The sequence below is a fragment of the Phaeodactylibacter luteus genome (assembly GCF_007993045.1).
Classification (GTDB): domain Bacteria; phylum Bacteroidota; class Bacteroidia; order Chitinophagales; family Saprospiraceae; genus Phaeodactylibacter; species Phaeodactylibacter luteus.
This window is the reverse complement of record NZ_VOOR01000036.1, coordinates 1-52,335: the sequence shown is the minus strand read 5'-3', so window position 1 is coordinate 52,335 and position 52,335 is coordinate 1. Positions and strand designations below refer to the sequence as shown.

Annotated in this window: 35 protein-coding genes and 1 pseudogene; 24 read left to right on the top strand and 12 right to left on the bottom strand. The window is 52.1% G+C overall.

Annotated features, from left to right (window positions below; all coding sequences use genetic code 11):
- Positions 1–83: 83 nt before the first annotated feature.
- The 4 genes from FRY97_RS15680 to FRY97_RS15665 form a co-directional block, all read right to left on the bottom strand.
- Positions 84–1,250 (bottom strand): DNA-processing protein DprA, encoded by a 1,167-nt coding sequence (locus FRY97_RS15680; RefSeq protein ID WP_147168503.1) that lies wholly within the window; start codon positions 1,248–1,250, stop codon positions 84–86.
- Positions 1,247–3,262: a RecQ family ATP-dependent DNA helicase gene (locus FRY97_RS15675; protein ID WP_147168507.1), complete on the bottom strand. Its 2,016-nt coding sequence runs from the start codon at positions 3,260–3,262 to the stop codon at positions 1,247–1,249. Before FRY97_RS15675 ends, FRY97_RS15680 begins: the two co-directional genes overlap by 4 nt.
- 416 nt (positions 3,263–3,678) lie before the next feature.
- Positions 3,679–4,380, bottom strand: coding sequence for a Crp/Fnr family transcriptional regulator (locus FRY97_RS15670; protein ID WP_147168502.1), 702 nt, complete (start codon positions 4,378–4,380; stop codon positions 3,679–3,681).
- A gap of 259 nt (positions 4,381–4,639) precedes the next feature.
- The gene (locus tag FRY97_RS15665) at positions 4,640–6,379 is read right to left on the bottom strand and encodes a DNA polymerase III subunit gamma/tau (protein ID WP_147168501.1); all 1,740 of its coding nucleotides are present in this window, start codon (positions 6,377–6,379) and stop codon (positions 4,640–4,642) included.
- Between the two features lie 506 nt (positions 6,380–6,885).
- Between FRY97_RS15665 and FRY97_RS15660 the strand changes: the two genes are divergently transcribed.
- Positions 6,886–8,523 (top strand): NAD+ synthase, encoded by a 1,638-nt coding sequence (locus FRY97_RS15660; RefSeq protein ID WP_147168500.1) that lies wholly within the window; start codon positions 6,886–6,888, stop codon positions 8,521–8,523.
- 63 nt (positions 8,524–8,586) lie between these two features.
- On the opposite strand, the gene upp is transcribed toward FRY97_RS15660, so the two are convergent.
- Together upp and FRY97_RS15650 are read right to left on the bottom strand one after the other, a co-directional pair.
- Complete coding sequence (gene upp, locus FRY97_RS15655) at positions 8,587–9,237, bottom strand: uracil phosphoribosyltransferase (protein WP_147168499.1); 651 nt, start codon at positions 9,235–9,237, stop codon at positions 8,587–8,589.
- A 78-nt stretch (positions 9,238–9,315) separates the two neighbouring features.
- Positions 9,316–10,713 (bottom strand): polysaccharide deacetylase family protein, encoded by a 1,398-nt coding sequence (locus FRY97_RS15650; protein ID WP_147168498.1) that lies wholly within the window; start codon positions 10,711–10,713, stop codon positions 9,316–9,318.
- A gap of 385 nt (positions 10,714–11,098) precedes the next feature.
- On the opposite strand from FRY97_RS15650, the gene FRY97_RS15645 reads away from it, so the two are divergent.
- The 5 genes from FRY97_RS15645 to FRY97_RS15625 all read left to right on the top strand — a co-directional run bounded on the left by FRY97_RS15645 (position 11,099) and on the right by FRY97_RS15625 (position 17,018).
- Positions 11,099–11,911: a hypothetical protein gene (locus tag FRY97_RS15645; RefSeq protein WP_147168497.1), complete on the top strand. Its 813-nt coding sequence runs from the start codon at positions 11,099–11,101 to the stop codon at positions 11,909–11,911.
- 136 nt (positions 11,912–12,047) lie between these two features.
- A complete protein-coding gene (gene lipA / locus FRY97_RS15640; RefSeq protein WP_147168496.1) occupies positions 12,048–12,920 on the top strand; it encodes a lipoyl synthase in 873 nt (290 codons plus the stop codon).
- A 248-nt stretch (positions 12,921–13,168) separates the two neighbouring features.
- The gene (locus tag FRY97_RS15635; RefSeq protein ID WP_147168495.1) at positions 13,169–14,698 is read left to right on the top strand and encodes a sensor histidine kinase; all 1,530 of its coding nucleotides are present in this window, start codon (positions 13,169–13,171) and stop codon (positions 14,696–14,698) included.
- 310 nt (positions 14,699–15,008) lie between these two features.
- Positions 15,009–15,731, top strand: a complete 723-nt coding sequence (locus FRY97_RS15630; RefSeq protein WP_147168494.1) for a response regulator transcription factor — start codon at positions 15,009–15,011, stop codon at positions 15,729–15,731.
- A gap of 249 nt (positions 15,732–15,980) precedes the next feature.
- Complete coding sequence (locus tag FRY97_RS15625; RefSeq protein WP_147168506.1) at positions 15,981–17,018, top strand: quinone-dependent dihydroorotate dehydrogenase; 1,038 nt, start codon at positions 15,981–15,983, stop codon at positions 17,016–17,018.
- Between the two features lie 504 nt (positions 17,019–17,522).
- On the opposite strand, the gene nadC is transcribed toward FRY97_RS15625, so the two are convergent.
- Both nadC and FRY97_RS15615 read right to left on the bottom strand, forming a co-directional pair.
- Positions 17,523–18,398 carry a carboxylating nicotinate-nucleotide diphosphorylase gene (gene nadC / locus FRY97_RS15620; protein WP_147168493.1) on the bottom strand — a complete coding sequence of 292 codons (876 nt, stop codon included), beginning with the start codon at positions 18,396–18,398 and terminating at the stop codon, positions 17,523–17,525.
- 126 nt (positions 18,399–18,524) lie between these two features.
- Positions 18,525–19,265: a porin family protein gene (locus FRY97_RS15615; protein ID WP_170254684.1), complete on the bottom strand. Its 741-nt coding sequence runs from the start codon at positions 19,263–19,265 to the stop codon at positions 18,525–18,527.
- A gap of 155 nt (positions 19,266–19,420) precedes the next feature.
- Here FRY97_RS15615 and gldB point away from each other — a divergent pair, with 155 nt between their 5' ends.
- The 5 genes from gldB to FRY97_RS15590 all read left to right on the top strand — a co-directional run bounded on the left by gldB (position 19,421) and on the right by FRY97_RS15590 (position 25,236).
- Positions 19,421–20,464, top strand: coding sequence for a gliding motility lipoprotein GldB (gene gldB, locus FRY97_RS15610; protein ID WP_147168491.1), 1,044 nt, complete (start codon positions 19,421–19,423; stop codon positions 20,462–20,464).
- Between the two features lie 165 nt (positions 20,465–20,629).
- Positions 20,630–21,841 (top strand): metal-dependent hydrolase, encoded by a 1,212-nt coding sequence (locus FRY97_RS15605; protein WP_147168490.1) that lies wholly within the window; start codon positions 20,630–20,632, stop codon positions 21,839–21,841.
- 118 nt (positions 21,842–21,959) lie between these two features.
- Positions 21,960–22,778 (top strand): type IX secretion system protein PorG, encoded by an 819-nt coding sequence (gene porG / locus FRY97_RS15600; RefSeq protein WP_246141761.1) that lies wholly within the window; start codon positions 21,960–21,962, stop codon positions 22,776–22,778.
- A 34-nt stretch (positions 22,779–22,812) separates the two neighbouring features.
- Complete coding sequence (locus FRY97_RS15595) at positions 22,813–23,226, top strand: secondary thiamine-phosphate synthase enzyme YjbQ (protein WP_147168489.1); 414 nt, start codon at positions 22,813–22,815, stop codon at positions 23,224–23,226.
- 465 nt (positions 23,227–23,691) lie between these two features.
- Complete coding sequence (locus tag FRY97_RS15590; protein ID WP_147168488.1) at positions 23,692–25,236, top strand: GH3 family domain-containing protein; 1,545 nt, start codon at positions 23,692–23,694, stop codon at positions 25,234–25,236.
- Positions 25,237–25,642: 406 nt separating this feature from the next.
- On the opposite strand, the gene FRY97_RS15585 is transcribed toward FRY97_RS15590, so the two are convergent.
- A complete protein-coding gene (locus tag FRY97_RS15585) occupies positions 25,643–27,004 on the bottom strand; it encodes a peroxiredoxin family protein (RefSeq protein WP_246141760.1) in 1,362 nt (453 codons plus the stop codon).
- Between the two features lie 234 nt (positions 27,005–27,238).
- Here FRY97_RS15585 and FRY97_RS15580 point away from each other — a divergent pair, with 234 nt between their 5' ends.
- A complete protein-coding gene (locus FRY97_RS15580) occupies positions 27,239–27,718 on the top strand; it encodes a hypothetical protein (protein WP_147168487.1) in 480 nt (159 codons plus the stop codon).
- A complete protein-coding gene (locus tag FRY97_RS15575; protein ID WP_147168486.1) occupies positions 27,718–28,872 on the top strand; it encodes a glycosyltransferase in 1,155 nt (384 codons plus the stop codon). The genes FRY97_RS15580 and FRY97_RS15575 overlap by 1 nt, the downstream gene beginning before the upstream one ends.
- Before the next feature lie 30 nt (positions 28,873–28,902).
- On the opposite strand, the gene FRY97_RS15570 is transcribed toward FRY97_RS15575, so the two are convergent.
- The 3 genes from FRY97_RS15570 to FRY97_RS15560 form a co-directional block, all read right to left on the bottom strand.
- Positions 28,903–29,781, bottom strand: coding sequence for a mechanosensitive ion channel family protein (locus FRY97_RS15570; protein ID WP_147168485.1), 879 nt, complete (start codon positions 29,779–29,781; stop codon positions 28,903–28,905).
- 521 nt (positions 29,782–30,302) lie between these two features.
- On the bottom strand, positions 30,303–32,507 hold the full coding sequence (locus FRY97_RS15565; RefSeq protein WP_147168484.1) for a T9SS type A sorting domain-containing protein: 2,205 nt from the start codon (positions 32,505–32,507) through the stop codon (positions 30,303–30,305).
- A gap of 977 nt (positions 32,508–33,484) precedes the next feature.
- Positions 33,485–38,080, bottom strand: coding sequence for a T9SS type A sorting domain-containing protein (locus tag FRY97_RS15560; protein WP_147168483.1), 4,596 nt, complete (start codon positions 38,078–38,080; stop codon positions 33,485–33,487).
- Between the two features lie 158 nt (positions 38,081–38,238).
- Between FRY97_RS15560 and FRY97_RS15555 the strand changes: the two genes are divergently transcribed.
- The 11 genes and pseudogenes from FRY97_RS15555 to FRY97_RS15505 all read left to right on the top strand — a co-directional run.
- Complete coding sequence (locus tag FRY97_RS15555) at positions 38,239–38,625, top strand: nuclear transport factor 2 family protein (RefSeq protein ID WP_147168482.1); 387 nt, start codon at positions 38,239–38,241, stop codon at positions 38,623–38,625.
- Positions 38,626–38,731: 106 nt separating this feature from the next.
- On the top strand, positions 38,732–39,769 hold the full coding sequence (locus FRY97_RS15550; RefSeq protein ID WP_147168481.1) for a ligase-associated DNA damage response exonuclease: 1,038 nt from the start codon (positions 38,732–38,734) through the stop codon (positions 39,767–39,769).
- Positions 39,766–41,367 (top strand): ATP-dependent DNA ligase, encoded by a 1,602-nt coding sequence (locus FRY97_RS15545; RefSeq protein ID WP_147168480.1) that lies wholly within the window; start codon positions 39,766–39,768, stop codon positions 41,365–41,367. Before FRY97_RS15550 ends, FRY97_RS15545 begins: the two co-directional genes overlap by 4 nt.
- Before the next feature lie 277 nt (positions 41,368–41,644).
- Positions 41,645–42,790 carry a hypothetical protein gene (locus tag FRY97_RS15540; protein WP_147168479.1) on the top strand — a complete coding sequence of 382 codons (1,146 nt, stop codon included), beginning with the start codon at positions 41,645–41,647 and terminating at the stop codon, positions 42,788–42,790.
- A gap of 630 nt (positions 42,791–43,420) precedes the next feature.
- The gene (locus tag FRY97_RS15535; RefSeq protein WP_147168478.1) at positions 43,421–45,634 is read left to right on the top strand and encodes a DEAD/DEAH box helicase family protein; all 2,214 of its coding nucleotides are present in this window, start codon (positions 43,421–43,423) and stop codon (positions 45,632–45,634) included.
- A 5-nt stretch (positions 45,635–45,639) separates the two neighbouring features.
- The gene (locus FRY97_RS15530) at positions 45,640–45,870 is read left to right on the top strand and encodes a hypothetical protein (protein ID WP_147168477.1); all 231 of its coding nucleotides are present in this window, start codon (positions 45,640–45,642) and stop codon (positions 45,868–45,870) included.
- Complete coding sequence (locus FRY97_RS15525; RefSeq protein ID WP_147168476.1) at positions 45,867–48,062, top strand: AAA family ATPase; 2,196 nt, start codon at positions 45,867–45,869, stop codon at positions 48,060–48,062. The genes FRY97_RS15530 and FRY97_RS15525 overlap by 4 nt, the downstream gene beginning before the upstream one ends.
- A gap of 6 nt (positions 48,063–48,068) precedes the next feature.
- Positions 48,069–48,554 (top strand): hypothetical protein, encoded by a 486-nt coding sequence (locus tag FRY97_RS15520; RefSeq protein WP_147168475.1) that lies wholly within the window; start codon positions 48,069–48,071, stop codon positions 48,552–48,554.
- Positions 48,555–48,565: 11 nt separating this feature from the next.
- Entirely contained in the window at positions 48,566–50,785 is a 2,220-nt protein-coding gene (locus FRY97_RS15515) for a sensor histidine kinase (protein ID WP_147168474.1), read from the top strand.
- A 4-nt stretch (positions 50,786–50,789) separates the two neighbouring features.
- Positions 50,790–51,917 (top strand): hypothetical protein, encoded by a 1,128-nt coding sequence (locus FRY97_RS15510; protein ID WP_147168473.1) that lies wholly within the window; start codon positions 50,790–50,792, stop codon positions 51,915–51,917.
- Positions 51,892–52,335 (top strand): annotated as a pseudogene (locus FRY97_RS15505) (hypothetical protein); the annotation flags it as partial. The gene FRY97_RS15510 and the pseudogene FRY97_RS15505, both read left to right, overlap by 26 nt.

Below are 52,335 nucleotides of genomic sequence, written 5' to 3'. Positions count from 1 at the left end.
CGTCTCGCATACCCGCAGGCTGCCCGCATAGGGCAGCTTGACGGGTATGCATTGTTCATCGCTGTTTTCTTTTTTCTCTCTTCTTAAAAGAGAGTTTTTATTGAATTATTCTTTAGTTGAAATTTAAGCGGTTTGCTTTTCAGAACTTCAATATTCTCCAATTTCTTTAGGTAAGAAGTCATTTTTCTTGATGACCAATCTAATTGAAGTTTTTTAATTATCTCTTTGGATGAGAAAGCATTTTCTTTGAGCAAGTCAAATAAACTATTGTTATCTAATTCAACCTCTTTTTTAATTGGGGTAGTAGCAGGTTCTTTTAATTTTTCTATTACAGGTTCAGGAGCAGAATAACTTCCATTAATCACCTTATCTCCTTTGAAATCTACTCCAACAGCTCCTTTTTGGATTAGAAGTAAGTTTGCATTTTTCTCTTTTGGATTTGGATATCTTACATAGATAGTTCTTCCTTTTTTTAATCCGTCTTGAACACCTTCCCAAGTCCCTCCCTTTTGACTTGATTCTGCTACATAGATTTCATTTGCTAATCCATAAATTATCGGATTTCTTGCCATGGCTAAACCAACACTCCATTTTGCTCTTGGATGAAAAGTACTTAACACAAGTAAATTACCTTCTACTATTTCCTTATAATATTTCTTGAACCCCGATTTAAATGTTGTTATTCCTTGAGGCAAAACAATAATACTTTGACCGTTATATTTCAATGCACTATCAAGAGCTTGTCTATCTACTCCTTTAGCAAATCCACTAACTACAACTTTATATTCTTTTGATGCTTTTTTTGCAATGCTATCTGTAAAATCTAAAGAAGTTTTTGATGCTTTTCTTGACCCGACAATTGCAATTGAATTCTCTAAAAGAAGTTGTTTATTCCCTTTAGCATATATAACTGGAGGAGTGTGCTTGACTTTTAGATTTTTCTTTAGTGTGTTGGAAAATTCTTTGGAATTAATAGGTATTACCTCAAACCCCTGTGAAATCAAGTCTTCCGCATAGAAAGAGTTATTAGGAATTTCTTCTTTTGCTTTTTCTAAAGAATAAGTTTCTTTTTTGGTAAGTCCGAAATCTCTTATCCATTCAGATTGTGTTAAAGAAAAAAATTCTTCAAAATTCGATTCCCTTTCATGAAAAATCTTGACTATTAAACGATTTTTTTGCTCTGTTCTCCATTTAGGTAAATGAGCAATCGTTATCCAATGTGGCGTTTCTGATAATTGTAGCTTATTCATATGTCACCTCCGACAGTTTTGGCAATAATTAAAGGTGCTATTTTTATTGCTCCTAATTTTGTTAAATATCGTCCGACTTCCTTGATTGTTGCACCACTATCATAGATGTCGTCCACTAATAAAACGGATTTCCCTACTAAATCGTTTGCATCTTCAAAGGTAAACGCATTCTTTACGTTATCCCTTTTTAGTAAACCTGTCTGAAATATTTTTTGAGAGTCTGTCACTCTCGTCTTTTTCAGTCCGTCTGAAATAGGAAATTTAAGAACTTTTGCAATCTTTTGTGCAAAATTCTTGACTAAATCTCCCGATTCAGTTGGCGGAATGTACAAAACTACGTCAAATCTCTCTTTTCCATAGTGTTTTCTAAAAGCCTTTAGAGTTAGTTTTAGCAGCCAATCAGGAAAATCTCCTCCATTTTGATATTTGCTATTATGCAATGCTTGTCCTACATTCGACACACCATAATATGAAGCAGCGATACCATTAACAATTTTTGATGTTCTTGATTCCACTTTTAGTACTGGGAAATAGCTTTCCCTAAAATCCGTCAATTTATTTTGCCAATCGTTTGTAATCGTAATTCCAAGTCTTTTTCCTCTGTCATTATCGCATACTCCACATGTAGTAGAAAAATCATCTCCTAAAAAATCACATAAAAACTTCATTCTACAGCTTGTCAGTTCTGCATACTCAATCATCTTGGCAAAGTCAGTTTGCTTCGCAGTCCTTAATGTCTCAAATGGCTCGGTGTTTAGTTCGGGGGCATTAAACTTGTACTCGTAATATTTTCGCCTTCCTTCAATTACTTGATTTACAATTCCCTGTTCGATTAAGTCTGAAAGGATTACATTGATTTGTGTTTGCTTGATATTCGTTTTCTTTATTACACCATTTCTACCAAGTCTTTCCCGCTTCAATACATTAATAACTCGTTGATATTTTTTAATCGGAGGTCTTCCACCGTCAATAAATGCTTGTGGCAAAGCAAGGTCATCTTTCTTGTTGTAAAACAGAATAATATTAGAAGGGTTTCCGTCTCTACCTGCTCTACCTATCTCTTGATAATAATGAATTGGAGAAACTGGAATTTGGGTATGAATAATAAATCGGATATCTGGTTTGTCAATTCCCATTCCAAGTGCATTGGTAGAAACAACGCACTTGTAGCTATTATTTAGAAGTCCTTCTTCTACTCTTTGTCTTGTTTCAGAATCTAACCCTCCATTGTAAAAGGTAGAATTGATATTTAGATACTCGAACCACTTGGAATAGATTTCAGTATTGACCTGTGTGCCTGTGTAAATTATCCCGCTGCCTGTTAAGTTCGGTAAATTCTTGCCTAACCATATCATCTTTTCATCTTCCGATTCCACATGAACTACCCACAATCTTAGATTATCTCTTATGAGGTTTCCCCTATACGAAGCAATATTCTTTCCTATCTGCTTCTTTATGTCTTCCTCAACTCTTTTTGTTGCCGTAGCTGTTGTAGCTAAAACAGGAAAGTTTTTTGGCAGTAGATTTACAAGGTTAATAATCCTTCTAAATGCTGGTCTAAAGTCATGTCCCCAAACTGATATACAATGTGCTTCATCAACTACGACCATTGATAAATTCATCGTCTTTGCTGCTTGAAGCCATTCTACATTTTCCATTCTTTCGGGTGCGATGTAGAGAATTTTGATTTTATTGTTTTTGGCTTCTTCAATTATCTGCTCGTTTTCTTCGGATGTCTGATTTGAGTTTATACATTTTGCATTTATACCAAGCTGTTGCAACTTATTCACTTGGTCACGCATCAAAGCAATCAATGGAGAAAAAATTACTGTTGTTCCTGAAAATTGAGTTGCAGGAAACTGATAGCACAATGATTTTCCAAAACCCGTTTTTTCAATCAAAAGAATTCTTTCGCCATTAAAAACTCTTTCGATAACTTCCCATTGGGTATCATAAAATTTTGATAGATTGAAAGTAGTTTGCAGTTTAGTTTCTGCTTGGTTTCTTGTCATTTGTTTTTTCTTTTTTTTAATAGCGATGAACTCGCTAATACACGCACTTCCACCCTCATTTGTCGTTCTTTTTCCCACTTTGCCCAGGCTGAGCCTACCTGCTTGTAGGGCTAGGCGTGCCAAGCTAAAGCCCAGACAATGCTACAATATACAAAAAAGCCACAATGCTGCCTACTTGCCAATAGAAAAAAACAGCCTGCCGGTAGGCCAGTGAGGCTGCCCGGTGGGGAGGTGCCACCCCTTGGCAACGGACTAGCGCTGCGGAGGGGCGGCAGGCCCCTTAGGGCCGAGCGAAGAGCGAGCCCCGTAGCATAGCGGCACCTGCCGTTGGGCAGGGGCAGGCCCAAAAGCATATCCCGCTAGCCTTAATAAGCTTTATCTCCTGCCCCCCCCCAACGGCGAGCGGGCACAGAAAATCAGCTCGCCGTATTTTGGGCTTCCTGCTGCAGCGCCTCGATATTCCGGATGAGCAGGCGGCGGCGGTCGAAGGTGAGGATGTTTTTATTGCGCAGCTCGTTGAGGATAGTGGTCACGGTTTGGCGGGAGGTTGCTGTGAGGTTGGCCATTTCCTGGTGGGTCATAAACTTGCGCACCACCACTTCATAGCCTACGCGCTGCCCTTTCTCCCGCGCCAGGCCAAGCAGGAACTCTAGCACACGGGTGCGGGAATCCTTGAACACAAGCGACTGGAAACGCTGCTCCATATCCAACATGCGCGACCCCATGGTTTTTAGCAAGAACAAGCCAAATGCACTATGCACTCTCATCATTGCCTTTACATCAGATACGGTAAGCACGCAAGTTTGGGTATCTTCCATGGCGTAGGCAAAGTCGTGGCGCCGGTCTTTGCCGATCAGCGAAAGTTCTCCAAAGACCTCCCCCGGGCCAAGGATGGCTTTGGCAATTTCTTTGCCCTGCCCGCTGTACGTCCCAATTTTCACCCTGCCGTCTGTGATGAAGAACATCCGGTCGGCATATTCATCGGGCAGGTAGATGTACTCCCCTTTATCAAAAGACTTGTGCTCGTGGGCGTCCAAGGCTCCCTTAGACAGTTTTTGAGGGCATAGGAGCCCCGTAAGGTCAACATTTTCGAGGTACCACAAAGATTGGTTGTTCATGCCTGCGAGGTTGTAGGTAATAGACTTGGTGCGCCGGGGGCCATTGCGGGGTTAGCATGGCGCTCCCCTTCCCAGGCTATGCTTTTCCCAGTCACTTAGCTTAGGCTAAGCTCCTGAAGCAAAGCCTGCGCGTGGTTAAAAACAGCTCATTGTACCCCACTAAACTGCCCCGGCGCATCCATTCTAACCTTTAAATCGTGGAATGCCAGGTTTCGTTGCCCGGCACCAGCCCAAAGTGTCCGCAAGGCTACAGTATAGCTTATTCGTCGGGGCGGAGATCAAACCGGCGCTGCATCTCTTGGAGCAGCGGGTTGGTCTCCCTCATAGCGAGGTATTTCTCTTTGCTGCTCATCAACCGTTTGGGCTTAGGGGGCGGGGCCTCCGCTTCGCGCTTTTCCACCTCAATCGACATCATCAGAGCGGGGAAGCACAGCTGCTCGCGCAGAAACTCTACCAGGCCTCCCTCTTGCCGGATGGTATCTTTGGCCAGGAGGGAAGAGACCGTGACAGAGATTTCCTCCTCGCTTTTCAGGGCGAGCACTGCATTTTTCATGATCACTTTGACCGACTCCTGCTCTGCCTGATCGATATAAACTTGCCAGGCCTGCTGCACGCCCTGCAGGGCAAGAGGCTGTACTTTTTCGGGCTCCTCCTCCTGCTGTTCGGCTTTCAATTCTGAGCGCAAAGCACTCAAGTTGAGGGCGCCCAGTTTGTGTTTGCTAGGCTTGGCAGCAGGCGGAGCATTGTCAGGTTCTGGCTGGGCAGCAGGCGCTGCGGCAGTTTCAGGCAGTGGCGGTGCAGGCGGCATTTCGGCCCGAGCTGTGGGCGCAGGCGGAGCAGCGCTCACGTCAGCCGTTTTTTTTTCCGGGATAACTGCTGTGGCCCCACTTTCGCCTATGGCCACAGAGCGGTTGATGAAGGTCATTTTCAGTAAAGCCAGCTCCACGTGCAGGCGTTTGTTGCGCGCCAAGCGGTACCCCAAATCGCATTCATTGGCGACATTGAGGGCGGTAAGGATAAACCGAGCCGGGGTATAGCGTGCCTGCTCTTCGTAGCGGTCGCGCAGGCTGCCGCTCACCTCCAAGAGCTTAAGCGTATCGGGGTCTTTGCAGACCAACAAGTTGCGCAGGTGCTCGGAGAAGCCGCTCAAGAAGATATCAGGGTCAAACCCCTTGCGCAGTATCTCGTCGAACAGCAGCAGCATCCGGGTGCTGTCTTCTGTGAGCAAAGCATCTACAACCTGGAAGAAGTAATCGTAATCGAGCACATTGAGGTTCTCGATGACATCATCGTAGGTGATGCGGTTGCCCGAAAAGGATACGATACGGTCAAAAATAGAAAGGGCATCCCTTAGGGCGCCATCTGCTTTCTGCCCAATGATATGCAGGGCATCTTTGTCCGCATCAATATGCTCCGTATCGCAGATCCCCTGCAGATGGGCGACCATATCCGGCACCAAGATACGGCGGAAGTCAAAAATCTGGCAACGGGAGAGGATAGTAGGGATGATCTTGTGCTTCTCCGTTGTAGCCAGGATGAAGATCGCATAAGGAGGGGGCTCCTCCAACGTTTTCAGAAAGGCATTGAAGGCCTGCTGTGAAAGCATATGCACCTCATCAATGATAAAGACCTTATACTTGCCCTGCTGCGGCTGGAAACGGACCTGCTCAATGAGGGCACGGATGTGCTCTACGCTGTTGTTGGAGGCTGCATCGAGCTCGGTGATATTGAAAGAAGCGTTAGCGTTGAAGGCATTGCAGGAATCACAGTTGCCGCAAGGCTCGTGGTCAGGCGTCACATTTTGGCAGTTCAGCACTTTAGCCAGGATACGGGCACAAGTCGTTTTGCCTACCCCCCTAGGCCCGCAGAATAGGAAAGCATGGGCAAGGTGGTCGTTCTGCAAGGCATTTTTCAGCGTTTGCGAAACGTGCTGTTGCCCCACCACCTCATCGAATCGGGCGGGGCGGTACTTTCTGGCGGAAACGACAAAGTTGCTCATACGGTAATGTGGGTTCTGAAGTCCAAATGCTGCTGCCTAAAGCACAGGCTGTATTTACAAAGGTAGTAAAAAGCCAAAGGGAATTCCAGCTCGGGCAACAAGGCAAAAGCCCAGGAAATTTTCTTCCCCTCCAAAGCGAATGACGGCAGAGAGGATTACCTTTGCAGCCGGGCGCAAACCAGATTGCCGTTTTTTTTTTGGCCTGCCCAGCCTGCTTCGTGGGATAGGGGCCTGCTCCTGCCACAGGGCAGGAGCCGCTATGCTACGGGGCTCGCTGCCCGCTCGGCCCCTCGCCCTACAGGCGTCGGGTCTAGCCTTCGGCCACCCCTGCGCAGCGCTAGGCCGGCTCCACCCTAAAGCCGGCAAGGCTAAACGCTAGCGACATTTTGGTTTACGCCTTTGCAGCTTGCTATGCCGGGCAGCCCATACCTGAGGAGGGCCTGTGCCATATCAGGTTGCTGCCCCGTATGCGGTCTTCTTCAGGGAACACCCAAAAACAGACAACCATGAAAATAGCCATTGCCCAGCTCAACCTCCACATCGGCAACTTTGAAGGGAATACCCAGAAAATGCTCACTGCTATAGGCCAGGCCAAAGCGCAAGGCGCAGACCTCATCTGCTTCAGCGAACTGGCAACGGTAGGCTACCCTCCAAGAGACTTTCTGGAGTTTGAAGATTTTGTTGAAATGGCACAGGAATCCGTTCAGCGGCTGGCCGATGCCGCCCGCGGTATTGCCGTTGTGGTGGGCACGCCCGTGCCCAACCCTCGTGTAGAAGGCAAAGACCTCTACAACGCTGCATGCTTCCTGCATGAAGGCCAAATTTTGCATACACAGCACAAAACGCTGCTGCCCACCTATGACATCTTCGATGAGTACCGCTACTTCGAGCCGGCTTCCTCTTGGCAAGTCGTGGAGTACCAAGGCAAAAAAATTGCCCTGACCGTGTGTGAAGACATTTGGAACATCGGCAACGAAAACCCACTTTACACCATTTCCCCTATGGACGAGCTCATCCGGCAGGCACCTGACTTCATCCTCAACTTATCCGCTTCCCCCTTCAGTTATACGCAGGCCGATGCACGCACCAAAGTGGTGCGCGCTAATGTAGAACGCTACGGCATCCCTATGTTTTATGTGAACCACTGCGGGGCGCAGACTGAAATCCTCTTCGATGGTGGCTCCTTGGCTGCTTCAGCCGATGGCAAAATCTTCGACGAGCTCCCTTATTTTGAAGAAGCCCTGCGGGTTTACGACCTGGATGAAGTGGCCGCAGGCGGCCGGGAACGGCTGCAGCCACGCGATAAAATGCGCCTGATACACGATGCCCTGGTGATGGGCATACGGGACTATTTCAAAAAGCTGGGCTTTAAACGGGCCATACTAGGGCTGTCCGGTGGGATAGACTCTGCGCTCGTGGCAGTGCTCGCAGTACGCGCGCTTGGCGCAAAGAATGTCCGCCTGGTGCTCATGCCCTCACAATACTCTTCTGGCCACTCCGTTACCGATGCCCGGAAGTTGGCGGAAAACCTTGGCGCACCCTATGACCTCATTCCCATCGAGCCCATCTACCAAAGTTTCATGGAAGCCTTGAAGCCGCACTTCTGGGCCACTGAGTTCAACATAGCTGAAGAGAACTTGCAGTCTAGGAGCCGGGGCAACCTGCTTATGGCCCTTTCCAATAAATTTGGGCACATCCTGCTCAATACGTCCAACAAAAGCGAAGTAGCAGTGGGCTATGGCACCCTGTATGGGGATATGTGCGGAGGGCTCTCAGTCATAGGAGATTTGTACAAAACGGAGGTATTCGAGCTTTGCCGGTACATCAACCGCGACGAAGAGGTCATACCGGACAACATCATTACCAAGCCCCCTTCTGCCGAGCTCAAGCCCGGACAGAAAGACACGGACAGCCTGCCGGAGTACGAGGACCTCGATGAAATCCTGTTCCAGTACATTGAGCGGCGGCTCAGCCCTCAGGACATCATTGAGCGGGGCTACGACGAGCAGCTCGTACGCAGGGTCCTCCGCCTGGTGAACATCAATGAGTTCAAGCGCCATCAGATGGCACCGGTGCTGAGGGTGTCCGAAAAAGCGTTTGGCATGGGGCGCCGCATGCCTATTGTAGGCAAGTACCTGGCTTAGAGGTGCTAGGGTAGCATTTATGCCGTTCCGTGAAAGAGCTTGCAGGCTGCAACCCGATTGCTCTTAATCCTGTACTTTTTCGCCATAGGCCAAGTCGCCTGCATCGCCCAGCCCAGGCACGATATAAGATTTGGCGGTCAGCTCCTCATCTATAGCCCCTACCCAAAGATGGGCATCGGGCAGCACACGCTGTATGTGCTCAACTCCTGCAGTAGATGCGACAGCCGTGACGATGTGGAGGGAAGCCGGCTCCCCGAATGCTTTCAGCGCCTCTACGGCCAAAGACATAGATGCGCCGGTAGCCAGCATGGGGTCGCATAAAATGAGCGTTTTGCCTTCGAGGGGCGGGCAGGAGATGTACTCTACGTGCACATCAAAGGTGCCATCCTTATGGTGCTTGCGGTAAGCAGACACAAAAGCATTTTCTGCATGGTCCAGATAGTTCAGCATCCCTTGATGAAGAGGCAGCCCTGCACGCAGGATGGTGCCGAGCACCAATGGCTGTGCACATTGCTCGACAGCAGCTTCCCCCAGAGGGGTCTCTACCATTTTGGGCGAGTACTCAAGGGTCTTGCTGATCTCGTAGGCGAACACTTCCCCCAAGCGTTCGAGGTTGCGGCGGAAACGCATGCGGTCTTGCTGAACGCGGGTATCCCGCAGTTCGGCGATGAAGTGGCTAGCCACTGAAGGCTGTTGGCTGAGGTCATAAATCATAAGCTGCTGTATTTGTCCTGCCTGCGCAAAATAGCGGAATTTGGCCATACTTGCGGATGAGCGCCAGGCTGATTTTGGTCATTGGCTGGAAGCGTACTGCAACAGCCGCTCGTAAAGGCCCGCCCAGCCGTTCCAGCCTTGGGCTGATGAGAAAGAACTGTTGTGCCACAATGGCCAGAAATTGCCCCCATCCTCCCGGGCATAGCCTATCATTTGCTGCAGATAGCCCCAAGCCGCTTCAGGCGAAAGCCCCATGTACTGCCGCAGGGTGGCGTCCATCACTGGGAAAGGGTACACCATTAGCGGAAGCTCGGCTTCCTGCCCGAGGTCGTACCAGGGGAAAGGCACGCTCAGCCCTGCCCGATAGCCAGGCTGATCGGCAAAGCCCATGCTGTGGTCTTCACCTATGCCCTGCCCAACCAGATGCCGGTAGGTATCCGGAAGGCGGAGCTTAAGGTAATGCTGACGGCTGCGGGCCGCAGGCTGGCCCGTGATCTCGTAGTAGCGTGCTGCCTCGAGGGCCAGCTGCCCGCGCACCGTATTGGAACGGTAAGAAGGGTGTAGCCCGGTATCAAAACTGCTGGCCAGGCTGGCCAGCAGTTGGCGGTAGGCTAGCCGGCTAGGGGATATATTTTTGTCATAAGGCCCATAATCGCCCAAAAGGAAAAAATAGAGCGGCGACAGGTTGTACGCCCGGTGCTTGCCCTCCAGCCAGCTGAAAGTATGGTAGGGGTCGGGCTCCTGCCCCAGCAGCACAGCGCTCCGCTGACGCAAGCTCTGCCAGTTGCAGGTCAGCAAGTCTTTCCCTATAGCCCCCGCAGTGAGCCAAGCCGGGCGGTGCAGGTAAGCCCAGGCCAAGTCTATATCGTAGGTAGGCCGGAAATGATAAGCCGGCCAGGAGGGGCTCAGCCCCGGAGCAATTTGGGCCAGCACTGGCCAAACTGCCCGGGCCAACTGTTGGAGCACTGGCCGGGCCAAAAAGCCCTCGCGGGCGGCCAGGCTGCCAGAAGCCGGGAAGCGCCCGTGCTCATCGGGCCGAAAAGGCAGGTATTCCTCATAGCGGGCAGCCAGATAGAAAACCCAAGCCGGCCAGTCGAACGGCAAGCAGCCCTGCCCCTCTCCGCAAGGAAAGCCTACAGGGACTCCTGACCACCGGAACACCCTGGCCTCAACGCGCCTTACCCCATCCTCCCACAGCAGCCCGTTGGCAGGCAGCCAAGCCGTGCCATCATCCGGAGGGGAAAGCTGATAACTCAGCCCGGGGGCGCTTCCCCGGCCAACAAAAGCCCCCTTGTCAGAGACCAAACGGTAGGGCATAGGCATAATGTGCTCAAACAGGAGCCGGAAAGCATAGCGAACCCGGGGCGTGTCTGTTTCCGTATATATCCATATAGGCTGCTGCATGGCACAAAGGTAAAGGTTGCCCTTTTCAGGGCTGAAAAAAAGCTGGCCATAATTCATCTGCTGCCCTAACATTATTTGGCAATTTTGCCTAAATTGGAGTAGCTCAACCAAGGGCGCTGGCCGTCAGGGCGTCATTTCTTTTACTTTTCACGGGAACAGCAAAGCCCGGCATAAACCTTTAGCCCTGAGCAATGTATTATTATGGCGGCAGCGGTTGTCTACCCCCTGCCACCATCAATTGAAAAGCTTGTTTGGAGCGGGTTCATCATAAAAATCAAGGATTTATGCCTATCTGCTTTGCCAGCATGGCCGACAAAGCCATTAAACTTGAGCTTAGCGGGCTAAATGAAAAGCTATTCATAAGGCGTTGATTGGCCATCAGGAACGAGCTCCAAACCTATGCTAAGCGCCCTTCCTTACGCCTAACTCAACCCGTCGCCCTTAAAAATTTACGCCTGTGAGAAAAATTCTGCTCTTACTGACCTTGCTGTCCGCTTCAGGCGGGCTCTATGCACAACAGACCTTCGAGACCAACCAAAACATCTACGAAGAGTCTGCGGGTATTGTTTATGACCGGGAGGTGACCGCCGATCTCAAGATCCTGCAGACGGACGGGTTCGCCATCGGCGTCAATATCGGCAAGATCAAAACCTACTACCTTACCCGCTTCCTCAACTTCGAAATCGGCGAGCTCAAACACCCAAAAGAGTACCGGCAAAGCTTCGATTTTCAGCGGCAGTCGGCACGGGTCTCGCGGGCTTTTGTTTTCGGCAAGCAAAACAACCTCTTTGTGCTGCGGGGCGGCTTTGGGGAAAAGCGCTACTTTTCAGAAAAAGCCAAACGGAGGGGCGTGGCTGTGGGGCTGAGCTACAGCGGAGGGGCAACCCTAGGGCTGCTGAAGCCATATTACCTAGAGCTCATCCGGTCTTCAGAGCCTGGGCAGGTGGATGATTTTGTGATCCGAAGCGAAAAATATTCCGAACAGAACGCCAATACTTTCCTAGAGATCAGCCGCATTTACGGCTCTTCTGGCTTCGCACAGGGGCTGGGGGAAATCCGTGCGGTGCCCGGCCTGCATGCTAAATTTGCCGTACACTTTGACTGGGGGGCGTTCGATGAGTTTGTGAAAGCCCTCGAAGCCGGCGTACAGGCAGACTTTTTTATGCAGACGATGCCCATTATGGTAGATGCGCCTCAGGTGGCGAACAGCGAGAACAAGTCTCTTTTTCTCAATCTTTATATAAATTTGCAGTTTGGCAAGCGCTGGTAACGGCCTGGTACCGCTACAACCCTGAGCAGGGTTCGGGTGTTAGGGGGAATGAGCGGCACATCAGCGCTTGTGCCCTAGGGCACTCTTCATTATCCAAGGCCGGCTGTTGCTGGCCAGCACCATAAATGACATTCCCATGCTGGAATTACCAATCGTTGAAAGTAAAGCGCAGCGCCGGAAAAAACCCGACTGGCTGCGGGTCAAGCTACCTATTGGGCCAAGCTACAAAAAGGTGCGCAACCTCGTTGACGAATACAACCTGCACACCATTTGCCAAAGCGGCAATTGCCCTAATATGGGGGAATGCTGGGGCGCAGGCACCGCTACTTTTATGATCTTGGGCAATACCTGTACGCGTTCTTGCTCGTTCTGCGCTGTCAAAACTGGCCGGCCGCCGGAATACGACGAGGACGAGCCGCGCCGGGTAGCAGAAGCTATAGACCTCATGCAGGTCAAACACGCTGTGATCACTTCCGTCAACCGCGATGAGCGCAAAGACCGGGGGGCAGAAATCTGGTATCAGACCGTGCGCGCCATCAAAGAGCGTACACCAGAGGTGACCATAGAGACCCTTATCCCTGATGTACGGGCGACTTGGGACGCGCTAGAGCGCATGATCAGCGCTGGCCAGGAGGTGGTTTCCCACAATATGGAAACGGTGGAAGCCCTCTACCGTAAAGTGCGCCCGCAAGCCAAGTACAAGCGCAGCCTAGAGCAGATACAGCGGACCAAAGACTACGGCAAGCGGACCAAATCCGGCATCATGGTCGGCCTGGGCGAGACCGACGAGCAGGTGTTTCAGACAATGGACGACCTCGTGGCGCATGGTTGCGACGTGCTCACGATCGGGCAATACCTGCAGCCTACCAAAATGCACCTCGATGTAGTGGAGTTTGTGCACCCGGACAAGTTTGCAGAGTACAAGGAAGTGGGCCTCGCCAAGGGCTTTGCTTTTGTGGAAAGCTCCCCGCTCGTGCGCTCAAGCTACCACGCCGAGCGGCACTTGTAGCACAACCGGGCATACCTAACATAAGGACGGGCGGTACGGGCTTTGGGCTGTGCCGCCCGTCCTTTTTACGCTTCGTTAAAGGTCTGTTAAACCACAGACAGGGCCTGCCCCTAAGCGTAACTTTGCCGGGCTGAAATTGTAACTATTACCAGCAACGCGCGAGCCATAAATTTGCGCAACTGATGGTTATGCCCTAATTTGAAAGGTGCAAACCGTATTTCACCGCCTTAACAAAAGGGGTACAATCCATGAATAAAAAAGCAATATGGGCCATTATCGGACTGATGAGCGCAGCCGTGCTCGGGGTAGTTATCCTACAAATGGACCTCATCCGCACCGCTGTGCAGGTCAATGAAGCCCGCTTTGAAAAAAATATTTATGCCGCCCTCAACTCCGTATCCCGCAGGCTTAAGGTGGAAGAGAGCCAAGACATCCTCAACAACTCCCTGAACGGCTTCAGCGCCGCATATTTTCAAGAGACGCGGGAGTTCAGCAACGGCGGCCCGCTGAAACGGCCGCCCGGCAAAGTATGGGAAAACCTCCCCTTGCCCGGCAACGGCAGCGCCCTGAACCGCAACGACTTGTTCGAATGGCTGATCACAGAGCTGTCCAACAACTGCAATACCCCGGAGTGCAAGGCCCGAAAGGACACCTACCGTACCCTCATGGTCTACTTTGAGCAAAGTGCGCGGGAGTTCCCCCTCGAACAGCGCATCAAGCTGCAGCAGCTCGACAAGTTCCTCAAACGAGAGCTCTCCAACCGGGGCATAGATACCGAATACACTTATGGAGTGTTCTCCCGCAGCAGCAACAGCTTCATCATCGCCGACGGGCACTATGTGGTGGAAGATGCCCACCCCAAGGAGCTGCTGCCCGGCTTTCAGACCATCTTCAACTCCCGCTATAAAGTAGACCTTTTCCCGGAAGAGAACCCCTCCCCCGGTATGCTGATGATCCACTTCCCGCAGCGGACGAGCTTCGTGTGGCGCTCGCTTTGGCTCAACTTCATCGGGTCCATTATTTTTACCGCCATAATCCTCTTCTGCTTCGCGTACACCATCAACGTTATCTTCCGCCAAAAGAAGCTGTCTTCTATGAAGACCGACTTCATCAACAATATGACGCACGAGTTCAAAACGCCGATCGCCACCATCTCCCTAGCTGCTGACTCCATCACCAGCCCTATTATTGCCGGCAAGGCAGATAAAGTCAGCCGCTTTGCCAACATAATAAAACAGGAAAATAAACGTATGAATAGTCAGGTGGAAAAAGTGCTGCAGATGGCGCTGCTTGACAAAAAGGACTTCTCCCTGAAAATCTCTGACGTCAATCTGCACGACATCATCCACCGCGCAGTCGAGAATATCGGGCTGCAGGTAGAGCAAAAAGGCGGGCAGGCCACCGCTGAGCTGAACGCAGCCAACCCGATGATTGAAGGGGACAGTATCCACATTTCTAACATCATCAACAATCTGCTGGACAACGCCAACAAATACTCTCCCGATGAGCCGGACATCACGGTTGCCACGCGGAGCGTGCCCAACGGGGTGGAAGTCAGTATAGCCGATAAAGGCATTGGCATGAACAAGGAACAGCGCAAGCACATCTTTGATAAATTTTACCGGGTACATACCGGCGATTTGCACGATGTGAAAGGCTTCGGCCTCGGCCTGAGCTATGTGAAAGCGATGATGACTGCCCACAAAGGGCAGATAGACGTCAAAAGCGAACCTGGGAAGGGAAGCACTTTTATTTTGTTTTTCCCGTTTAAACATTAAGCGCGTGTTGGGATTTTGGCCTTCTAGTCGAAAACTAGCAATTTTTTGATTAGACGAGGCCCGAAAACCGGAGTTGAGCCAAGTCCCGCTTTTGATGCACAAAAGCGGGAAGGATTTTCGGGGCGAAGCATAAGCGGAAAAGTGTCCCGCTGTCTAGCGGGACAGACCGATTACTAAAGTCCCAACACGCTCTAATACTGGCACAACGAACGGGCATAACGCCCTGCGGCAACAGCCCCGAGCGGCTATCTTTAACCCTACTTGAACCCCGCCGGTGCTTGGCCCGGCTACTGCAAGAAAATGCTTAACTATGGCAGAACACAAGATACTCCTGGTAGAGGATGACCAAAACTTTGGCGACGTACTGCGCTCTTACCTCGAGATGCACGAATACGACGTGACATTGGCTACAGATGGGGCCCAAGGCCTGGAAAAATACGGCGAGGGCACCTATGACCTGTGCATCTTTGACGTCATGATGCCCAAAAAAGATGGCTTTACGCTGGCCAAGGAAATCCGTGAGCAGGACCAAGATGTGCCCATTATTTTCCTTACGGCAAAAACCATGAAGGACGATGTGCTCAAAGGCTTCAGGATCGGAGCCGACGACTACATCTCCAAGCCTTTCAACTCTGAGGAGCTCTTGTTCCGCATTCAGGCCATCTTGAAGCGCAGCCAAGGGAAAGCAGACCCCAAAGCGGATGCTAAAGAGTTCAACATCGGCAAATACCACTTCAACTTCCCCTTGCGCATCCTCACTTTTGACCCCGATGGGCCTGAGCAGGAGGAGAGCAAGCTCTCCCCGAAGGAGGCGCAGCTTTTGCGCATGTTCGCTATACATATGAACGACATCCTGCCCCGCTCTGAAGCCCTCACCCAAATTTGGGGAGAGGACAACTACTTCACTGCCCGCAGCATGGATGTCTTTGTGACCAAGCTGCGCAAGTACCTCAAAAAGGATGACAACATTGAGATTGTCAACATCCACGGCAATGGCTTTCAGCTACTTGTGAGAGCTGAGGAGGAAGCATAAAAGCCGGCAGGGCGTTAATTTTTAGGGTTGCCTTTCATTTTTATTTGGCTGCAAATGAACATTTGAGTATATTTGTGAAAGGTTAATATTTTGAATATACATATCCGCTAAGGATATTGCTATAAGAATAGTTTTTGGGATTATGATTCCGGCTGGGTAGTTATTCTACCTGGCCTTTTTTTATGCCCCAAAGCGGGCCTGCCGGGCTGCCCCTCTCCGGGAAAATCCTTTTCTTTGCAGCTAAAAGCCGTGTACCGTACCCTGCTCAAACCCCTGATGTTCCGGCTACAGCCGGAACGTGCCCACCACCTTACGCTGCGATTGTTCAACCTAGCGCTGAGCCTGCCCGGCGGTGCTGCTATTTTCCGGTGGCTGTACCAATACCGGCACCCCAACTTGGAGCGGAGCCTCTTCGGGCTCCACTTCAACAACCCCGTTGGCCTGGCGGCCGGCTTTGACAAAGACGGCAAGCACTACCGCAGCATGGCCCACCTCGGCTTCGGTTTCATTGAAGTGGGCACAGTGACCCCAAGGCCACAGGGCGGCAACCCTCAGCCCCGGCTATTCCGCCTGCCTGCCGACGAAGGGCTCATCAACCGGATGGGGTTCAATAACGATGGCGTAGATGCGCTGGTCAACCGGCTGAAACGATACGGCAAGCCCCCCGGGCTCATCCTTGGGGGCAATATTGGAAAGAACAAGGATACTCCCAACGAGGAAGCCGTCAACGATTACGTCTATTGCTTCGAGGCGCTTTTCCCTTATGTGGACTACTTCGTCGTCAACGTCAGCTCGCCCAATACGCCCAACCTTAGGGACCTACAGGACAAGGAGCCCCTTGCCCGCCTGCTCAACCACCTGCAGCAGCTCAACGCGGCCCGGCCTGCGCCCAAGCCTATCCTGCTGAAAATTGCCCCTGACCTGACCAATGGGCAATTGGACGACATCCTCGACATCGTGGCGGAGACGGGCATTGCCGGGCTGATTGCCACCAATACCACTATCAGCCGGGAAGGGCTGCAAACCGCTGCACAAACGGTGGAGCAAATCGGGGCGGGAGGGCTGAGCGGCCGGCCCGTGGGGCAGCGCGCTACGGAAGTCATCCGTTACCTCTCCACACAATCAGGCGGGGCGGTGAAAATTATCGGCGTGGGCGGCATCCACAGTGCTGCCGACGCCCGGGAAAAGCTGGATGCAGGGGCCTGCCTGGTGCAGGTGTACTCCGCTTTGGTCTACGAAGGGCCAGGGCTCGTACGGCAGATCAACGAGGGGCTGGCACAGGGCTGATGCCCTGCCTGCCTGCGCGAGCGATGCGGAGGGGTATCAAGCCCGACAGGGCCGAGCGGATAGCGAGCCCCGAAGCGTAGCGGCCCCTCTCAACGGGCATTGGATCGGCTATTTTAACATCAGGAACGGCTCACTTTATTTATTACTTGAAAAGAGAGGGGCGCGCCCAAACCTTCCCCCCGCAGCTACATATTCGTATTATAAAAAACCACTATGGCATCTTTTTTGAAGTAAAAGCACTGACCGGGCTATGGACGTACTCTTTTGGGCCGTTTGGCTCCCGGTTTAGCGTTTTCAACCAACCAACTTCAAAAGATGCAACACAACACACCCGCCATTTACCGGGACCTAAGGTTCTGGCTGGCACTCGCTTCCTTTGCCCTTCTGGCCTGGATGACCTTTAGCGGCTATCCGCTGGCTTGAGCCCGCAAAGCAAGCTCACGAAAAAAGCAGCCCCGTATGGTACGGCAGGCTGCTTTTTTATTTCGCTCAAGACGGGATTTTTTACACTTCCACTTCCTTGACCACTTTTAGGCTGAGGTCGAGGCTTTGAGCGCTGTGGGTAAGCGCGCCCACAGAGATGAAGTCGACGCCGGTCTGTGCTACTTCACGGATATTGTGGATGTTGACCCCTCCCGAAGCTTCCGTTTCCACCGTTTTGTCCACGATAGCGACAGCCTCTTTCATAAGGGGGAGCTCAAAGTTGTCGAGCAAAATGCGGTTGATCTGCCCGGCTTGCAGGGCTTCGTACAGCTCGACCAGGTTGCGCACCTCTACCGTAACGCCCAAGTCTTTCCCGGTACGTTTTTTGTAATCAGCTACCCTTTCGATGGCCGCGGAGATACTGCCGCAGGCATCAATATGGTTGTCTTTGATCATGATCCAATCATAGAGCCCAAAGCGGTAATTGGTACAGCCGCCCAGCTTGACCGCCAACTTTTCGAGGGGGCGGATCAAGGGGGTAGTCTTGCGGGTATCGAGTATGGTGACCGGCAGGTCTTCCACTTCAAACTTGAAGCGGTTGCTAAGGGTCGCAATGCCCGTCATGCGCTGCATGGTATTGAGGACGAGGCGCTCCGCTTTGAGCAGGGCCTGTGCGTTGCAAGTCACTTGAAAAGCCACCTCGCCGTAGCTGACCGCCTGCCCGTCGCTGACATAAGCTTCGAACTGTGCACGGGGGTCAACGTAGAGGAAAATGGCCTTGGCGACACTAAGCCCTGCAATCACCCCTGGGTCTTTGACAAACAGCCGGGCGGTGGACTGTGCGCCTTCGGGGATACAAGCCAGGGAGGTATGGTCTCCCTCCCCTACATCTTCTTGCAGTGCCTGCGGGATGAAAGATGTGAGGTAAGCGTCGAGGGCATCATGATCGTTTGACATAGAAAACTCGGTTTGGTTTGGCCGGCAGCCTTGGCACGGGCGGTGCCTGCGGCAAGGCCTGAAATTGCCGCAAAGGTAAGGTTTTTCCAGCCTTTGGAAAAGGGGAGAGCCCAATACAGCTTATTGCTAGAACATGACCCCAAGGCGGAGGACGATGCCGCGCACCACCCCTTTGCTGTCTTCTTTGGCGGTGTTGGAGCCACTGCCATCCACAAAAACGAGGTCATCGTCTTTGGTCACATCCACAAAACCGAACTGTGCGCCCAGGCCGGCTACCAGTGAAGTGCTCTCGGAAACGCTGTACTCAATGCCGCCGCCAACGCCCCAAAAGACGTTGAACAGCCCCACATCGCTGCGGATATTGATATCGGTACAAGCATCCTGATCTTCGGAGTTGCGGATATCGCCATTGGCCTGAGTCCGGAAGCCCAGCCCCAGGTTGGGCTCGAAGAAGTAGCGGATGTAGCCAAACTCGCGGGTGCGCAGCTTGAGCCCCACGGGGATCTCTACATACTGAATAGAATACTTAAGGTTGGAGCCTGGCCCATTTTCCATTTCGAAGCGGCAGCTTTCCGGCACTTCGGAATTGGCCCAATAGCTACCGCCCCTATCGTGGAGGAGGGTGCCGCCGCTGTTGAAGGAAAAGCCGAGCCCGGTGGTCACAGCGTAGTTCTCTTGGAAATAAAACTCGCCTACGAGGCCCAGTTTGAGGCCAAGATTGGTGCCGTTGGTATTGACGGTATTGTCGTCAGTAGACATCCAATTGAAGGTGGGGCTGAGCTGAAAACCAAAGCGGACGGCCTGCTGCGCCTGCCCTACCATGGCCACGGCAAATATCAGGGTTGCAAATACAACAAATTTTTTCATTCTTCGTCTGATTTTTATGGTGCCAGAATACAGGCTGAATAAGCTGTCATTTCCTTTCTGCTGCTGCATCTTTGCGGGCCACCTAAGGCGGGGCCTGCTCCTTTAGAACATATTTGGAGCTCTTAACGCAAAAAACTGGTGCAAAACTACAACTTATGATCGTAAAAAACTGGCAATTGTTTGCCGCCGTAGCTTTCCTGTCCTCACTGTTTTCCTGTCAATCTGAAGCGCCCCGGCAAGTACCGGACATCAGCCACATCGAAGCGGACACCCCAATCCGGCGCTTTGAACAGTCGCTTTTCCAATTGGACACCGCACAAATGGAAAAGTCACTTGAATCGCTTACCGCAGCTTACCCGGAGCTGGCGCCCATCTACCTCTACCAGCTGTTGGGGGCTGATCAGCCGCAGGTCGCACCGGACGGGCCGGGGCCCTACCTCAAGGGGTTCCTAAGCCATGAGCCCCTGCAAGCTTTGTACGACACCATACAACTGCGCTACGCCGATTTTTCGCCTTACAAGGCTTCTTTCGATGAGGCCTTCCGGTATTTCCAGCATTACTTCCCCGAAGAGCCCCTGCCTACCGTCACCACCTTGGTTTCCGAATTTGCTATCGCTGCTTTTGTTTACGGGGAAAACGACCTGGCGGTATCCCTGGATTACTTCCTTGGCCCCACCTACCCTTATCAGCAGCTCAACCCTAACGACCCGGCTTTTTCCAGCTACCTGGCCCGGACGTTCACCCCTGAGCACCTGGTTTCCAAAACCGTACAGGCCCTTATCAACGGCCTGGCCGCACCGCCCCGGGAGCAGCGCCTCCTCGACCTGATGCTGATGAACGGCCGCAAGCTGTATGTGCTCGATCAGCTATTGCCCTACACCCCCGACAGCATCAAGCTGGAGATCACAGGCGCTCAGACAGAATGGCTATCGGCAAATGAGCTGGAAATGTGGGCCTACCTGCTGAAGGAAGACCTGATTTACGACACCGACTGGCAGCGCATACGCAAGCTGGTAGACTATAGCCCCCACTCTCCTGGCATGCCGCCGGAAGCCCCTGGCCGGACGGCCAACTGGCTTGGCTGGCAGATTGTCAAGGCGTACATGAAGCGCCACCCAGAAACCACCCTGCCGGAGCTGCTCGGCATGACCGATGCGCAGGCCCTGCTCGATGCCTCCCGGTACAAACCTGAACGGTAGGCCCGTTTAGCCCGGCACGGGCCGGCAGCAGGGCTGCAAAAAAGCACCCTGCCGGAGGAAGAGCCGCAACAACATCCTACTGCTACTGGTTTGATTACCGATGAAAGGCAGAACCATCATTTTCCGCGCAGCTTTGCTAGCTGGCAATGCTCAGACATAACCTACATGGATTCACTCACACAGATAACGCTAGGGGCCGCCGTTGGGGAGGTCGTGCTCGGCAGGAAAGTTGGCAACCGGGCCATGCTTTGGGGCGCGATAGGCGGCACCATCCCTGATCTGGATGTCTTTGCCAATATGGCAACGGACGAGATCAGTGCCCTGGCCTTTCACCGGGCCATCACCCACTCCTTTGCCTTTGCAGCCCTCGCCCCGATAGCGCTAGGCTGGCTCATCCACCGGCTATATGCTGGCGAAGGCTTTGGCAAAGCAGCAGGATGGGCTGCTTTATCTTTGTTGTCCCTGATCGGCCTGGGCTCCCTGACGATGCCGGTGCCGCCCGGGGAGGTAGGCAAAGTGGCCCTGGCCATCACAGCTGCCATCCTGGCCTTCCCATTACTGAGCTTTGTTTACCGCAGGCTGCGCAAACGGGAGCCCCTGGCGGGCAACCCGAGCTGGCAAAGCTGGGCCTGGCTCTTTTTCTGGTCCATCTTCACCCATCCTCTGCTCGATGCGTGCACCACCTATGGCACACAGCTGCTGCGCCCTTTCTCCGACTATCGCGTTGCCTTCAACAACATCTCAGTGGCCGACCCCGCCTATACCCTGCCCTTTCTCCTCTGCCTGCTCGGGGCATGGGTAGCCGGGCGGCGCAGGCAGCAGCTGCGCAATACCCTCAACCGGGCAGGGCTGGTGCTCAGCAGTATTTACCTGCTCTTTACCTTTTACAACAAGTACCGGGTAGACCAGGTATTCGAGGCTTCCCTACAGCGGCAGGGCATTGCCTATGAGCGGTACATGACCTCGCCCACCATCCTCAACAACCTGCTATGGCAGGGCGTAGCGGAAGGAGACAGTGCCTATTACCACGGCATGTACTCTATTTTCGATGCCCGGCCTGAGGTGGCGCATTTCACGGCTATCCCCAAGAACCACCACCTGATGGACCGCCTGCCGCCTTCACGGGATGTGGAGGTATTGCAATGGTTTTCAGATGGGTATTACAGTGTTTTGCCGAAAGGCGATACCGCTTTGCAGTACAACGACCTCCGCTTTGGCTCCCTCAACAACAGCTTTGAGCGGCCGGAAGACTTTGTGTTCCATTTTATCCTGAAGGAAGAAAATGGAACGGTGAGGGCACAGCAGAGCCGGGAGCGGCCGAAAGGGGCTGGAGATGCGCTGGGAAGGCTATGGGAACGGATGATGGGAGTGGAATAGATTTGGATAGCAAGACATACCACACCCCTGCATTTGTCCGTTGTGTTTGCGTAAAGCTGGCGCTAAAGGGCTTACCTTTGGCGCCGCTTTTTGCAGAAAACCGAAAAACAGAGAGATAGTGAAGCAAACGATGCTTTTTTTGTTCCTCCTTGCCGCCGTGGGCGGCAGCCTGCAGGCCCAGCGCGGCTGGGAAGCCGGAGGGTGGCTGGGCGGCGCTTTTTACTTGGGCGACCTGAATACGAACTACGACTTTTCGCGCCCGGGCATGGCCGGCGGGCTCGTTGCCCGCTACAACTTCAATGAGCGGCTTTGCTTCAAAGCTTCCGCCAATGTGCTGCAAGTTTCGGCCGACGATGCCAACTCCTCCAACCCCTTTGAGCAAGCCCGCAACCTGAGCTTCCAGTCTAATGTAGTAGATGGCACCTTTCAGTTTGAGTTCAACTTCCTGCCTTACCGGCACGGGCACGAAGAGCATTTCTTTACGCCCTACCTCCTGGCCGGCTTCAACGTGTTCCGATTCAACCCCAAAGCAGAATACGAAGGCGAGCTGGTGGAGCTGCGCCCCCTGGGCACCGAAGGGCAGTTCCGGGGAGAGGAATACTACAGCGTGAGCGGTGGGCTGGCCTACGGGGTTGGCTTCAAAGTAGACCTCAGCTATGAATGGAGCCTCAACTTCGAGCTCAACGCCCGTAGCCTCTTCACGGATTACCTAGATGATGTCAGCACCGTGTATGCAGATAAAGGCGACCTGGAGCAGCTTCGAGGCCCGCTGTCTGTGGCCCTGTCCGACCGCTCGCTGGAAACAGCAGGCAGCCAAATTGGGCGGGAAGGCACGCAGAGGGGCAACAGCAACAACAACGACACTTTTATCACCATGGGGGTGAGCTTGGTGTATTACTTTGGCGATATCCGTTGCCCGGAATATGGCCGCCGTTAACCGCTTTTCTGCCCCTTCCTAAATATTGCGTGATATGGTACAGCAGTACGAGTTCAGCCTGCCCCCCCTGCCAAGGGGCTACCACATCATCACAGATGAAATCAGCCGCAGGCTGGGCAGCAGCCTGCCGGACCGGGGCATGCTCCACCTGTTCATCAAGCATACCTCCGCTGCCCTCACCGTCAATGAGAATGCCGACCCGGATGTGCGCACTGATTTTGAAAGCATTTTCAACCATGTAGTACCGGAAAACCTCCCCTTCCTCACCCACACCGTTGAGGGCCCCGATGATATGCCTGCTCACATCAAAGCGGCGATGATCGGCTCCTCCGTGACCATTCCGATCACGAAGGGGCGGCTCAACTTGGGCACCTGGCAGGGGATTTACCTTTGTGAATTCCGCAATCAGGGGGGCAGCCGGAAGTTGGTGGCTACCGTTTATGGGTAAATGGCCGGCTTGGGGCAAGATAGGCCGTTACCTAGTTTCCCAGGCTTGGTGCTGTGGCTGGCGCTCAATTCCCCTGTGTGGCATGCCCTGAGGACTGAAGGGCGCAAAACAGCTTATCGTTTTTTGGCCTGCCCCTGCACAATATGAGGGGGCCTGCCCCTGCCCGGTGGCAGGTGCCGCTATGCTACGGGGCTCGCTGCCCGCTCGGGCCTGTCGGGCCTGCCGCCCCTTCGCAGCGCTAGGCCAATGCCAGGCTAGAGCCCCAACACGCGCTTAAACACCTGCGGCAATTTGGTTCACGCATAATCAACGCTATTGTTCACGCATAATCGTTTTCGCTAATTTTTTGGAGAACATCACGCTATGCATACCACTTCGTAATGCGCATGATTTTTGCTTCACGCCCGGGGGCCATGCACAACACCACAGATTTTCGTAGTTTACAGCCCCAAAACTGAAATGCCTATGGCCTTTTTCGGAAAACTCATCAAGCGCAGCCTCACTGTGGGGGAACAATTGCAAAAGCGGCGCCGTGCGGCGCCTATCCAATTGCAGCAACGCACACTGCGCCGGTTGCTGAAACAGGCACAGCATACCGCCTTTGGCCAATATTACGGCTTCAGGGAAATCCTACAGGACGAGCACTGCATACCGGCCTTCCGGGAGAAAGTGCCCATCTTCGACTACGACACCATGTACGAGCAGTGGTGGCACATGGCACTGCGGGAGGTGGAAGATGTCAGCTGGCCAGGCAAGGTGACCCACTTTGCGCTGAGCTCGGGCACCTCAGGGGCACCGAGCAAGCACATTCCGGTCACGGACGATATGCGGCGGTCCATGAAGCACGCTGGCCTGCGGATGTTCTTCGCCCTGACCAACTTCGACGTAGACCCCGACCTCTTCACCAAAGCCATGCTGATGCTGGGCGGCAGCAGCGACCTGGACAATCAGGGCGGTTACTTCCGGGGCGACCTCAGCGGGATCAACGCCAGTCAGCCGCCGTTTTGGCTACGGCCTTATTACAAGCCGGGCGGAAAGATTGCCCGTATCAAAAGCTGGGAAGAAAAAATCGCGGAGATCTCCCGCCACGCGCCGGAATGGGACATCGGGTTCCTCGTAGGCATCCCTTCCTGGCTGCAGCTGATGATGGAGCGCATCATCGAAGACCACCAACTGAACACCATTCACGATATCTGGCCCAACCTCGAAGTCTGCGTACACGGTGGCATTGCCTTCGAGCCCCTGAAAAAGGGCTTCGAGCGCCTGCTCGACCGCCCGCTCATCTACATGGATTCTTACCTGGCCAGCGAGGGCTTTATCGCCTATCAGCAACGGCCGGAGACCAACGCCATGCGGCTGCTGCTCCACAACGGCATCTTTTTTGAGTTCATCCCCTTCAACAGCACCAATTTCGATGAAGACGGGCAGCTGATCGGCTCCCCCAACACCCTGACGATAGCGGAAGTGCAGCCGGGGGTAGACTACGCCCTCCTGCTCACTACCTGCGCCGGCGCTTGGCGCTACCTCATCGGGGATACCGTGCGCTTCCCAGAAGCGGGCAACCCGGAGATCATCATCAGCGGGCGCACCAAGCACTTCTTGAGCATTTGTGGAGAACACTTGTCGGTAGACAATATGAATCAGGGCATACAAGCTGTGGAGGAGGCTATGGACCTGAGCATACGGGAATTTACGGTGGCGCCGGTACAGGAAGGCAACCGGTTTGTACACCATTGGTATATCGGCACGGAACGGGAAGTCAGCCCTGCCGAAGTCGCTCGCCTGTTGGACGAAGCCCTCAAGCGCGTCAATGACGATTATCAGACCGAGCGCAACAGCCTCCTCGGCATTAAAGTGGAAATCCTGCCCATTCAGCTCTTCTACGACTGGCAGGCCGCTAAGGGCAAACTCGGCGGGCAAAATAAGTTCCCCCGCGTGATGAAAGGCAAACGCTTTGCCGAGTGGTCTGCATTCGTGCACCGCAGGCTGCAGCAAAGGAGGGGAGCCTGATAGCCCCTTGCCCCCCCTGATCCTACATCGGCATACCCCAAACTGTAGCAGGCACCTAGGCTTTCTCCGCTGCTTGACGGGGCCGGGCTAGCGCTGCGAAGGGGTGTAAGAGCTTTTTGGGGTTTTACACTTTGGGCTGCTCTTGCCAAATTTTGTCCTGCTCTTCGTTGTTCTTCGGTCACGTAGCTAAGGCTATGTTCCCTCAGAACGCCTCGATCAGGGCAAAATTTGGCTACGTTCGCTCCAAAAGCAAAATCCCAAAAAGCTCTAAGCCCGGTAGGGCCGAGCGGATAGCGAGCCCCGTAGCATAGCGCCCCATGCCGCTAGGCAGGGGGAGCCCCCAAAAGCGATAACCTGGCTTGCGCCAACCTACAGCACCCATTGCCAAAGGTAGGATGTGATGTGCTCACTCCCCGCCAAAGAGCGCTGCCAGCTTGGCTTCCAAAGCGGGCCCCCGGAGCTTTCGGGCCAGTATGGTCCCGTCCCGGTCCACCAATACGGTATAAGGGATAGAGCGCACACCGTACTGTGCGGCCACCTCATTCTGCCAGCCTTTGAGGTCGCTCACCTGCGGCCAGGACAGCCCGTCGGCCTCGATGGCTTTGAGCCAGTTTTCTTTTTTCCGGTCGAGGCTGACGCCCAAGATTTCAAAGCCTTGGCTTTTGTACTTATCGTACAGCTTCACCACATTGGGGTTCTCTTTACGGCAGGGGCCGCACCAGCTTGCCCAAAAATCAATGAGGACGATTTTGCCCCTGAGGCTGCTCAGGCTGAGGAGCTCCCCTTCCGGGGTCTGTTGGCTAAAATCCGGGGCTTCGCTCCCTTCCATTAAGGCCATCGCCTGTTCTATTTCCTGCTGCATGCTCGCTGCTGCATTGGGGTCTTGCTCCTGATAAGCCGCCACATAGGCTTTTGCGAAGTGCAGGAAAGCCTCCGTGCTGCGCTGCTTGGCTGCAGAAACAATGCCCGAGAGCGCCATCTTGTGCACTACGCCCCCGGCTTCCAAAGGCTGCAGGGCCTGCTCCAGAAAAGCGATCTGCCGCTTACCGTTGATGCCGGTACTGGCCAGGGTAGTGGTATACGTCCGGAACCCTTCGAACACCCAAGGGAAGTAAGGGAGCTCTGCCGCCTCCCAGTCCACATACTTAAAGTAGGCCTGTGCATAATACTCGATCTCATTCCCATAGCCTTCCCGGTTGTTGGGGTAGCTCAGGTAGGTATTGAATGCGGCGGTGAGCCCAAAGAGCGGGTGCTCAGAGCGGGCCTTTTCCAGTAGGGCCAGCTTCGCCTCATCGTTGGCGAGCATTTCTGCTTCGATATCTGCTTTTTCCTTGCTCGTGCCATAGCGGCGGGAGAGCTGATACCCTTCCTGCTGCAAAGCGGTGATCTCCTGCTTCAGCTCTTGGTAACGTGCATTCAGGGGGGAGCCTTCGATCCTGGCATTGCGCAGTGCTTGGCAATTGCCGCTGATGCGCACCTCTTCCTCACTGCCCAATAAGACCGGGAGCATATTCTGGCTGTTGGCCCCAATGTAGTAGAAAGCCGCCTCGCCTTTCGGCAAACGGATCTCGTACTGCCCTTCCCCTTTCGGCTCGGGCTCAGCCACCGGAAAAAACTGGCTGCCATCAAAACGCATCAGTACCGGCTGCTCCACACAACTGCCAAGGCTGAGCGCTACCCGTACAAATGGCGCGCCCTGCTGTGCCTGCACAGTGGCACACCACAACAAAACGCTTGCCCAACCCCACATTTTAGTCCACTTCATCATTATATCGGCTGTTTTTCCAAAAATAGGCCTTCTTTGCAGAAGACCTCCATACTGAGCTGTAGTTTTTGCCAAGCGGGCCCTGCGCGTTCGGGCTTGCGGCAGCCCGCTTTGTCGGAATCTCATCCGGCTTGGCCGAGGAGCCCTCAATGTAAGCAACATTCTCTCTCCCGAGCCGGTTGTATAACCGTATATTTGAACGGGAAAGCTGCACGCTCTCCCGCAAAGTTTGAAATTATGACCTACTACAATACCTCTTCCCGTGCTTCTGGCAACAGCCCTTTCGGCTCTATCTTGGGCATCATCATGGGCGTCCTCTTCCTTATCGGGCTGTTCTACATTGCGCAGTTCATCTTCAGGATACTGTACTTCCTTTCACCGGTCTTCATCATCGCTGCGCTCATCATGGACTACAAGGTGGTCACCGGCTACGGCAAATGGCTGTGGCAACAACTGCGCAACAACCCGCTTTCCGGTGTGCTCTACACCTTGCTCACCATCTTGGGCTTCCCCCTCGTCTCCCTTTTCCTCTTGGGCAAAGCAGCCCTTAAAAAGAAAGTGCGCGAGGCACAGCAGGAAGCCGAACAGCAGCGTCAGGGCGAATTTGCCGACTTTGAAGAGCTGGACAGCGAGCCCCTCAACCTCGACCGCCTGGAAAGGCAGGCCCCGCCACGCCGGGATACCAACTACGACAATTTTTTCGATAGCCAAAACTGATGTGGCTGCTCTTCAGCGTGTTCGTCTTGCTCACCGCCCTGCTTTCCGCTGCTTACGCAGGGCTGATCTTCTACATCCTAAAAGTATGGGGCCAACTGCCTGATGCGGCACCGGCTGCCCAACAGCTGCCGGCAGCCACCGTCTTAGTGCCTGCCCGCAACGAGGCCGGCCACTTGGAAGCCTGCCTCCATAGCCTGTGCCGGCAGGACTATCCGGGCGCAGCACTCCATGTTTTGGTGCTCGACGACCATTCGGAAGACCACACCGCGGCCATTGCAGCATCCTTCAGCCACCTTGGGGTAGCCTTGCTGAAGATGGAGAGCCACCCTCCGCCGGAAGGCGCCCGGGCTTATAAAAAGTGGGCCTTGACAACCGGCATAGCACATGCTGACACCCCTATCATTTTGACTACCGATGCCGACTGCGTGCTGCCGCCTACCTGGGCCCGGGAGATGGCCGGGCAGCTGGGCGAAGGTGGTTGGGCCGCTGTCTCTGGCCCGGTGCTTTGCGAGCTACAGCCCACCGCCCTATCCCGTTTTCAGGCGCTGGATTTCGCTGGCATGATGGTCGTGACGGCAGCCGGGCTGCGAAGCGGGGCTTTCACCCTGGGCAATGGCGCAAGCCTCGGTTTCCGGAAAACCGCTTTTGAGGAGGTAGGCGGCTATGCTGGCAATGAGCAATATGCCTCCGGAGATGATGTCTTCTTATTGGGCAAGCTCAATAAGGCCTTCCCTGGCCAGGTAGGCTTCCTCAAATCTGCTACGGCTGCCGTACAGACACAGGCCAAGCCCACTTGGAAAGAGCTGGCTGAGCAGCGGCTGCGGTGGGGCACCAAGAACAAATCGGCAGCGCAGGGCCTTGGCAGCCTGCTCGCGCTAGGCACCGTGTTCGGGCTAAGCCTCAGCATACTGGCCAGCCCCTTCCTAGCCTTGGCTTTTGGCTGGCGTGCCCTGCTTTGGGGCAGTGCGCTCTTCGCTTTCAAAGCCGCTGCCGACTACACCCTCCTCCGGCGGGCAGCCTTGTACTTTAGGCAGCAGCCAGCACTCCGGCACTTCTGGGGCGCTGAAGCCCTCCATACCGGTTACATTGCCCTCATTGGCCTATGGGCGCTTTTCCGTAAGGAGTATGAATGGAAGGGGCGGCGGGTAAGTTAGCGCTCACTGACGAGCAGCCTGCCCCGCTCATCACGAGCCCGCCTGTGCCGATCGTGCCTTGCCGAAAGGGGCGCCCCCTCCTTCTTGAGCAGGCGGCTGCCAGACAATTTCCTGCTTGGGCAGGGGCATCCGCACGCCGGCTTCCGCCAAGGCTACCTTGACCGCCTCGTACTGTTGCCATATAACTGGCCAATAATCCTGTGGGGCCACCCAGCACCGGGCGATGACTTTGAGCTCGTACGCCCCAATTTGGTCCAGCCAAAGGTCTGGGGCAGGCTCGGCCAGCACTTTGGGGTGCTGCCTCAGGGTACGGGTTACAATCTCGCGTATCTGGGGGATATCTGCATCGTAGTCGAACTTGAAGTTGAGGTCAATACGCCGGCTGCTCTGCATAGTGCGGTTGTCCACATCACTATTGGCCACATTGCCGTTTGGCATGGTGATGATGCGGTTGTCGAAAGTCTGCAAACGGGTATAAAGGATATCAATCTTTACCACCTTGCCCAAATTGCCGTTGACATGGATGAGGTCGCCCACTTTAAATGGTTTGAAAATGAGGATGAGCACGCCCCCTGCAAAATTGGCAAGGCTGCCTTGCAGTGCCAGGCCAATAGCAATACCTGCTGCACCTATTATGGCTACAAAAGAAGATGTCTTGATGCCCAAGGTGGTGCCTACCGTCACGATCAGCAGGGCGTAGAGCGCGAACTTAAAAAGGCTTTCAAAAAAGCTGGCTAAAGAAGGTTCTATATGATAACGGCGGAAGGCCTTGCGCAGGAGACGGGAAAGCAGCCTGATGGCAAAAGCTCCGCCGCCGAGCAGCAGGAGGGACAACAACAGTTTTGGCCCTATTGTGCTCATCAGGCCCCATAGCCATGCTTTGAAACTCCCCCAATCCACATTTGTCATCGTGTACAGTTGCTTTTTATCGAGCCCTTTTGGAAGGGCGGAAATCAGTTTGTTGTCCTTTGGGCCTGCCCCTGCCTCAAGGACGGGCCCTGCTGGCAGGTGCCGCTATGCTCCGGGGCTCGCTATCCGCTCGGCCCTGCCGGGCTTAGAGCTTGTTCGGATTTTGCTTTTGGAGCGAACGCAGCCAAATTTTGCCCTGATCGAGGCGTGATATATTCAAGAATGGGACAAAGGGCCCCATTCTTGAATCCAATAGCCTTAGCTACGTGACCGAAGAACAACGAAGAGCAGGACAAAATTTGGCAAGAGCAGCCCGAAGGGTAAAATCCAAACAAGCTCTAATACCCCTTCGCAGCGCTAGGCCGATGCCATCACATGGCTTAGCGCTTGCTTCATTTCGGTATACGCTATTGTGGAACGGCTGACTGCCCGGTATGTTTGGGCCGTTAAATGCCAATCGCCCCCTCTACCGAACGGCGGAGGGGGCGATTGGCATGATCGTCCGTCTTTTGAGCGCCTGCCTAGCGCGTCAGCAGCAGCGGCAGGGCCTGGCCATGCACCCGCAGCAGGTAGCGGCCAGCAGGCAGGCCGGAAAGGTCTAGCCCAATTTCTGCCTGCCCGGCAGGACATACAGCCTGGTACACTTCCTGGCCGAGCACATCGTACACCTGCAATGGCTCATCCGCCAGCAAGGGCGATGGCAGCTGCAGGTAAACCTGGCCGGTGCTAGGATTGGGGTAAACTACAGCCTCCGAAACAGCAGCCTGTGCGGCGGGGGCCTGAAGATCCGGCACGCTTCCTGCTTCATCGTGCCCACCACGTAGGCCTAAGGCCTGTGGAGCACTTTCGTCAGCCGAAAGCCCATAACCTCCGCCATTTACTTCTACGTCCTCAAACACCCCTTGCGCTTGCAACCCGGCACGGTCTCCATAAGCCGCCAAGCCTATTTCCACACAGCTAGGGAAATTGATGAACACCTGCGTCACCAACTGCCAGTTCACCCCGTTAAAACTCCGATAGCCGCGCAGGATAGAGCCTTGGCGCTCGAGCCGCATCCAACCGGCAGGAGCGCCCCATACCAGTGAATTTTGCGTCGGGCCGTTCGGCTGTTGGCGCAACCCACGGCGGTACAAAGTCACGCCATTGCTTAGCAGGCTCAGAGAGCGGGCGCCAGCATCACTGCTTTCTCGTATCACGATGCCAGCCCAGCCGTTGCTCACTTCCTCAACACGAGCCGTAATCATCCCGTTTCCGCAGAGGCTCTGGCCTAGAAAAGCCATATTGTCGGCGGTTGTGCCATACTGATGAAGTGAAGAAGTAGCAACCGTAATGCCACAGCCCAAAGAGAAGCTATCGTTTTCACCTTGCCCTCCGATGAAATACCTGGCCCATTCCTCATCAATAGCATTTGGCCCGATAGAGAATGGGAAATCAGACAGTATGTCGCCATCATTGTAAAAGTAACCTGTATTGACGTTCCCGACAAGCACAGGCCCCGGCGGTACCTGTGCAGGGGCAAAGGGTATATCCTCAAGGGATAGATCAATCGTTCCTTCATTGTACAGGTAGCCTTCATTGACGATGGGGAAAGGGCCTTCTATATTGATCACGGCGCATTCCATATTCTCAATGACGCCATCAGCGCTTGTAACCAATGCGCCATAGGCTGATATAGGTATCACTCCCATACCGGAAACCTCCGGCCCTTCTGTAGCTATATTTATTATGCCAAAAGAAGTGCCTATATCTACAAGGTTGTGATTCTCAAAACGGCCAAAACCCTCGACATAAATTGCACCGTCTGATTCGATTTGAACATCTTGTGCAACTTCAGGGTCAAATGCCTCGCCGGGGGTTTGCCCTTCTTCTACTTCGGGGAAAGTCCTAATCGGCGGGCGGCCAATGAAAGGGGTCAATACGTATACCTCTCCATAGTTTTCAAAAAAACCGCCAGTTTGCACATATACCATATCCGCAGAAACAAACCCAATGTTGATTTCCCCATTCTCCGAGTTGGTGAAAGTACCGTCATCAACTTCTATACCTTCGCTAGAAATAAAAGCGATGTTGATTACCCCATCGTTGATGAATTCGGTATCCTCATCATCCTGATCGATTGCATCTGAACTAACGTACTGAATCTCCAGAAGGCCCCTATTGCGGAAAATGGCATCGTTGTCCATTTCAATGCCTTCATTGTCTATCTCTGAAATATACAGGCTACCGTAGTTTTCAAAGAGGGCATCATCTTCCATATCTATGCCATCTCCATCCATATCGGTATCATGAATGGATAGGCTGCCATAATTGAAGACACGAGCGTCGCCATCTATTTCTATGCCGTTTCCAGCATAATCATCCTCCCCAGTGTGGTGGATTTCCAGCTCGCCCCATATCACGAGCGTAGAATTGTCGTCCATGTCAATCCCTTCTTGATAAGCATAAGCGACTGTCAAATTTGCCTCATTGCGGATCAAGAGCGTGACGTTGTCTTCAAGCCAGGCAGACCTGCACGCTGCGCCGGCTGCTGTAACCTGCACATAAGCATTTCCACTAATTCGAACATCGTCTTGCTCACCGGGCACTTCATCGTTTTCCCAGTTGTTAGGGTCTTCCCAGCGCCAGCCGTCTCCATCTCCGGTCCAAGCGACAGCCCCGCTGCCGAAAGCAGCAAAGCTGCTGCTCAGGAACAGGGCCAAGAATAAGGTGTGCATTTTCGTTTTCATCAGGAGCTAAAATTTTGATGATTAAAAAATAATGAACAAATACAGCTACGCTCGTTTGCGCGGCTTTTTACTTTAGAATCAATGCGCCGAGCTGTCGTAAATGTTATTTCAACCAGGCGTAGGCTTTCTAGCTTCATATTACGCTCAAGCGGCTAACAGGCATAGCCGCAGAGATGCTTCTCGGTGTAAAACAGAATGCCTTGACAGCCCTCTTTGAGCGCTTGTTGGGAAATGGACCGCACCATCCCCCTGCCCTACCGCATGACTGCTTAGGGAAATATTCAGGCTTCATACAGGTCTATAGCAGGCTGATGCCTTTGCCAAATGCAAGGGCCATCCTGCAAGCCTGTTTTCCAACCTCACCACTTTCGTACGGGTGTACGATAGTGGCCATGCATATGTTTTTAAAGACTAAAAGATGCCCAAATGCGCTAGCCTAGCGGCTCCCGTACCGAAGCGAACTAACTCCCTGTACCTGAAGCACAAGCATTGACTATTTGGCTCAATGCCAGGCCAAACCTACAAATAGAGGAACGTACAGAAATTGCCTCAGCATAAGCAAAGGCTATTCCAACCTACTAACGCTCTGTACCTTGAGCCCAATTTGTGCGATCCTTTGCATTATCATGCGAAGGCTGCCTTATCGGCATTCGGGAGTTTATGCCTCTAGCGTGTGACATAAACTTGGTCAGCCTCCACAGCTTCCTTTCGGGCGGAAGTGGGAAAAATTACGCCACATTATTGAGCGGCATAAGTTTGAATGAGGGGGGGAGGAAGCTAATTGTAACCTAAATTAAACTTAAATCAGTTTGGCTACAAAAGATGAAAATAGTACTCAAATATACTAATTTCTAATCTGCCTATTCGGCTTTTTAGCCAAAAAATCTTGACCGGCAGCTGTTTTCTCACAAAATCGCCCCCTCTACCGAACGGCGGAGGGGGCGATTGGCATGATCGTCCGTCTTTTGAGCGCCTGCCTAGCGCGTCAGCAGCAGCGGCAGGGCCTGGCCATGCACCCGCAGCAGGTAGCGGCCAGCAGGCAGGCCGGAAAGGTCTAGCCCAATTTCTGCCTGCCCGGCAGGACATACAGCCTGGTACACTTCCTGGCCGAGCACATCGTACAACTGCAATGGCTCATCCGCCAGCAAGGGCGATGGCAGCTGCAGGTAAACCTGCCCGGTGCTAGGATTGGGGTAAACTACAGCCCCCAGAGAGAACGCCTCCGTGTTTGACATGCGCAACTCCGGCACGTCTGCTATGCCTATACCACCGCGCAAGCCTTGGGGCTGAGCAGCACTTTCATCGGCAGCAAAGCGGCGGCCGCCTCCGTTGATTTCCACATCGGAGAACAGGCCTTGCCCTTCCATTCCCGGGCGAAGGCTATGCACCGCCAAACCGACTTCCACACAGTCTGGGAAGCCTATCCATACCTGAGTCATCAGCTGCCAGTTGATGCCGTTGAAGCTGCGGTAGCCGCGCAGCAGAGCGCCTTGGCGCTCGAGCCGCATCCAACCGGCGGGGCTGCCCATCAGCAGGGCAGACTGCTTTGCCCCGTTGGGCTGTAGGCGGGCCTCCCTGCGGTACAAGGTGGTACCGTTGCTGAGCAGGCTCAGGGAACGGGCACCGGCATCGCTGCTTTCCCGTATCAAGATGCCAGCCCAGCCGTTTTCCACATCGGCCACCCGGGCTGTAATGCTGCCGTCCCCGCACAGCGGGTGCAAAATACTGCCCAAACCGTCAACGGAGCCCGAAGAGGGGTTGAGCGCACTGCTCCTAAGCTGATACGTGCCCGCACAGTTGTCGTATGACACAACAGGCTCGGGGGCTTGACCGATCGCAGCTGCTGCCCATGGCAATGGCAGGCCGCCCACAACAATGGCTTCGCTCACGGCTGCACAATTAGCATCCGCTGCATTCTGCACCGTCACAGTATATGTGCCATTGGATAGGCCTGTGAACATTGGGCTGGACTGGAAATCGCTACCGTTGATGGCATACACGGCCTCAGTACAGCCCTGACAGTCTGCAAAAATGGTAATGCTGCCATCCGCGTCGCCGGGGCAAGTCTCAGCGGTAATACTGATCTCACTGATGCTGATGCTGCAGGTTAGGGGTATGCCCCCTGTGCAATTGCACTGTGCATCCCAAACTTCTCCAACTGTATTTGGATTGCCATCTTCGCAGGGCGTTCCGGGTTGCGCACCGCCGTTCGGCTCGCCGTTGCAGTCTGCGCAGCTCGAATTCGGTACTATGCCCGTGCTGCCGCCGGAACATACCCCGCAGTCGTCGACCAACGCACCGCCGTTCGGATCGCCGTTGCAGTCTGCACAGCTCGAATTCGGCACTATGCCCGTGCTGCCGCCGGAACATACCCCGCAGTCGTCGACCAACGCACCGCCGTTTGGATCGCCGTTGCAGTCTGCGCAGCTCGAATTCGGCACTATGCCCGTGCTGCCCCCGGAGCATACCCCGCAGTCGTCGACCAACGCGCCGCCATTCGGATCACCGTTGCAGTCTGCGCAGCTCGAATTCGGCACTATGCCCGTGCTGCCCCCGGAACATACCCCGCAGTCGTCGACCAATGCACCGCCGTTCGGATCGCCGTTGCAGTCTGCGCAGCTCGAATTCGGTACTATGCCCGTGCTGCCCCCGGAGCATACCCCGCAGTCGTCGACCAACGCGCCGCCGTTCGGCTCGCCGTTGCAGTCTGCGCAGCTCGAATTCGGCACTATGCCCGTGCTGCCCCCGGAACATACCCCGCAGTCGTCGACCAACGCGCCGCCATTCGGCTCGCCGTTGCAGTCTGCGCAGCTCGAATTCGGCACTATGCCCGTGCTGCCCCCGGAACATACCCCGCAGTCGTCGACCAACGCGCCGCCATTCGGATCACCGTTGCAGTCTGCGCAGCTCGAATTCGGCACTATGCCCGTGCTGCCCCCGGAACATACCCCGCAGTCGTCGACCAATGCACCACCGTTCGGCTCGCCGTTGCAGTCTGCGCAGCTCGAATTCGGCACTATGCCCGTGCTGCCGCCGGAACATACCCCGCAGTCGTCGACCAATGCACCGCCGTTCGGATCACCGTTGCAGTCTGCGCAGCTCGAATTCGGCACTATGCCCGTGCTGCCCCCGGAGCATACCCCGCAGTCGTCGACCAACGCGCCGCCATTCGGATCACCGTTGCAGTCTGCGCAGCTCGAATTCGGCACTATGCCCGTGCTGCCCCCGGAACATACCCCGCAGTCGTCGACCAATGCACCGCCGTTTGGATCGCCGTTGCAGTCTGCGCAGCTCGAATTCGGTACTATGCCCGTGCTGCCGCCGGAACATACCCCGCAGTCGTCGACCAATGCACCGCCGTTCGGATCGCCGTTGCAGTCTGCGCAGCTCGAATTCGGTACTATGCCCGTGCTGCCCCCGGAACATACCCCGCAGTCGTCGACCAATGCGCCGCCGTTAATGACCCCTGCACAATCGGTTGGCAGCGGGTCCCCCTGTACGAATACCGCATAAGAGTAGGCCGGGATATCAAAGTATAAGGAGTTCGGCAATCCATTGAACGCATTATTTTCCACTACAGGGCTTTCAAAATTGGCATTACCGGCTATAAGATTGAAGGTAGTCCCCAAGGGAGCATTACCCGTATTGATGGTGTGGTTGAACTGCAGGGGCTGGCCCTCAAAGTTAATGACCACGATCACATCCTTGCCTGCAGGCCCGCCCTGTATCTGATACAACAGGTGGTCAAAGGCGCCTGACTGCTGATAAATGCTTCCGTAGGGCGTCCCAAAACGGTTGAGGTAATCCACAAAATCAGCACCGGTGATGTAGTTTTTGTGCACCTCCATGAGCTCATCGATGCCCGCCTTATTTTCAGCGAGCGGATTGGAAGCCCCGTAGATGTCCACACCGTAATAATCGGGGTAGAACACGCTGGGCAGCCCCACCCTGTTATTGGTCAGGATATAAGCATAAGCCAGCATCTGCCGGTTGATGACGTGCTCCGGGGCGGTACGGTAGTCGTGGTTGTTGATAAAAGTGACCGCATTGGCCCCGTTCATGCCCTGCCCGTCGACCAAGCCCCGGTTATAGATATTTCGTACATCGAACAAGCCATTGTCACAAGCTTCCTTCAGGGCAGCCCGCAGCTCAAAATCGAAAGCCCTCACCTGAATAGCGCTTGCAGCGGCAGGAGTCATTGCCGCGTAGACGCCATCGATCCAGCCTTTGAGCACGCCTGCATCTACGGTGAAATGCTCCCCGACCACCATAGGCGGGATGTGCCCATCGGCATGCAGGTCGTTGAGCAGCTGCCCTACGAAGGAAGCCGGGAAGTGTTTTACGGCATCCATCCGGAAGCCGCGTACCCCTACCTGCTCCCAAAGCCAACGGTTCCAGTCGCTGTAGACTTGGCGGGTAGACTGCCCCCCGAGGCTGCCATCGTAGGCCTGTTCCACATCAAAAAAGAAGAAAGGGAACTCTTCGTCTCCCGACATACAGGTCGGGTTGGTGCCATTGGGCTTGAAGTTGCGGAAATTCATAGCCCCCTGCCCGCTCGGCAAGCTAGTGAAATCAGTGCGCGTTTGCACCTGAAGGTCGCCCATGATGTCGGCGCTCCGGGGCACTGAATAGAGGCCATAAATACGCTGATCGATACCGGTGCCACCTCCGCCGACCTGCTCGATATAAATTTCGAGCAGGTCACCTGAGGGGTCAAAATCGCCGGCCCCGAGGGCCAGGTAGAACTCATCCGTATTGCAGCCGCCGCCGACCTCCTGCACGGCGAACACATCCTGCCCGAGGAAAACCTGATTGGAAGGCTGCCCGCAATCGCCCCCGCCATTAGGCTCGGCCTCGTTGATGGGCACCGGGTTGAACCCCGTGTTCTTCGTCCGGAAAAACAGCTTGTACTGCCGGCCATTGAAGCCACCGTTGCCAGAGGCCGAAGAGAATTTGATGTAGTAATCGCCAGCCCCGTTGCCGCTGCTGCCCCCGAGCGGCAGTGCATAGCGCATCTTGCCATTGACCGGATAGGGCGTGCCCGATCCGCCGGAGCACCCGCCCCCGTTGGGGTAATTGAGCACATAATCGCGCACGGCGGGGTTGGTCTCCCAATCGCCCCCGTCCCGGTGGTTGTAAACCACATCCGCTACCGGGAAAATGTTGTTGGCCTGCAGGGCTGAAATCCAAGCTTCCACTTCAGCACCTGTGCCCAGCCCAGTCTGCCCCGTCACCTGGCCATAGTCATACAAATCTTTGGGGTCATAGCCATTGCTGCAATCGCCAAAGCTAGCCTTTGCCATTGGGGGCATCCACATCATAGTGAAGCCGGCTTCGCGCTGTGCAGCGGCGCGGGCTGCCATCTCTGAAGCGATAGAAGGCCCGCTGTAGCCGTTGCAGTTGGGCTTGGGGTAATCCCAATACCAGCCCTGCATCATGAAGTCTTGCGCCCCAGCCTGCCCGGCTGCTAAGAGCAGCAACAGGAATAGCGGTAAATGTTTTAAAAATTGAAGGGATCTCCGGGGCAAAGGCCTGCGCCCGGCTACGTAAGGTGTAGTCATTGTTGTTTTCATACACTAAGCTACTATGTTGGTAATACAGGATAAATTGCTCAACGTGAAAATCGAGGGGGGAGAGGGGTCTAAAATACAAATATTTACAATATGCGAAGTGCAATGGCAGCCAGTAATCGCCTATCCGCTATTTTTGGTCAGAACCAACACCCTAGACGATGCCTGCAGCTGCCTCACAAACCATAGCAGAATACCTCAACGCCTTGGAGTCCGGCTCGGCCGGAGCCGTCTTGGCGCTTTTCGCCCCCGGTGCTGTGGTCTATTCCCCTCTTTATGGGCAACAGCCCGCGGCCGAATTTTATCCCGCCCTGTTTGCCGACAGCAGCAGCTCCCGCATAGAGCCGCTGAACGCTTTCCAAAGCCTGCCCCCTGCCCTGGCCGGTGCAGCCTACTTCCGCTATCATTGGACACTGGCCAACGGGCAGCTCGTCGTGTTCGACTGCGTAGACATTTTCCAGTTCAATGATCAGGGCCTTATCACAGACCTGCGGATCATTTACGATGCGTCGGAAACGCGCCGGGCCCTATCGGAGCTTAAAGGCTAAAGGGGCTGCTATACCGCCCGGCGCTCATAAAAAGCTGCTCCTGTCAACTAAAACCCCTAAAATTGATTACCTAAGGGAAGGGCTGCAAGCCAAACGACACCCAATTATGGCACTACTCGAATTTACGGACAAAGGCATTTACTGCGAGGCCGCCGACGTCTACATCGACCCTTGGCGGCCGGTAGGCCGGGCGCTGATCACCCACGGGCACGCCGACCACTCCCGATGGGGCCACCAACATTACCTTTGCACCACCACCGCCGCCCCGGTCATCCGCCACCGTTTGGGCAATATCAAGCTCAGCACCACCCCTTTCGGGGAAACCACAAGCATCAACGGGGTGAAGTTCTCCTTCCACCCCGCCGGGCACATCATTGGCTCTGCACAGATACGGGTGGAGCACAAGGGCGAAGTGTGGGTAGCCTCCGGCGATTACAAAGTGCGGCCCGACGGCATTTCAGAGCCCTTCGAGCCCGTGCCCTGCCACAGCTTCATCACCGAATCCACCTTTGGGCTGCCCGTTTACAAATGGAAGCCCCAATCGGAAGTGTTCGAAGACATCAACGCTTGGTGGAGGGCCAACCGGGAAGCGGGCAAAACGAGCGTCCTGACCGCCTACGCCCTGGGCAAGGCCCAACGCCTGCTCAATGGCATCGACCCCGGCATAGGCCCAATCTTCACCCACGGCGCTATCGAAAACACCAACGCCGTCATCCGAAAACAAGGCTTCGCCTTGCCGCCGACTATACGCATCAGCCAACAACAGAAAAGCCAGGATTACGCCGGCGCCCTTGTCATCGCACCGCCTGCCGCCACCGGCTCCAATTGGATGCGCCGCTTCAAATCGGCCTCCGTGGGCATTGCCTCCGGTTGGATGGCCCTTAGAGGCACCCGCCGCCGCCGCGCTGCCGACCGCGGCTTTGTCCTTTCTGACCACGCCGACTGGGACGAGCTAAACGAAGCCATAGACGCCACCGGGGCAGAGCAGGTCGTAGCTACCCACGGCTATGCCAGCATATTCGCCCGCTGGCTCAGAGAGGAGAAAGGGCTGAATGCCTGGGACGCCCAAACCGAGTACGAAGGCGAATCGCTGGAGCAGGACAAGGCCGATGATCAGGAAGGAACAAACGAGACGACCGTATGAGAGCATTTGCCGCCCTTTATACCCGGCTGGACCAAACGACCAAGACCAATGCGAAAGTGGCTTACCTGGCCGAGTACTTCGCGCAGACATCCGATGAAGACCGGCTATGGACAGTGGCCATCCTTTCCCACCGCAGGCCCCGGCGCACCGTCAACACCACCCTGCTGCGCGAATGGGCAGCTGAGCTGTCCGGCATCCCGCTCTGGCTCTTTGAAGAATCCTACCACGTGGTGGGCGACCTGAGCGAAGCCATTGCCCTGGCCTTGCCGCAGCCCACCCAAAGCAGCGAAGCGGGGCTCTCTCATTGGGTGGAGTACATCAAAAGCTTGGGGGCAGAGGAGGAAGCGGTCAAGAAAGCACGGGTACAGAGCGCTTGGCTGCAAATGGAGCACACCGAGCGCCTCGTCTTCAACAAGCTCATCACCGGCGGCTTCCGCATTGGGGTTTCCCAAAAACTGATGGTGCGCGCCCTCGCGCAGTACACGGGCATAGCCGAGAACAACCTCGCCCACCGCCTTATGGGGCAGTGGACACCCGACAGCACCACCTTCGAAGCCCTGGTGCTGACCGAAGACCCGCTGGAGGATGTCTCCAAGCCCTATCCTTTCTACCTTGCCTATGCCCTGGAAGAAGCGCCCGAAAGCTTGGGCCCGCCCAAAGCGTGGCTGGCAGAACGCAAATGGGACGGCATCCGCGGGCAGCTCATTGTCCGGAAAGGGGAAGTCTTCGTCTGGTCGAGAGGAGAAGAGCTGGTCACCGATAAATTCCCGGAATATGCCCCCCTGGCCGGCCTCCTGCCCGATGGCACCGTGCTCGATGGCGAAATCCTGCCGTTCAAAGATGGGGTCCCCCTGACTTTCAATGAGCTGCAGACCCGTATCGGGCGGAAAAATGTAACCCAAAGCATATTGGCCAAAGCCCCGGTCATACTCATGGCTTACGATCTACTGGAATGGCAGGGGGAGGACATCCGCGCCCGCCCGTTTGCCGAAAGGCGGCAGCTGCTGGAGCGGCTGTTGTCCGATACCCATACACAGGGCATTGTACAGCCCTCTCCCCTTGTGCCCTTCACCGAATGGCAGGCCCTGCACAGCGAGCGCGAGCATGCCCGGCAGCACCACAGCGAGGGGCTGATGCTCAAGCGGAAAGCAGCGCCTTACCTCTCGGGCCGCAAAAAAGGCGATTGGTGGAAGTGGAAAGCAGCGCCCCTGACCATTGATGCGGTCATGATCTATGCGCAGCGCGGGCACGGGCGGCGCGCCAACCTGTACACCGACTTCACCTTTGCGGTGTGGGACGGCAACACCCTCGTGCCTTTCACCAAAGCTTACTCCGGGCTGACCGATAAAGAGTTTGGGGAAATCACAGCCTGGGTCAGGCGCAATACCAAGGAGCGGTTTGGCCCGGTGCGCAGCGTGGAGCCCCGCCACGTCTTTGAGATCGCCTTTGAGGGCATACGCAAATCGGCCCGCCACAAATCGGGCGTTGCGCTCCGGTTCCCCCGTATGCTGCGCTGGCGAAAAGACAAGCCGGTGCGCGAAGCCAATACCCTGGAAGACCTGCATCAGCTGCTTGCGGCTTATGAGGGCAATGGCTAGTGCCTCAAGCCATAGTGGGAAAAAAACGGCTGGCAGGCTCGGGGAATACCTCGATACAGCGGTACGGAGATACACGGAGCATTTGATCTTTGTGCTGCGCTATGTGCTCCGTGAGCCTCTGTGCCGCTCTGTGCCTACTTTTGCCACGCAGGGTTAATGCGGCCTAGGCTGTGAGGTGAACCGCCTCCAATTTTGCAATTGCCCGAATTAAGCAGATAGCCCCACTTAGGCGCTACCAACGAAAACGCTACTTTTGCGGCAGCAAAACCCAAAGACAATGAAACCTGTGATCTTTGCCGTCCTGACGGCCCTTGTGCTCAGCAGCTGTGCCCCCTCTCTAGCCGAAAAGATGCTGGACAGCGGGCAGCCCGCCGGGGCATTCATGCCGGATACTTTATCCTTCGAGCTCCGCCGGGGCTTTATCGTAGTCCGTGCCAAAGCGAATGCGGGGGATATGCCGCTCGACTTTATCCTCGACAGCGGCTCGCCGGTGACCGCCCTCAGCCCGTCCACGTTGAGCTACCTCGGGCTAACCGCCCCGGACGATGGGCTGCAACTGCTCGACTCCGTCCGCCTCGGGCGGGCCCTGGCCCTGAATGTAGCCGCCGAAGCCCGCACCTACCCTAGGTACAGCCCCGTGAAGTGCATAGCCGAAGCGGGCATCCTCGGGGCCAACTTCATGCGGCACTTCAACTGGGTTTTCGATTTTGAAAAACAGGAGCTCATCGTGACGCCCCTGCAGCAAGTGCCGGGCCCTGCCACAGAGCCGGCCCACCGCCTGCCTTTCCGGGCAGACCGCTACTCCGGGCTGCCGGTGCTCAAAGGGCAGAGCGGGCCTACAGGCAAAGCCCGCTTCGTGATCGGGCTGGGGCAAGGGCTGGGCCTGAGGCTGTCGGCTGCTGCCCCGCCGCCCGGGGCGGTACGCGTGTACGATTCTCAAATCCGCAACCCTTATGCCCAAGCTGCTGAGGTGGGCTACCACCTGCCCGAGGCCGCCCTCAGCGCCGGCAGCCTGCAATGGTCTGGCACGGCAAGCCTAAGCGCAGACGGGGCCAATGCCATTGGCAATGAGATATGGGCCAACTATAGGGTGGGGCTACGCTTCAGCACAGGCGAACTGCTGCTCTGGGAGGCAAGTAGCGCTACAGCCCTGCCGCCCCTGCCCGCACTTGGCTGGCTCCCGCTGTTCGACCCGATGGGGGGCGTGACGGTCGGGCTCGTGGTGGAGGGCTCTCCCGCCTGGCAGGCCGGCATGCGCACCGGCGATGCAGTGCTGCAGGTGGGGCGCACGGCCGCGCCGGGGCTCTACAACGACTTTTGCACCTACTTTTTTGGGGTGGAGGCCGACTATGCTGCGCGCAGATCGGTGCTGGTCAAAACGGCCAAAATGGCCGCGCCGGTGCAGCTGCAATTGGAAAACTGACCGCCTGTCAGGATGTTGGGCAGGACAAGGGCTTGGGCTACTGCAGGGCTGGGCTAGCGATGCGGAGGGGTGCAAGCCCGATAGGGCCGAGCGAGGAGCGAGCCCCGTAGCGTAGCGACCCCTGCCTGCGGGCAGGGGTAGACCCCACACCTATAAACAATCTTCTGGTTTGCGCCCTGATGTCAGGCTACATTTGCTTTGCTGCGCCAAGGCTTATTTTTACGATGAAAAAGCCATCAGCCCGTAGGGCCATGAGGCTGCTGTACGTCGATCATCTAGGTGCAGCTTGATTTTTTACCCCTTCGGCGAAATTGCCCAGCTCAGCTATTTCGCCCTTGTTAGGAGGGGGCGGTCCGTCCTTTGTGCTACTGCAAGTGCTGTTGGGTGGTGGGGGTTAAGGTAGTTTTCTTACACAAGGCAGTCCACACAAACCATATATGTTTACTTTTTTGTTTCACCCTGTCTTCTCGACACTATGCGAAACAAATCCCTCTGTCAATAGCCTTCTTTACATTGTATGTATGTAAATTTTATCCCCCCCCACTAACAAAAATCCAGTGGAAGAGATATATTTAGGGCATTGTTGAGATATTGAAGCTAAGCTTAACTACTTAACGCCTATCCAAACCTATGCTAGAGCTTATTAATTTCCCGGAAAGTAACGAGTACCGAACAGGCTCTGCGAATGAGCCAATTGGCTTTTTCTTGGAAGTACTTCCCAAGAGCAAGCGATTTGACTTGCTACTAGGGTATTTCAGCTCGTCCGCAATCAATCTCCTTTCGATAGGCTTTGCGCAATTTCTTTACAATGGAGGTACAGTTAGAATGATCTCCAATCATGTTCTATCCCCAAAAGACCGAAAAGCAATAGAAGAAGGGTTAACTACATCTGAAAGCCAATATGAGTTCTCTATTTCAGATTATGCCAAAATAAAGTCTACACTAAATGAATATGGCAGACATTTTTTCCGATGCCTTGCATGGTTGATCTCTTCAAAAAAACTTGAAGTACTGATTGTTAAACCAAAAGGGGCAAGAGGCATAGCACACTATAAATCAGGGGTATTCTATGATGAAGAAGGCAGGGCTGTAAAGTTCAAATCTTCTTGCAACTTCACAGCTTACGGGCTTTTAGAAAACCTGGAAGAGCTCGAAGTCAAAATAGCTTGGGGCAGCCGAGCCGAGCAAGCGGCAATTGAAGAATACGAAAGGTACTTCAATCAAATCTGGCATAAAGATGCACCTTTCGTAGATTACCTTGCGACTGACGAAGTAGAGCTCCTAATAGCTAAGGATTTTGGTGGCCACTCTATCGAGGAGCTTATTGTTGATGAGCAAAAGCTACTACGAAAAAAGCGACAGTTGATTAGCAACTATAAGGTTAGAAGCATCATTGACCGGCTAGAAGAAGAGATGGAGCAAAGGGTTTCAATGCATGTCAAGGAGCCATATTTCCCTTATGAAAAGCCAAGGGCTTATCAAGATAAAGCATATGAAAACTGGAAAGCAAGAGGCTATAAAGGGATTTTTGCAATGGCGACCGGCACCGGAAAAACGCTCACTGCTCTAAACGCTGTATTGCGTGAACACAAAAAGCTAGGTCAGTATCAGGCTATTATATTAGTACCAACTATCGAGTTAGTCAATCAGTGGGAAGATGAAGTTAGAGGCTTCAATTATCGAAATATCATCAAAGTATCATCCCAAAACAAAAATTGGCGGGATGATTTACAGATGGTGTCTATCCTTTCCGCCGATAAAGAGAGGTACTCTTTCATTATTATTACTACGTACCGGTCTTTTACTCATCGACGCTTTCAAAAAGCAATAAAAATGATTCCTGAGGACACTATCCTCATTGCTGATGAAGCGCACAACCTTGGTTCTAAGAGCATTCTCCCATTATTAGAGGGATTTCCTATCAAAAAAAGAATAGGCCTAAGCGCAACTCCTGACCGAGTGTATGACAAAGAGGGAACTGCTGCAATAGACAGCTTTTTCGAAGACACCCCACCTTATACTTTTGAATATCCGATGAAACAAGCATTGGAATCTGGATTCCTCTGTGAGTATAAGTATTATCCAATTCTGGTGGAATTAACGCCTGAGGAACTAGAAGAGTATTCTGAAATCAGCGCCAAACTCGCTCAATTCTGGGCTGACGAATCGGAGGAATCAAAAGAGATGGTAGAACGGCTGCTGCTAGCTCGGAAGCAAATCATACACAAAGCGGCAAATAAGCTTGCTGCCTTTGACAAGCTCGTAGAAGAGCTGTCGAAACTAAACAAACTAAACTACACTTTAGTCTATGCCCCTGAAGGATACTTTGGAGACCTTTTTGTTGATACAGAGCGCTTAGGGAATCTAGACAAGGAGGAAAATAGAATCTGCGAGATCTACTCGAATCACATTCGTCAGATTTCTCCTGATACTAAAGTTGCACTTTTTCATGGCGCAACCAAAGACAGGGCGTCGACACTTGATAGCTTCGCCCAATCTGATATAGACGTTTTGGTTTCTATGAAATGTTTAGATGAAGGCGTAGATGTTCCGCGCACAGAACAAGCCATATTCTGTGCAAGCACAGGCAACCCTCGTCAGTTTATTCAAAGGCGGGGCAGAATACTAAGAAAAGCCCCCAACAAAACACTTGCAACAATCTATGATCTAGTCGTTGTCCCAAGTACCGAGCATCGGGTCGGCAACTACAATACTGAAAAGCGCCTCATCGAAAATGAGTTAAAACGCGTATACGAATTCGCAGGGTTAGCTATCAATCACATGGAAGCCCTACAAAGGCTAAAGCCTGTACTCAATTTATATGATATCATTGAAGAACTCTAAGCCATATGGACGCACAATACATTCTTGAAGCAATGTTAGACAATGAGGAACTTATGGAAAAGCATAAGTACGGGCCTCGAGAAATCAAAGAGATTCAGTTTGAGCCTCCTCATGACAATGAATTTATTCAATTTATGCAGTCAGCTGTCAAAGTAATGAATGAACTTAAGGATGAGACATCTCGGACTGCAGCCGGGCGATTGATCAAATTCTTCGAAGAAAAGTATGCGCTATGAAGATCCTAAAGCTAGAATTAGAAAATTTCATGTGCTTTAGCGGTACAGATAACTGTATTGATTTTTCTGATGGCCTAAACGTGATTTTAGGAGGGAATGGCTACGGTAAAACGAAGCTCTATGACTCGTTCAACTGGGTCTTATTTGATAAAATCACTAATCAAGATGGTCGCCTTGACACCCCTACAGAAGCAATAAAAGGTGGGCTTGTTTCTAAGAAAGCTATAGCAGATGGCGACGATGGAGCGATTATAAAAGCGATTGTAAGGCTTACCCTTGCCAATGAAAAAGGTAAGGAGATCATTCTGGAACGAAGCTATGCTGTAAAAAAGCTTTCTGGCATGGAGGTCACTAGCCTTGGAAAGAGCAAGCTAACCATAAGTGAGAAAAGCGACCTAGAGTTCAAACCGGTAAGCTTCAGTTCGCAACAGGAAGTTGATGACTACATCCGCGAGCAAGTTATTCAACCTACTGTTTTAGAACACATTTGGTTCCAAGGGGAAAGGGGGATTAAAGGCGCGGTAGACACTTCTAATGCTATCAAGCTAAAGCAAGTCATCAATAAGCTATCTTATATCGATACTTGGGAAAAGTTTATTGAAGTGGCAGAAAATACAGACCGGAGAAGCAGGGATAGATACGATAAAGCGGTAAAAAAATCACAAAAGCATAAAGAAAAAACAGACTTGCTAACCAGTCAAATTGAAAAGCTAGACAAAGAGCTTCATGCAATTGAAGAAAAGCTGGCTATCAAAGAAAAAGACTTGGATATAGCAGAAGAAGAGGTCGACAATATGGCGATGGGCGAAAATGTGCGAGAAGAACTCCGTGCCCATAGCGCTGAAGAAGACCGTATTAAACGGGAGCTAGCTCAGACTGAGTACGACCTTGATCAAATGCTCGATAATGCCAATCGTGACTTATTTAAAAGCTTTTGGGTAGCTCATGGCACGAACGAAGTGCAGGAGAAGTTCGAGGAGTTAGTTCAAGATTACGAGTTCAAAAGAGTTGCCTCCGAAAAAATAAAGAAGAAGGATAAGCCTAAAGATTTAGAAAGCCTATACCTGCACGATCATATTCACGACATGCTAAATAAAGAGCATTGTACGATTTGTGACCGCCCGGCTACTAAAGATAGTGATGCTTACAAAAATATCCAAAAATGGCTGCCAAGGGAGGATAAGCCACTCAATGAGAAACTAGCGACACCTTTTCACCAGGCCTTTCAGCTAAGTGACTTAAGACGCTCACTGAATGTAATCAGCAATTACTCAGATAGCTTTAAACATGATTTTGTACAACAGCGAAGATTATTCTTCGAGCTAAAGAGTAAGAGAAAACAACTTGATGAAGAAAACAGAAGAATAGAAGAAGAAAAAGAAAAGCTGCTTTCAAAGTATAACATCACTTCAATTGACGCCGGCATTAGGCTAGGCGATCGGATAAGAAGATATAATGAAAAAACGGCTTCGCTACGAGAAGAAATTGTTCGGCTGGAAGAACGTAAAAAAGTATTGACCGAGGAAAAAGCCGAAAAAGATCAGGCGCTGGATAAACTGCACGAAGGAGACATCGATCCTATACTCAGAAAGCAAAAAGATTATTTCGGGGATCTATTAGCTGCAACTAAAACAGCCAAAGACCAACAGTATAAAAAATTGGTCGACCTGCTTACAAGGGAAGCCAACAGACACTACGAAGCTATAAATAAGCACTCTGGGGCTTTCTATGGCAAGATTGTATTCAAACAAAACAATAAGGGGGGCTATTCTCCAGAAATCCATAACGAAAACGGAACTAATGAAACGGCGGGCATCAACACTGCGCAATTATTGTCTATGCAATTCTCAATCCTATTTGCCATTTTGAGTGCCAACAAAGAATACGGCTTTAACAAGCGTTACCCTCTCATTGCAGATGCTCCCAATTCCGCATTCGATGCCAAGAAGAAGAAGCTGCTCCTGCGCCAAATAGGCACCACCTTCGAGCAATCGATTGTAATGATGTTTGAATACCTTACTAACGATCCCGAACGTGCCAACCGCTATAAAATAGATAAACCTGGTATCCGGGAGCTCATAGACACTTTAGAGGAAGAAGGTGTCCCAATGAACATCTACATGCTCGATATCCCCGATGGCGTAAACTCGAGAGATATCAATAAGCTTACCGTTCAAATCAAGAAAATTTAAGGCTTTATGGATACGGTTATTACCAAGTTTAAGATCAAAGAGCCTCGTTTTGCAGAGCGGTACGAGCATCTGTTTGCTCGCTACTCTCGGAAATGGGGTGGAAGTGAGCAAGATCGCCTTGACAAGGTCAAGGTATTTGCTAAAAACTATGAGCTTTATATGTATGCTTTTTTCCTGGGGCTAAAGCATGACAGATCAATTCCGTTGGGAAGTTCGGAAAAGAGCAAGTCTAATGTAATGCGTATTGAAGATTGGCAGCCTGAAGTGCTAAAAAACCATCTTGTTGCCTGTACCCTAGTTAAGGATGGCACACCGTTTAGGAAATACGATTTTATGACCGAAGATGAAATCAATAAGAAATCGACGGAACTGAAGGAAATCGTCGAGGCTTATACCAACGGTGGTTTGTCCATCCTGCAAGAGGAATTTGAGGAGGATAAGAAGGCTCTGGATGAGCCGTTTGCGTTTACGGAGTTGGTGTTTAATACATAAAGTAGAGCAAGATGAGTAACGAAAAAGATAAGAAGGAAGTCACTTTTTCTGTTGATGCGGGAATAATCAACCGACTCGGGAAGGAATTGGTAGGTCGTGCCGAGACTGCAGTTTCTGAACTTATAAAGAATGCTTACGATGCCGACGCAAGAGAGGTAACGCTTAACTTTATAAATACATCCAATCCTGGTGGTCAATTGACTATAGAAGATGATGGTCATGGAATGAATTATCAGCAATTAGTAAATGGATTTTTAAGAATTGCTTCAGCAGACAAAATTAAAACTCCTACATCCCCCAAATACAAACGACAGAGAGCTGGTAGAAAGGGGATTGGACGTTTTGCTACGCAAAGGCTTGGTGAAAACCTTACCATTATAACTCAAACTGAAAATTCTTTAAAAGCACTTAAGCTTACCATAGATTGGAACCTTTATAAAGCTGACCAAAACTTAGAAGATGTTACCAACCTAATTGAGGAGGTCGAAAGAATGCCCGATAGGGATTCTGGTACTACATTAGAAATAAACGGTCTTCGTGAAAATTGGACTGATGCACAAATCAAAAGAGCTTTTCGATATGTCTCTGGATTATTACAACCTAGCTACTTATCGGATACATCTAAAGGGAATAATATTGCAGATCAATCAGACTCTAAAAAAGACAATTATTTTAATGTTCAATGCTATAAAACAGAGGGAGGTGACATTACTACTATTGCAGATTCAGATAAAATGATATTCGACTCTGCAATAGCAGAAATTAATGGCTATGTAATAAATGGGAAAGCCATCTGCGAAGTAAAAAGTCAAATATTCCATTTGGATGACAATATAGAGCTAGATGAAGACTTCAGCATTATTGAAGACGCTCATTTCAGAGCATATTACTACATACTTGGATTCGATTCCTTCGATAAGTATTATAGAAGCCGAATAACTAAACCTGAATACAATAAGGTTTTATCCTATGCAAAGGAGAATAGCGGAATTAAGCTTTTTAGGAATGGATTCAAGGTAGCCCCTTACGGAGAAATTGGTAATGACTGGTTAAGGATCGACAAAAGCAATGTTAGGGCAGAAGATAACGCTCATGTTCCTTTTAATAACAGAAGTTTTTTTGGCTATGTCGAAATAAATGATCCGGATGGTGACCGATTCGAAGAGACATCAAGTAGAGAAGGACTTTTAGAGAACAGTGCTTTTGAAAAGCTAAGGAAATTTGTGTATATGTCATTACTCTCTGCAACTAGAAGAGTAAATGCAGCAAGATTACAAAAAAGGAAAGAAGATGAAGTAAATCGTGAAGCCTTATCGAAAAAAGGCGATGAGGACTATATTCCATTGACCAATAGAATAGAGACCTTTATAAAGGCAAAAAAATCAGAGCTAGTAGAAAAGAAAGAGTCTTTTGAAAGTGAAGAGAAATACAAAGAATATAAGGAAGAAACTACTAGCTTAATTAGTATTTTAACAAAAGCTAAAGCTGAACTGCAAGAGGCCGAAATGATGAGAGTTTTAGCTGGAGTTGGACTTACAATTGCTGAATTTACGCATGAGGTGAGGCAATTCATTCCTGTTTTTAGAAATGGAATATCATTACTGGGTAAGCGTGAAAAAGACAAAGAGAGTAAGGAAGTAATACGTAACCTTAGAGAATCCTTTAAAAGGTTCGAGAGTTACGTTGCGTACATTGATGACACAATAATGAATAATACTTCAAGAGAGAAGCATCCGCAAAAGCTTAATAAGGTTGTCAATAACTTCATCAAGGTAATTGAAGCGGATGCGGAACAGTCAGGCATTGATATTTCATTTGATATCTACGGTTTTGAATTGTACACCATTCCTATGCACCCTTCAGAATGGAATTCTCTTCTGTACAATCTATACACAAATGCAAAAAAGGCAATTTTCAAATCAGGAGTAGCCAAGGGCAAAATTAGGATAATATGTGGAGAAGAAAATGGTGTGGTTTATTTAGAGTTCATGGATAATGGGACAGGTATTCTTGAAGAAAACCGAAGTAGAATATTTGCTCCCTTTTTCACCACTTTCACTCCTTCCTACGGAGCTTCGAAAAAAACAGCGGTCGTTGGAACTGGTCTTGGACTCAAAATCGTGAAGGATATAGTAGAAGCATACAATGGAAAAATTGAATTAATTTCTCCTGAGGAAGGGTTCAAGACAAGTTTCCGAGTTGAGTTGCCTAAAAGCAATTATAAAGAATAGAACTATGACATATTTTTTTATTGATGACCAAGAAACAAATCAGACCATTGCTGATAATTTAAAAAATGAAAATTTACATATCATCTTTCATTTGGTTAAAGATAAATGGGAGAGCCAATTAAGCTTTTTGATTGATCAAATCGAAGAGTTTGACGGCTTATTACTTGATTGGCAACTTCAAGGAGAAAAAGCGGACAGTAACAAAGGGTATGATGCTGAAGCATTAGCGCAACAAATTAGAAGGTTAGCCTCTGAAGGTAAAATACAAAAGGATTTTCCCATAATTCTGTGTTCGGCGGCAAGGAATTATCCCGATGTCTACCAACGAGACCATACAGGTCATGATTTATTCGACCTTGCATTTTCAAAAAGTGTTTTTAGCGAGGATGAAAAGGTCGGGCAAATCAGAAATAGGTTTACCTCTTTGGCAAAAGACTATAAAAAATTAAACAACCCTGATTTTCGAAACGATCTTAATGTCTTACTCGCTATAGAAGATGAGTCTTTTCTTGATGATAGATTCACAGATTCGCTTAGAAAAAGACTTGATGATGGTAGAGGTATTCCCCATGAAATATCTCGATTTATCATCGACGAGCTGTTAAATAAATCGGGAGAGCTTATTAGTGAAAGTATTCTTGCAATCAGATTAGGCGTAGACATCTCCAAATCTGGTGAAGATTGGATTATACTAGTCGAAAAGCTGTCAAAAAGTAAATATAAAGGCCTTTTTAGCAATGGTTGGAGTAGATGGTGGAGTTCCCAAGTTAGTGCCTGGTGGAAAAACCAATTTACTCCTAATTCCTTTAGACGATCCTCGTCTAAGACAAAGGTTGGTTTACTTAATGACAAGTTTGAACTATCTCTCAATCCAATTGAGTCTCTTTCAGATAAACATTCAAGTACTTTTTTTTGGACAAAGTGTACTGAAACAGGCATTCCTATAGATACTTCAGATGGTCTACTTATTTCAGGCCAAGAAAATTTTTATCCCTGGCAGGATAAACGGTATGTGTCGATTGAAGCTGTAACAAATCCAAGGATTGAGCTTAAAAAGCCAGTGGCGTCTTTTGAAAGATCTAGACTAGAATCATTAAAACAGAAATATGCGCCGAAAAGACCAAAAAGATAGCAGAGAAATAGTTTCAGCTGATTTAAAAAAAATGGGAGATTTACTAAATAAATGGGGTTTATGCCTCGATACCTCTCCTTTAACGACAGCGTCTAATACTTGCGAGTATGAGTCGGATGAAAATTTTTGGGTCTACTCAATGGAGAGTTTGAAGTTCAATAGTGAGTATATTTATGCCCCTTCTGGAACAATACCTATTGGAGTTAAAAACCTCAGCATTGAACTTAGTCTTACTGTCAAAGGTCGTTTTTTTGATAGTAATTTGATTCAAAATCCATTACTAGAGTATCATGAGGAGCTACCCTACTGTTTTGATTTAGAAATATCTGGAGAATCTAAAGATGGATATGAACTTTTTTCATCGTGGCATTTTGACAAATCTATAAAATCCAAAACACCAAAATTTATTCACCCTGAG

Coding starts and splice junctions, on each gene's coding strand:
- FRY97_RS15680 (WP_147168503.1), bottom strand. CDS start 1,250: ATGAATAAGCTACAATTATCAGAAACGCCACATTGGATAACGATTGCT.
- FRY97_RS15675 (WP_147168507.1), bottom strand. CDS start 3,262: ATGACAAGAAACCAAGCAGAAACTAAACTGCAAACTACTTTCAATCTA.
- FRY97_RS15670 (WP_147168502.1), bottom strand. CDS start 4,380: ATGAACAACCAATCTTTGTGGTACCTCGAAAATGTTGACCTTACGGGG.
- FRY97_RS15665 (WP_147168501.1), bottom strand. CDS start 6,379: ATGAGCAACTTTGTCGTTTCCGCCAGAAAGTACCGCCCCGCCCGATTC.
- FRY97_RS15660 (WP_147168500.1), top strand. CDS start 6,886: ATGAAAATAGCCATTGCCCAGCTCAACCTCCACATCGGCAACTTTGAA.
- upp (WP_147168499.1), bottom strand. CDS start 9,237: ATGATTTATGACCTCAGCCAACAGCCTTCAGTGGCTAGCCACTTCATC.
- FRY97_RS15650 (WP_147168498.1), bottom strand. CDS start 10,713: ATGTTAGGGCAGCAGATGAATTATGGCCAGCTTTTTTTCAGCCCTGAA.
- lipA (WP_147168496.1), top strand. CDS start 12,048: ATGCTGGAATTACCAATCGTTGAAAGTAAAGCGCAGCGCCGGAAAAAA.
- FRY97_RS15635 (WP_147168495.1), top strand. CDS start 13,169: ATGAATAAAAAAGCAATATGGGCCATTATCGGACTGATGAGCGCAGCC.
- FRY97_RS15630 (WP_147168494.1), top strand. CDS start 15,009: ATGGCAGAACACAAGATACTCCTGGTAGAGGATGACCAAAACTTTGGC.
- nadC (WP_147168493.1), bottom strand. CDS start 18,398: ATGTCAAACGATCATGATGCCCTCGACGCTTACCTCACATCTTTCATC.
- FRY97_RS15615 (WP_170254684.1), bottom strand. CDS start 19,265: ATGAAAAAATTTGTTGTATTTGCAACCCTGATATTTGCCGTGGCCATG.
- gldB (WP_147168491.1), top strand. CDS start 19,421: ATGATCGTAAAAAACTGGCAATTGTTTGCCGCCGTAGCTTTCCTGTCC.
- FRY97_RS15605 (WP_147168490.1), top strand. CDS start 20,630: ATGGATTCACTCACACAGATAACGCTAGGGGCCGCCGTTGGGGAGGTC.
- FRY97_RS15595 (WP_147168489.1), top strand. CDS start 22,813: ATGGTACAGCAGTACGAGTTCAGCCTGCCCCCCCTGCCAAGGGGCTAC.
- FRY97_RS15590 (WP_147168488.1), top strand. CDS start 23,692: ATGGCCTTTTTCGGAAAACTCATCAAGCGCAGCCTCACTGTGGGGGAA.
- FRY97_RS15585 (WP_246141760.1), bottom strand. CDS start 27,004: ATGATGAAGTGGACTAAAATGTGGGGTTGGGCAAGCGTTTTGTTGTGG.
- FRY97_RS15580 (WP_147168487.1), top strand. CDS start 27,239: ATGACCTACTACAATACCTCTTCCCGTGCTTCTGGCAACAGCCCTTTC.
- FRY97_RS15575 (WP_147168486.1), top strand. CDS start 27,718: ATGTGGCTGCTCTTCAGCGTGTTCGTCTTGCTCACCGCCCTGCTTTCC.
- FRY97_RS15570 (WP_147168485.1), bottom strand. CDS start 29,781: ATGACAAATGTGGATTGGGGGAGTTTCAAAGCATGGCTATGGGGCCTG.
- FRY97_RS15565 (WP_147168484.1), bottom strand. CDS start 32,507: ATGAAAACGAAAATGCACACCTTATTCTTGGCCCTGTTCCTGAGCAGC.
- FRY97_RS15560 (WP_147168483.1), bottom strand. CDS start 38,080: ATGAAAACAACAATGACTACACCTTACGTAGCCGGGCGCAGGCCTTTG.
- FRY97_RS15555 (WP_147168482.1), top strand. CDS start 38,239: ATGCCTGCAGCTGCCTCACAAACCATAGCAGAATACCTCAACGCCTTG.
- FRY97_RS15550 (WP_147168481.1), top strand. CDS start 38,732: ATGGCACTACTCGAATTTACGGACAAAGGCATTTACTGCGAGGCCGCC.
- FRY97_RS15545 (WP_147168480.1), top strand. CDS start 39,766: ATGAGAGCATTTGCCGCCCTTTATACCCGGCTGGACCAAACGACCAAG.
- FRY97_RS15540 (WP_147168479.1), top strand. CDS start 41,645: ATGAAACCTGTGATCTTTGCCGTCCTGACGGCCCTTGTGCTCAGCAGC.
- FRY97_RS15535 (WP_147168478.1), top strand. CDS start 43,421: ATGCTAGAGCTTATTAATTTCCCGGAAAGTAACGAGTACCGAACAGGC.
- FRY97_RS15530 (WP_147168477.1), top strand. CDS start 45,640: ATGGACGCACAATACATTCTTGAAGCAATGTTAGACAATGAGGAACTT.
- FRY97_RS15525 (WP_147168476.1), top strand. CDS start 45,867: ATGAAGATCCTAAAGCTAGAATTAGAAAATTTCATGTGCTTTAGCGGT.
- FRY97_RS15520 (WP_147168475.1), top strand. CDS start 48,069: ATGGATACGGTTATTACCAAGTTTAAGATCAAAGAGCCTCGTTTTGCA.
- FRY97_RS15515 (WP_147168474.1), top strand. CDS start 48,566: ATGAGTAACGAAAAAGATAAGAAGGAAGTCACTTTTTCTGTTGATGCG.
- FRY97_RS15510 (WP_147168473.1), top strand. CDS start 50,790: ATGACATATTTTTTTATTGATGACCAAGAAACAAATCAGACCATTGCT.